The organism is Verrucomicrobium sp. BvORR034 (assembly GCF_000739635.1).
Classification (GTDB): Bacteria; Verrucomicrobiota; Verrucomicrobiia; order Verrucomicrobiales; family Verrucomicrobiaceae; genus Verrucomicrobium.
Genome location: NZ_BATQ01000140.1, coordinates 1 through 57,671 on the forward strand (window position 1 = coordinate 1; position 57,671 = coordinate 57,671).

The following is a 57,671-nucleotide window of genomic DNA, read 5'->3' on the forward strand; positions in this document are numbered from 1 at the left end:
GGCCGCAGTTGCCTGCGTCGCTTTTTTTGTCTCAGCCGCTCGTTTTCGGTGCGGGTGTTGATACTACCCCACATCCTCTTTTCGTCAACAACAGGAGGCTCTTTTTTTGAAGATTTTTAAACTCCCCTCCTTTTGAGCCTTGAGTCCCTCACTCCTGCTATGGAGTCCCTCACCCCACCACCCCCCGGCCGTGCTTCTCAACGAACTTCGTCACAGCCTCCACCTGGGCCTGCCAGAACTCCTTCTCCATGGGCGGGAGGCCATCGTGGACGATCGCGGCAAAGGCACTGAGCAGGGGGATGGGAGTGGACTCCCCGTCATTTGACGGTGCCTTCAAGCATTCACAAATCTGCTGAGCCACCTCCGCCGCCGGCAGATCATCCGGAAGCGCCCACGAGATCTCCCGCAGAGCCTTATCCCCCATGAGGCCAGCGGGCAGGGCATACAGCGGGTTTTCTGGAAACAACCAGCGGTGCACACACCGCAATAGTGCCGCGTGCACCCAGCGGAAGGAAGACGGGAACGGTCCCAGGAGCGTGGTATTGACCGGCTCTGCATCTGGTGGCGGGATACCCGGCACACCTCCCACAAGATCTCCTGCCTCCGAGTTTCCCTTGCCGGTGCCATGATGCAGGGCGGCATCCGCCCAAAGCTCAATCCGGAGCATTGTTTGGTGGATCCCTGAATCCTCCGTCCGCTCCCCTACCCCGACCCTCAGCCACCAGGGCGGCGGTTTCCAGACGCCCGCACGGTTGAAGCCGGGGCGGAGCTCCAGAAGAAGCACCCGCTCACGCTCAATGGCAGCCTCGGGGCTCTCACAGATTTCCCACTCGATCTGCCGCACTTGATGCACCAGACGGACCAATCGGCGTGGATGACGATCGGGATGCACGTGGCGGTAGCTGCCCACGCGCTTTCTCAGCTCATGCGACTGGCCGACATAGAGGAGTTTACCACTGGCGTCGCGGAAATAATACACCCCAGGCTCGCGCGGCACCGCCTGCATGAAATTGCGCGGGAACCGCGCACGCATGGGATTCTCCGCCGCGAAGAGGCGCAACTGGCGGAAGACCGGCACCGGAGCCACTTCTTCAACGCGGTCCGAAGGCCCTCCCGACGACGCCCCTGCTGAAAGGCCGTCTGGAAGCGGAAAATCAACCGGGAGAGGGATCATGACGCTGGCAGGAGAACTCGAACAAATGCCACGTCACTGGGCGTTCGTCCACTCTCCTGGGGAGTGAGGAGGCCTCGACCTGTCGGCAAAAACAAACGTGGCCGCCCCAGGGAGGGACGGCCACGCAAGGACTTGGTCGATGAGCCAAGCTGGAATCGAATCGAATCGGCCAGGAAGCCGCGACGGCTTAGTACCCGCCGTAGCCGCCACCATATCCGCCGTAGCCACCGCCGCGGCGGTAGTACTCACGACGCTCATAGTTGCGCTGATCCTGCGCGCCGCCGATCATATTTCCGCCAAGGCCGCCAAGGCCGGCACCGATGGCGGCACCTTCCAGGCCACGGCCGCTCTGGTGTCCGATGATGCCGCCCGCAGCGGCACCGCCGAGGGCGCCGAGTACCGTACCGGTCTGGGCGTTGGGGCCGCTGCTACAGGAAACGAGGCCGACCGTGAGAGCGGCCAGCAAGGAGCAAAGGGTTGTTTTCATAAGATGGTTCAGGGGTTCAAGGTGGGTGGTTTAGAGAAAGAGCCGCGAGACAGGAATGCAACGGGCACGCGAGATTGGACGATAAAATGCTATCCGCCTTCAACCATAAAGTTCACTATATCTTGTGCGGTCAAGCGTCCGGATGGACGGTCTCAAACGTACGCGAGCGGCCCAATAAGACTCACCGCCAACCAGACACTCCATTGGCATCGTCTTCAGCCGCTGCCTCATCCGTCCATTTCAGCCAGTTGTCCCTGCTGCGCTGAAGTCCCGCAGCGTAAGTCGCCAAATCAGGCACTTCCTGCCCAATGGCCAATCCGGCTTCATTGAGGGAGGCAGCCACAGCCAGCAGGTCCCCTCTCCCAAAGAATAGCGTGGGCACCCCGGGCCGGAGGAGGGTGTACCTCCGGCAAGTGAAGCACAACTCCACGACCCCGACTGGCGAACCATGGGGATCATAGAACACTACAAGCTGCCGGGGAGAAAAGCACGCTGCAGGATCCAACTCCAGCCGACTGCCCAACAGCGACTTCATCACACTGATGGCAACAGCATTCTGAAGCCGCACCTAGTGTGCTACGCGGCTCACCAAGTCACCGACGTTGAGTTCACCTTTGGAGTTCCGGATCGAATAGTCCGACCGGGAACCCATTTTCCCGACTGGATCATGCATCGAATAGGCCATCACGAAATTTCCCGGGGCCAGCAACTCCCGGAGGAATATATCGGCCACGTCTCCACGAGAAGCCGTCATAGCACGACCGGCGGCCCATGAACCGGGACCAAAGACCGCTAAGCAGGCAGTGCGACCCCTCACTTCAGACGACACCTTGGGAACGATGGGAATGCTGGCCGCCAACAAGACCGCCGTCGCGCCGGCCAAAAGCGCCAACGAAGCCCGGACGAGATCAGAGCCCATGGTGCTCCTTGGTTCGTTGAAACTCATCGGGCCGCCTTTTTATTTGCCCCTGCCTCAGGCGTTGCTGCCGACTTCCCTTCAGCACGCTCGCTGAGAATGAATTCCTCGTACGCTTTCAAGGTGTACTTTTCATTTCCCAGCGGAAGACCAAGTTTATCGAACAGACGAGCAACCGTGAGGAGGTCGCCTGTGTCCCAATTCCCTTCCCGGGCAGCAGGAGCAACCCGAAAACTCTCGCACTGAAAACAAATCTCCAGCCCCGCTTTCACCCTGCCAAAGGGATCGTAGAAAAGGACGAGGTGCCGTGGCGAGTAGCAGTCCTTCATATTGAGAAGCTCCTTGCTGTCCAGCAGCGCAGCCACCAGAGGAGCTGCGTCAGCCTCGCACACCCGCGCCTCTTTTACTTTGCGGCTGATCAGCGCAGCAATATCAACCATCACAGAGTGCTGCGAATTTGAAGTGTTCAGAACTCTATGCGTCAGGCTCCGGGAAGTCTCTGCCGCCAGAATCTTCTTCGGTGAAACGGCCCCCTTCTCTTCCGCCCAAGCTCCACCATCCCCACTGCCGAATGGATCGCCACCAGGAACTTGTGGACGGTTGTCTTTGTCTTCTGGATCGCGCAGATAGTAGGCAACGATGAAGTCGCCCGGCTCGAAAGCCGCCTTGAGCCACGCCCCGCTGGTCATACGGATCGTTGGCGCCATGTTGGCAGCATCGTTTACCATGGCCTTGTCATCGGCGGCGATAGCCTGACGGACTAAGAGCGGGGCAAGGCCCGTACTGGCCAATGTGATAAGTGCGCGGCGATTCATGGGGGGGCAGGGGATATTTTTCGACAGAAGCACAGCCACCGTAGCGAAACAAAGAGGGCACTGGAAGGTGAAAGTGCGAGTTGGATCTAATGTGCCTACGAAAGCCCGGAGAATGGGAGGAGGAGGCATGCAGTCGGCTGGCGCAAACGGTGTCAAGCCACCCTACTCCAAGACGCTTCGCGCGAGTGGGAAATGAGAGGCAGATTGATATGTTTGGCCCCGCGAGACTTCAGGTCTTGAGTCTTCCATCTCCCGCGAAGCGGGCCTCATGTTACCATAACACCACTTTGCACCCCATGGTCTGCGCGAAACCGCCGCTGGCCCCGTATTTGCCAGACGCATGAAACACCTCGCACACTCACTTCATGGTCTGACCCGGCTGGCGATGGCCGCGGCCTTGTTTCCTCTTTCCCAGTTGAGCCCCCTTCTGGCCAAAGACTGGACCGTTCAGGCAGCGGAAGACGCGAAGCTGGACCGCACCTCCGTCCCCTACGAAGGCATCAAGCCGAACTCCATGGTGTGTGACACCACGTTGCGGGAACTTCCCGACACCTCATGGATTCTCTTCATCCTGGCTGGCGGCGACACCGAACCCTCCCCGCTCAACTACACCGGCGTGACCCGCAGCAAGGATCAAGGTAAAACATGGACACCACTGGAGTCGTTCGACGTGGGCTTTCCCCGTGAGGGCAAGACGATCGGCCAGGGCCCAACGGAGCTCATGATCCGCGACGGGCGGGCCACGCTCTACTTCTCCACCCACTCCAAGCACTGGGCCAATGACTGGCGCTCGTGGTTCCTGACGAGCGATGACTCCTTCAAAACCTGGAGCAAGCCTCAGGAGGTGCCGGGCCGCCTGAAGGAGCGCACCTTCATTCGCAACCACATCATCACCAGGGACGGCAGAATCCTCCTCCCCTTCCAGCACTACGTTGGCCCTGAGGCAGAGCAGGACAAAGCGCCCCTTGACCGCGCTTTCACAAATCCTCGCAATGGGGTAATCATGAGCAGTGATGGCGGCAAGACCTGGACAGAACACGGCAACATCCGCCTGACCACAGATGACAAATACTTCGGCTGGGCAGAGAACAACCTGGCAGAACTGAGTGACGGACGCATCGCCATGATCATCCGTGGCGACAAACTGGGAGGAGTCCTCTACTACACGGAGTCAAAAGACGGCGGCCGGACCTGGCCCGAGTTCGCGGAAAAGACAGACATCCCCAATCCTGGCAGCAAGGCTACTCTGTACTCGCTGGGCGGCGATACAGTGGCGATGCTGCACAACCCCAATCCGAAGCGCCGCACGCCAATGGCTCTGTGGATCAGCTTTGATGGACTGAAGACCTGGCCCTACCAGCGCGTGCTGGTGCCGGAATCCAGCGACGGCCCGAAGGGCAACATGAACTACCCGGACGGCTTCGTGAGCAAGGACAAGCAGTGGCTTCACTTCGCCTACGACGACAACCGCCACCGCGCAGTGCACTACAGTGCGAAGCTTCCGCCGCTGGAGTAGAGGCTTCCTTTTTGGACAGGATTGACAAGATTTTCAGAAGATTAACAAGATTGGGTTTTGCGGAATTTTGAGCCCCAACTCTGACTGGCAACGCTGGCAGGGTTGGGGCTTTTGGTTGAGGGAGTGAAGCGCCCCCCATCACAACCAAACCGGCGACAGCTCAGGTCTTGAGTCTTCAAGTCTTCTGTCTCCCGCGCAGCGGGCCTCACTTCGCAAAATTCCGGACCTGGCGGATGCGCCAGGTGTAGAGCGTGTCCAGAGACTTGAGAGCGCCAGAGTCGAGATCAGTGGCGAAGGTCCCCGCATTGAGCTTGGCCATGTAGTCATACTGACTGGTGGAGAGCGCAGGATCATTGGGGTCAATGGCGCGCTCCACAAGCGCATCACCTTGCGCTGCCCCCGTCACGACGTCCTTGGCGGGATCGAAGGTCAGCGGATCACTGGTGCGGGCTTTCCTCAGGCTCTGGACGAGGTAGTGCACCCGGAAGGTGTTGGACCGGGTGGTGAGACGTGGATAGAGGTTGGCGTAGGGACGCTCCAGAGTGTTGTCCCCGGTGAGCCTGTGATTGTCCCAGTACTGCGTCATCTCCACACGCAGGGCGTTGGTGCTGGTCGCGGAGATGCCCTGGCCTTCAGGTACGAGGAATTGCTCGCAGATCTCGCTGGCGTGCTTGAAGAAGCCGCCGCTGTTGAACTTGAGGTCCCACTGGAGGAGCGTCTTGTCCACATCCAGATAGTGCCGCCAGCCGGTATTGACGGAAGCGCTGGCATAGTCCTTGTAGGTCGCTCCAGCATCGTTGGGGATGGCCAATAGCCGCTCGCTCTTCAGGACCGCATGCAGGCCGGTGGCACGGCGGATGTTCGTGAAGGGCACAATGCGATAGTTCATGTTGATCTTGCCTGCGGTAGAAAAAGGCTCGCTGATGGCATAGGGCTGCAACACCGGCATCCAGAACCAGTCCAGCACCGTGTGATCCGGTGGCGCATTGGGGTCGCTGCCAGCGACAGACTGCCCCCTCTCACCCACATGTCCAGTGGGTGAAAGATTCGGCCGGAAAAGATACGTCGTCCAAGGCAACCCCGTAACCACGCCCGAGGAGATCGAGCCAAACATGACGGCAGACGGGATGAGCTGATTGGGCGCGCTGGTTTGATTGAGCTCCTCCGGGCGCACTCCGTCCCAAGGCCGGGCAGAGAAGTAGGGCGGGATGGTGCCATCAGCGATCTTGGCCACGTCATCAGGTTTGTTCCAGTAGGCACCATCAGGCGCAATACCGGTGCCGTTATCCCAATCCCGCGTATCACTGGGGTCCAGGCTGTAGGGATAGTTGGCTGGCTTGCCTGGGAAGTAGAAGGAGGACGTCGGAAGGCGCGTGAAGTCCGGTTGAGTCTTTTCCGCATACGTCACGCCCGCGGCAAGCCCACGCGCTGGACGGGCATCCACCGGTTGGGCCACAGCGGAGTTCGGGCTGCGAGGGTCACCCTGCTGCTGACGCTCCCACTCGCCGCCTGCCTTGGTGAAGGAGTGGATCTGCAGCTTGTTCTGCGCTTCGCCACCCGCCTCGCCAGGATTCCAGTCCGGATGAGGCAGGAAGAGCTTGTTGGTCTCGTCATGGCTCTCTTCATACTCCCGCATGGAAACCAGGCGGTAGTCACCATGGCGTACCGTCCAGGTGCGGACAACATCCCCGCGGTCAATCACCTCTGGCGCACGCGCACGGTTGGCGCTGGCGGCAGCGATGCGCTCCCGCCAGGTGGGAAGCAGGGCCACCGGAGCCTTGGGCACCGGCACCTCCATGCCCGTGGGAATGGTAATAAAATGCCGGATGCGGGCGTGTTCGGGACCATAGTTCACATAGCCACTGTGCAGCTCTATGGGCACGATCTTGGCAGGATCCTCATCGCTTGTGATGCCAACATGTGTGTCCGCACTGGGCACGAGGAAGTAGCCCCGACTGTAAATGCTTGCCTGCGTCTGGTTCGAGACCGTCTCTCCGAGTTGTGGCATGTAGAAGTTTGCCTCACCGATATTTGTGATGTTCTTGACATAACCTCCGGAGCTGCCGATACCGGTCTTGGTGGGAGCGTCCACGTAGAGGCTGCGCCCGCCAGAGCCGCCCCACCCGATCCACCAGTCCGCACCTTTGGATACCTTGGTCGACGCCCCAGGCATGGGAATCCCGGTCAGATAGCAGAGGTGAGGCACGCTGTGATTCCAACGACCCCACCTGTTGAAGCCCGTCTGGGTGTAGGTGGGGTCCGCCCCGGTAACCACCCCTCCGGCCAATCGGCCAATTATCCCAGTTTGGCTGGTGACAAGGCGAAGCTTTTCCAGCCCCACCACCCGAACACCCGCAGACGGCGCAATCATAGAGTAGCCCTGGCTGGCGCAGAAGCCTTCAAAGACGGTGCCGATTTGCACAGCCTTGTAGCCGACTGGTAGCTCTAGAAGATTGCAGAGAGGCTCATTAAACTTGGGGCCTGAGGTGGGGTTCTCCGCAGCAAGGCTGAGCACAAGGCCAAACTCCGAGAGCGTATAGATGCGGTTGAGCGCATTGGCCCGGATGAGCAGGTCCTCTTGGAGGTGAGTGGCAATCGGCGTGGGCAGCGCTGATGTGGCTACATTGATGATCTGCCCATGACTCTCGGTTCCAGGAAAGGATGTAGTGCCCCAGGCACCCTGGTCGTAAGAATCCACCTTTTTGCCGCTGGTGGAGAGGGTGGTATCGTGGATGTTTGTCTGGCGGACGTACTCCAGCATGGAGATCAGACCAGCGGCCATGTTGGCCTGGCCGTACTTGTCCTTGAGTGAACCGGCGTAGCCTTGCTTCGTCAGCGTGCTCAGCGCCACGAGATAGCGGGACAGGTCCGCATTGCCACGCAAGTTTTCCGAATTGGCTGCCGTGCTGTTGGAAGAGCCGTATTCCGTGAGCGCACTGTTTGGATTAATGTACCGCCTGTAGTAGTAGGGCCTGCCACCCAGAGTGGCGGCGAACATGCCGAGACGGTCGAAGGAGGTGTAACGGTTCGAAGTGGTATCAGGATCCCAACTGGTCGGCCACAAGGAGATGCGCGCGGTGCCCGCCGCAGTAGTCTCCGGCGCACGGCTCTCCGCGGTGAGGAAGAAGCGCAAACGAGCAAGACGATCAGGGTCTCCCGCCAGGAGTGGCTGCATGGCCCTTTGGGCGGGCGGAGCGCTGCCGGGAGCCTGCAGGAGGAACTCATCAATGCTGGCGTAGAGGCGGTCCTTGTCAAACGCGACCGGACTGGCGCTGCCACCAAGAATGCCGGTGGCGGATGCCCCCGCGCCAGTACCGCTGCGGAAGTTCACCCGCGGCACCATATCATAGATCTGCTGCAGACGGGCATTCCCCTGCCCCACACCAGGAGTCAGACGCTCACGGGGAAAGAAGACACTGCTGAGGCTGGTGGAGGCAGGGTGCCCACCAAAACGCTGCACCTCATTCCTCACCGGGGTCTGCGTCGCATAGGCCACATCCTCCGGAGTGGCAGCGCGGGGAGTGTCCCAATGAATGCCCTCGCTCGCAGTGTTCACGTTCACCTTGCTCGTTTCGTCATCCGTCCAGAAGGCGATGCGGCCAATGATGGGATTGTCCACACTGGGCGTGGTGCCGCTGCCCTGATCCAGGAAAGGCACAAACTGCTTCGTCGCGGGGTCCAGCACTCCATACGTTCCGTTGGCGAGTTGGTAGATCCACCTTACCGGCATGGGCAGCCGCTGATCTTCCGGGAAAGTACCGGGCAGGTGCACTCCATCCACTGAGGAGCCCCCCACTGCCAGGTTCGCGGTATAACGGAACCCCTCAGGCGTGGTATCACCAGGTGGAGGGACCCCGGCATTGCCCGCCATGGCGCGCGGGTCAAGCACGGGAAACGCCAGCTCCCCGGTATCTCGAATCGCGGGCTCATTGAGATCGGCATAAACCTCCGGCAGACTCTGCCAGGAGGGCGGAATGTCCGTCTCCAGATTGAGCGCAGCGGCAGTGAGTCCTGTGGCAGAGGTCACCATCTCCCCTGCGCTGTAGAGCTTGTAGATGCGGGAGGGCGCACCGGAATTGGAGGCATAGGTGCGCACGGCACCGGGCTGGGAGATCCAGACGGCATTGCTCTCTGTGGTACCCTGACGGAGTTGGCCAATCGCGAGATTCACCGCCATGTCCCGCAAACTGCCAACATCCTGCGCGGCGGCCTGCTGGGTGGAGGACTGATACTGCACGGTTGAGAGTCCGAAGAACATCACCACCACGATGGTGATGAGGGCAATAATGAAAAGGACCGGAAGGAGGGTCATTCCTGATGGACGGGGGGTCATCGGCAGCAGGTGTGAGGGGGTTTTTCGCAAAAGCGGGGTTGGAGTTGTGGGATTGGAGGGAAGAGAACGAGGGCGGCTGGCGATCCCGGCAGCACCTCAACGGCGGTACACGCGGGCACGCGCCGTGCGGCTGTCGATCTGGATCGTGGCGAAGTCTGCGGGCAGATCGTCCGCGGAAGCGGTCACGTCTCTTTCCCGCACCACAGTGAGCGTCCATGACTGGCCCGCGGGCAGAGCGCAACGGCCGTCAGGAAGGAAGACGAACTCCTGATATTTCCTCAATCCCCCATCCGGGCCCGCCACTGTGCCGCTGGCCACGGAAGGATGTTCCCCCAGCAAGGTGGAGTAGGCGTCGGAAGGATGAAACACAAAGCCAGATGGCAGCCGCTCCGGCGATGAGGCAGCTTTGAATTCCGGCTCGTAGCTGCCTGGCAGAGGGCGCTGGTAACCGGTGGCGGAGGGATCTACAACTGCCTCCACCATGCCGATCTGCACGCCCCGCCATGAGAGAGCCCCCAGATCATCCCTCTCCTCAGTGATCCGCACGATGACCGGGCGGTTCTTCGTCATCGCGGTCTGGCGGGCCGTGTCCAGCTGAGTCTTCACATTCTGAATGGCCTGACGGAAGTTCATAGAATTCACCACCCCCTGGGAGACACCTGCTGTAAGTGAGAGCATGAGAGCCATGATGGTAACCACCAGCAGCAGCTCGATGAGAGTGAATCCGGCCTGACAGCGCGCAGAACTCCTTCTTCGATCTAACCACAAAACAGCTCGGGAGGTCGGAGGGGTGCTCATGAGACTTTGAGGCAGAGGGTTGGAATGCCTCGCGAGGCTTAGGGGAGTTCATTCCACCGGGCGTTGCGCAGCCGGATGGTCGTGGAGAAGGTGCGAAAACGCAGATTCCTGTCTGTGAGGGCGCTTTCGAACTGCTCAAGATCGGCATCAAACTTCGTGGCGTCCTGGAAGATCCCCGAGGGATGGAGATTGGGCATCGCTGAGCCGCTCTCCTCGGCGAGCCGCTGGGCGGAAGGCTCATCCAATGCCACCAGCGTGACCCGCAGCATGGGCGGGAGCTGATGGCGGGTGCGCTGCATCAAGGCAATGCTGGTGGCTGCGTGTTGATAGGCCCGCGTGTCATAGAAGTAGGTCGGTGCGATACCCGTCTCCTTTTCCGTGGTGGCGGTCTCCGGCACGGGGCTCAGGGGACTGACGACGAGCGCCACCACATTCTCCGCCAGAGTGTGCGAATGTCCCGCAGCAGCAGCTGTTCGGAACCAGGAGTAGAGCCCGGCAGCACTGGTCTGGTTGTTCAATCCCGCGGCATAGGTTCGCAAGGCCTCTGCAGGCACCTGCAGTTCCTTAAGCCGGAAGCGATGCCGGCGAGGCGAGGTGGATCCCGCATTCAGGAATCCGGCCCGTTGACCGTCATCGTCGCCGAATTCGAGATAGTAACCCCAGCTGTTCAACAAGGTGCCAAGCTCACTCCAGGCCGGGTTGTCGGTGAGACCAAAGGTCCCGTGAAAAAAGATGGCATGTCCTGGGTGAGATCCAGCAGAAAGCAGGGCATTGGGCCCGCTGGTGGCAGGACCGCTCACGAAGTGCAGATCGGACTCCAGATCATAGCGAGTGGGCACCGCGCTGGTGTCTGGCGGAGAACCTGGATACTGAAAATCATAGTAGGGATTCAACTCACAGGTGGAGAGCCGGCGGGTGATGCTGTCAAAGGCCGCCTGTGACTCCTGAAACTGACTGAAACGGGCTTCACCGATGCGCAGCTGATTGAGCACGGCGCCCACCATCTCGCCCATGGCAACCAGGACGATGGAGAAGATCGCCAGACTGGTCAGGAGTTCCACCAGACTGAATCCGCGTGAAGGTGGCCGCTGGAGATGGGGACACAGTGGGGGCTTTGCGCCCCAGGAGGCGGGGATCGGGGGCTTCATGGGTGGAGGAGGTCAGGCACCCTTGCCAGTATTGATGATGAGCCCATGCCCCACCCTCACCGAGGCCGGAGTGGGTTTCCCCTGCTCGAGCGCGGTGAGCGCCTCCGTCAGCAGGCGCTCACCATGGCGGGCACCGGCGGGTGAGATGAGCGTCGTAACCTTCCGCTGCATCCCGTTGCTCACCGGAGCATTGCCGGTGGTAAGCGTGAGTCCAGGTGGTGCAATGTGCACCTTGGCCACAAAGGCAACCTCAGGGCTGTTCTCCCCATCCTTCACGAGATGGCCTTGATCATTGAAGTAGAGGGTGTCCCGCCCCCAGTTATCCAGGTCCTTCCAGCGGGCCTGTTGCATCTCACCGAGGAGTTGGTTGGTGATGCGGGAGCCGATCGTGTTGACGCCGGCCTTGAGGCTCGTTTCCATGCCCATGGTAAGCATGCCCACCAGAGGCAGCATGACGGAGACCACGAGCCCCACGGTGACAACCATTTCCACCAGGGTGGAGCCAGCAGCGTGGGATCTGCGGCGTCCTGCGCAGACGCGCAGTCCGGGCTTGTCAGCAGCGGATGCGGCAATCGCCGGAACATCCCACATGGGAGTGAATGACGGGGCATCTGCCGGCTCCAGGCCTGTCGCAGCACTACGGGGGTCGTGGATTTCCAGTTTCATAGGAGGGTGAATTTTGAAACCACCTGGCATCATAGCGGAACGCGTGCCGAAATGAATAATATTTATCAATGCAAACTGGACCCAAAATGATGCAAAAGTGATCCAAGGCACTCATCACCCGCTTTTTCACACGCCATTTTCAGCTCACTTTCCGCCGCCGATCCTTGTTTCAAAGGGCTCCATTGGGTTCCTCCCCATAACACATCACCACCCTTGTCCACCACGAAAAAACAGGGACACCAGCGGCATCCAGGGCCATTTTTTCACTTATAAGACCCTGTTTTTAGACCAAATCTCACCACCAACCCCTGGAGTCAAGCCCCGCACCAGCGGGCCTCCGAACCCCATCACTCCACGGCTCACATCCTATTAACGCACTTAATGGTATGAATATGACCTGACAAAAGTCTACAACTCAGCCACCGGCGAAACGGCTCCACACTGGCAAGGGGCACGCATTCCGCTACCATACGGCGGCATCATCAACTCCTGAAATGCGCATGATGCCTAGAACCCTCTCCCGTCGGCCCATTCCCTGTGTTCCACGGAAACCCCTCCGCAGCCGGGCTGCACGGTTGCTTCTCAATACCCTGCTCCTGGGTCTGACCGCGGTCGCAACCCATGGCCAGTCAGTCTGGCAGGGCACGGTCAACAATTCGTGGGCGACGGCCGGCAACTGGTCAGGCGGCGCACCGAGCACGACCTCCGGCAGCCCGTCGAACATCAGCATGGGAGGCTTTGACCTCAACGGGGACACGCTGACACTGGATGGCACCTATCACGTCAACAGCCTCGTCGTTTTGGGCGCGGACTACGGGCTCACCGACAAGCAGCTGGCAGCTGCGGGCACGGCGGGATCCAAACTGGTATTTCAAGCCACAGCAGGCGGCACGAACCCCTCACTTACTCTTAACATGCTGGGGACTGGCACAGTGACAGATCACCGCAGCCTCACACTGGGGGCTGACATGGTGCTGGAGGACGACCTCACGCTCACCCGCGTCGGCGGAGGCTCCACCAGCACTTTCCGCCGGGTGACGCTGGATGGGGTGATCAGCGGAGACGGGGCTTTGACCCTTACCAGCAACACCACCTCCAGCGGTGGACGCATCCTCTTCAACCGGCACAACACCTTCACCGGCGACGTGCACATCCTGGCGGGGTATGTGGCCCAGGCCTATGCTGACAGTTTGGGTGCGGGAAACAAGACGCTGTACTTTGCCGACACGGGAGCGGTTACCTGGGATCTGACGGCAAGCACCATCAGCGCCGCCAACGGGGGCACCACCATCAGCTACAACATCGCCCTCTCCACCCTCAGCGGAGCGCGCGCCCTCCTGCTGCATGGTGGCACCACGCAACGCCAGCTCAGATTTACCGGCAACTTGACTGGCGGCTCGGCAATTCCGTCCGTGGTCTCGCTCTGGCTGATCGCACAGAACAACCAGCAGCTCATCTTCGAGGGGGCAAACATGTCCTTTGGTGGCAAGGTGACGGCGCGATACGGGTCTGAAGTGGTGATCGCCGCGGCCAATGCCAGCGGCGTGGCGTGGGAGAACGTCTCAGAGATCTCGTGGAGCGAGACGCTGCTGGCTGGCACCCACCAGTCAGGCTTTCTGCTGCGGGGAGACTTCACCTTTCATGGAGATGTGTCGGTGATGAACACGACATCCGACTACACCGACAAACTAAGTGTGGGGCAAATCAACCACAACGGTGCCGCGTATGACGCCACATTCACCGGAGACATCCGCATTCTGGAGAGCGACTACCGCTCGGTTAACCTTGTGTCAGAGAGCGGGGGCAGCGCGACCTTTCAAGGCAACATCGTGATCGCGGGGGAGCAGGGCATGGATGTGAATCAACTGGTCAATCCCACGACAAGCGGAGGCACCATCAGATACTATGAAGCGGCCCCCACGGGCACTGTGGTGCTGGGGGCAACATCCCGAGTCGCGTCAACGCTGAACGGCACGGGTTCCATCGGAGTTGCGGAAGTCATGCGAGGCACCCTGTTGGTTAACACCTCGCACTTCTACGGCAATTTGGATGTGTACGCAGGAGCTCGCGCGGGCGGCACCGGCAAAGTCACGGGAGATGTCTTCTTGTACGGCGGCGCACCAGGTGGTGAACTTTCCGCAGGCGGTGGCGCGACTTCGCCAGTGGGGAGTCTGGAGGTGACTGGCACTGTGTATGTGAATGCCGGAGCCCGGGTGGTGTTTGACGTGGCCGGGGCGACCTTCAACGTCGGCGGCACGTCAGTGGAGGACATCGCCACTCTGTTTGCCTCGCAATTGGAAGACGTGGGAGATCATGACCATCTGGAGATAACAGGGGCCTTGAACCTGTCAGCCGTCCAAAGCCTCCACTTCAACCCGCTCAACGGCTACAAGCCAACCTGGGGCGATGCCTTCCACCTGCTGGACTTTGGCGTCCTGAACGCCGGTGCACTGACAGCGGAACAGATGTGGCTCCTGCCAACCCTGGCGGATGCAAACTGGGAATGGAACTTTGACCTCTTTGCCCAGCACGGCATCCTGGTGGTGACACCCGAGCCGACGCGGGGTGTGCTGTTGCTGCTGGCAGCTATGGGAGCCATCCTGCGCCGAAATCGGATGAAGCGCACATTCTAAGCAGACGGAATGCGGGTGACCGAATTGAATGGCTTGGCCATCACGCCCTTCTTTTGCATTTCAAACGTCGTCTCATTCAATGTAAACTGATGCAAAAACGGGCTACACCCTCAGGGTGGGTCCGCACTTCCGCTTCCGTTTGCATGTCTCAAACCTCCATCATCTGCCTGCGCTTCGCCCTTCTCACGCTACTGCTTACGGCATGTGATCCCAAGTCCTCCCCGGCCCCCACCCCTCCTGTAGCACAGCCCGCCGCACCCACTCTATCCGAGCCTTCCCCGACCACGCCCCTTGCCGCGGTGCAGTCCATTATCGCCCGGCAGCTCAAGGTCCCCGTTGCGAGCATCAAGCCCGAGTCCACCCTCGCCTCCCTCGGTGCCGATGACCTTGACGTCGTCGAGATCGTGATGGCCACCGAGGAAGCGCTGGACATCACCATCCCCGACGAGGCCCTCGGTCCGATCCAGGCCCCGCCTGGCACCCCGCCCCTGCCAGCCCGGCTCACTGTTGGAGCATTTGTCGGCATTGCCTCCGAAGCCCCCCAGGCCAAATTCACCTCCCCCAAGCTCGACGAACCCCACGACGGCACCCTGCGCCTCGCCCAAGTCGGAGCCTATCAAGACCTCAGCCAGCTTCCCAACCCCCGGGGATATGAGCTCGTGTTCGTACCAGAGCTCTCCGCACTCGAAGCCGCTGCCGCACAAAAGCTCGGCCAGAAACTCACCGGGCCGGAACGCCTCACGCTCAAAAACAAGGCCATCGTCATGGCCATGCCTCCCGCTGACGCTGCCAAGTTCAAGGAACAACGCAGCCGTCCAGCAGCCACCGGGGTGACTACCGCCCCGCATGCACCTGAGTCTGTCGCCCCAGCGACTCCGCTGAAATGAGGAACCTCGTCGCATCTGCGACATCACCCCTTCACCATGCAGCCCTTGCTCGCCGGCGGCGCCCCCACCAGTTTCCCTGATCAACTGGCTCTCACGGTCACGGCACTCATACTGGTCTTCCCGGCGGCATGCCTTCTCGCAGCGTTGCTACAGCCTGCACCCCTTTCAGCCCGGGCTCTTGAGATCCTTAACACTTCCACCCGTTGGTGCCGATATGCCCTCGGCCTCGCCATTTTCGGCATTGCCATGGTCGAGCTTTCCATGCTCCTGCAGGGCTACGCCATCTACGACAACCTCAGTAGCCATGTCTTCTGGGTCCACCCGCATCTTGGCACTGGCACCGTCTCTCTGCTCCTCATACTTGGCTGCCACCTGCTTCGCCGCAGGGCCTCCCCTTTGCCGCATTCCCAGACTCTCACCGCGACTTCAACCTTCGTCACTCCCTACAAGGCGTGGGCCCTTCTTCTCATCATCGCAGCGGGTGCTGCTCTGCTCTTCCACCGCCATCCGTTGTTTCACATCCCCGTCGCCATTTGGGCCATCGTCATCATCACAGCCTCCGCTATCGCCGCAGGCGACTTCCTGGTGCCATTGCCGGTCCTCACCGATCCCGCCCACCCGTCCACTCATGCCTCCACTCTCTGGCGCACACTCTCTCGCACCCTTCTTGTCGCCGTTCCCAGCGTGCTGACTCTCGCACTCACCATCGCCGCCTCCCTGGGCCTCGCCCGCTGGCAAGAACATCTGGCCCGCCGCCATGGTGATCACCTCGTCAGCCAGCTTGAGGAAATCACCCGCCACGGCACCCAGCACTATCCGGCGGCACTCCCCCACGCTCCCGAGTTCATCGCCCCTTGGTATCTCACTGTGTCCGTCACCTACCTGCCCGACGACTCTCGACGGGGCTACCACCTCAGCCACCCCCTCGCCCTCCATCCAGGTGCCCAGATGCGCCGCGACACCCATTCCCCCAACTGGTACTGGTGGGGCTCGTCCGACTGGTAAGGCCCTGGCCTTCAAGCCCCTGCAAGCGTGACGTCTCAGCCTCCGCGCGGTTCTGGAAACCATACAAAAAATCCCCTTCCCTTGCTCCGCCTCTGCATTACAATTGCGCCCGGCCAGGAGGCTCAGCGCACAGGGTATCTTACATACACCGCTGAACCTCCGGCGTTCAATGGTCTATGTCCAGTGATGGGATTCAACCTGACTCCACTCCAGAACTTAATAGCTACGAACTGACACTCACAGACGGGACCCTCCTCGTGGTACATGCCCACCGAGTGAGGGTGCTCCATGAGAAACTGCGCTTCGAGACAGACGGCCAGGAGCCGCTCGTCATCCCTGCCAGTTCCATCGTCTGTTGGGAAGCCTCCCGGTAAGCGAATCGAACATTCTCGCTCTGCCTGTTCGATCATCCTTGTTTCCCGTCGTCACCACCAATCGCTGTTGGCGACTGCCTGACCAATCCGTTCCTGTTGCTCAGTCATTCATGCAATCCGTCACTTACGCGATCAACCGACCGGTCGCCCTTCTCATTCGCGAAATCCTGCGGAGCACTCCACTCGAGCACGAGTGGGAGAGTGCCGTGATGTGGGATGGCAACCACGACTCACCCGCCGCAGCCTCGACGCTCGACTCCGATGCCCCAAAGCTTCACGCCACCGTCAGTGTCGACCTCCTGGAACGGCTCACGGAAGCTGTCTTCAACACGGGCCAAATTCCCACCTGCGCAGGGAACGATGTGGACCGTCGCGAAGTGGCCAACTTCGTTCACCGCATGAACATCACCGCGAGACGGCGGTTGAACGCATGGGACTGAGAAACAATGAGGGCGCCCCACCTGCTTACTTACACACTACCCAAAAGGATAGGCGAATTTCACCGACCCCATGAAGTAAAGTCTTGATCTATGTGGAAAAACCGGATTTTTATGAGGGCTCAGTTATTCCACGCATATGAAAATCAAACTCTTCATTCCAATGGTTCAGGGAACCCATTTCAGGTTCCTGGCAAAAGGCTTGCTCGTCACAGCAGGACTGATGGCTTTTGCGGTCACGAGCGCATTTGCGGACTCGGACACAGACGGGGACGGGATCAATGATGACATCGACCCCTATCCCGAAGACAGCAGCAACTACAGCTCTGCGAATGCCGTTTCCTGGTACGGCGATGTACTGGGCGATGCTGATGGAGACTCAATCCCCAACTATCAGGACAGCAGCCCCTATCCTCAAGACAGTGATGGAGATGGGCTTTCGGATTCCGTTGATCCTGCGCCTAACGATCCGTACAACTTCAGCGGCGTCAATTCGACAACTTGGTACGGCGACGCGAATGGCGATTCGGATGGCGACGGCATTTCCAACTTCTCCGACTCGTACCCTTATGACTACTGGAACGGATGGGGCGATCCAAATGTAGACAGCGACAGTGACGGCCTCATAGACAACCAGGATCCCGCCCCCTACGACCAGAGCAACTGGAGCCCATGGAACAGTCTAACCTGGCCAGGCTCCTCAGTGAATGGCGACGCCGACAGCGATGGGATTTACAACTTCTGGGACTACTCACCCTATCCTGAGCCCTGATTCTTTTTATCGAACCAGCTCCGACATGGGCTCCTGGCGCTAGGCTGGGAGCCCTTCTTGTTGTTGAAGCTGACTTACTCATGAGCGCAGGGCACCAACCGCCCCTTTTCACAAAACAGGGCACCCTTGTTCATGCAGAGAGTCATGATGGACTCCTGCCCCGCCCCAGTTCAATCTTGGGCCCCGAGACATTCCGAGGGTACCTGATGTTGATAAACCATGACGTGATGGTTCGGAGGCACAACTTGGAAGCGGTTGGGGCGGCATGATTTGCAATCCTTCCCGATCTCAAGGCAGCCAATGTCCACCCGCCATGGGCCAGGCCAGTGGACGATGGAATGTGGCGACTTCCATGGTGGAAGCAGGGGGTGTTGGCGACTCGAACCGTGTCGCCACCGAGGGGTTGCTCCGTTCGGAAGAAGCGGCCAAGGAAGACGCCGAACGTTGCATGCGGCGACAACTGCACTTTTAATCGGGAGTCCCAGCTACTCCTGAAACCCTTCCAGAACACGAGTCATAACTCGTTCATTCTGTGGAGCGGGCGATGAGAATCGAACTCACGTATCAAGCTTGGGAAGCTCGTGTTCTACCATTGAACTACGCCCGCATTCGCACAGCGACACCATCTCTGGCACCTGCGTGGGAGGGATTCTGCCCGCCAGGCTAGAATTGTCAAACCAAAAGAAAGAGGAGAGGCACCAGATAAGGGAATTCCCGCTGCCGACCCGAAAATGCACCCCATCTCCCCACCCTGCATCCGCCGTACTATCGGTTTGCGGAACTGGTCGTCACCGCTTCTACCATTCATCCATTCTCATTTGCAATTTTTCATTCCGAATTCCTAATTCCCCATTCTGCATTTACCCCATGTCCGCTCCTGCTCCCGCCTCCCTGCCTGTCGCAGCCAGCCCCGCTGACACTTCAGCCACTGAATACAAGAAGCAGCACGCGCTCGGCAGTCTCCCTCTGCTGGCGTACGATCGCACCCATCGCATCAAGCCCGCCGCCACGCCTCTGGGCCAGAAGCTGGAGGCCCTGCAGGACTGGGTGGAAGACGTCATCGCCCGCTTCTCGCCCTTGGGAGATCCCCCGGTGTACAGCAACAAGCACTTCCCCTGGGTGGACGACGTGGAGGCCGACTGGCAGAGCGTTCGTGCCGAGCTGGACCAAGTCATGAAGTTTCGCGACGCCATGCCCAGCTTCCAGGACATCATGAAGGAAGTGGGCGATATCCAGACGGACGACAACTGGAAGACCTTTTTCCTCAAGGCTGTGGGCATGGACTGTGGCGAGAACTCCGCCCGCTGCCCGGAGACGATGAAGCTCCTGGACAAAATCCCCGGGCTCACCACTGCCTTCTTCAGCATCCTTTCCCCCGGTAAACATATCCCCTCCCACCGTGGCGCGTGGGCTGGAGTGCTGCGCCTGCACGTGGGGCTGCTCGTCCCCGAACCTCGCGAGCAATGCCGCATTCGCATCGCCAATCAGATTCACACCTGGCAGGAAGGCAAGTGCCTCATCTTTGACGACACGTGGAACCACGAAGTCTGGAACGATACCGACGGGTATCGTGTTGTCCTTTTCATCGACTTCGAGCGCCCCCTCAAGTGGCCGCTCAGCTGGCTCAACCACCTCATCATGAATCTCGCCCCCCTCGCCCCCTTCCTCCGTGAAGCAAAGGGTAAACAGAAGGCTTGGGAAAAGAAGATGTGGGGTGGGAAAGGTGCTTAGTGCTTGGTGCTTGGTGCTTGGTGCGGCTGCTTGAACTTTGAAGTTCGGCGGGCGCACCGTCTGTTACTCGGTCGCACCATCCCCGCCGCCGGCCGCCACCCGGGTTTTCGTACGGCCTTTGACCTTGAACTGCCGGTCGTAGATCAGCACCTCCCCCGCATGGTCTTCAGTGTTCTGGATCAGCGACGAGCCCATTTGCAGCTTGAAGTTGTTTCCTATCTCAATCCGGTCCCCCAGCACCAACGCCCGGCCGGCGCGAAAGGACATACTGCCCGCCGGCTCGCCTCCATTTAGCCTGACGCCCGTCACATCGACCAGGCTTCCGTCCGCGTTCACACCCTGGTACTCCAGCTTCCAGCGCGCCCCGCCTATCTGCACCTCCCTCACCCCCTCTGTCTTTGCCTCGTGGGGTACCGCCGGCTTCCCCTCCGCCCAGACCGGGGTCAAATTTGCAGCGGTCAGGACACAACCCATCAGCATACATGGAAGGAGTACTTTCATGCCGCTCAGGCTAATTCCGCTCCACAATCCAGCAACAAAAATAATATCACCCCCCCAGCCCGCTCCTGCCCGGAACCATTAGACAAGCCGTCCCGCGCCCGCCTTCAGACCCCGTTGCTTTTCTCCATTTCACACCCATCATTCCCCACCCGCCCCTTTCCCAAAAAGGTTTCCCCCTAAAAAGACCGCCCGATGTCCCCAGACTCGCCCCCTCCGCTCCCCCAGCCAAAGTCGCCACCGGACTTACCCGCTCCACACACCGTCGCGGCCACAGCCACAACCACGCCGCCCGCAGCCGCCCCCCGCCCTCCCAGGGCACTGCTGGCATTCGGGATCATGAATCTGTGCTTCGCGGTTTCTGGCATCGGCTCCAGCCTCTTCCCCATCATCAGCTCGGGTCAGAATCCTGTATCAGGAACGCCGGGAACCTCGGCACATCTGTGGCTCTTCGGCATCGGCACCCTTGTGGTCGCGTTACAAATTGTCGCCTCTATCGGCCTCATCCGGCTGCGGGAATGGGCGCGGCAGACCACTGTCGTTCTCGCCAGCCTGCAATTCCTTGTTTGCACCGGCGGCATTGCCGTGATCACCGGCATCCTCCCTCTGCCAGGAGGCCCACAGGCATCCGCTCCCGTGACTTCCACAGATCCTTCCATTCAGGGAAAGCTGGAGATTCTGAATGCTGTCTTCGGCACCTTGGGAGCCATTTTCAAGGTTGTCCTGCTCACGCTCTTCACTCTATCTCTCACTTACAGTCTCCTGCAGATCATCCTCCTCACCCGCCCCCGCGCTCGCCAGGCCTGCCAGTAGAACACTCTCACCTCCCATTCCCCATGCAACCTCCTACTCTCCCCATCCAGAAGCCGAAGACACTCCTCGTCATCGGCATCCTCAATCTGGCCTTTGCCGCGTTTGGCATCTTCGGCCTTCTTTCCAGCATCATGATGCTGGTCAAGCCGGAGATGTACCCCGGCAATCCCGTGCCGGCCATTCTGCAAAATGACGCCACTTACGCCGCCTACTACAAGGTCCTCATGGGCTTTTCGTTAGTCCTCATTCCTGTGCAACTGGCTTCTGCCATCGGCCTCATCCGCGGACGCGAATGGGCGCGCAAACTCACCCTGGTTCTGGCCGTCCTCGCCGTGGTGGTGGCCACCGTGAACGGATGGGTCAGTCACACGCATCTGTCCGGCCCGGTCATGGTTGAGGCGATGAAAGGTGCCGGTGGCGACGCCACTACACAAAAGATCATGGAAGTGACCATGACCATCTCCCTGATCATCGGCCTCATCGTCTCCGCTGCCTGGGCCATCGTCCAGTTCGCGTTGCTGTGCCGCGCCAAGGTGCGGGCTTATTGCAAGATGGCGAAGTAGCTCGGTTCTGGGTTCTCAAAGCTTCGAACCACCAGTCCCACCAAGGGTTCGATCTACTCCTCACATTCTTCGGCGCGAAGCGTCTTGGAGTGCTGGTGGCTTGACACAGCCTTCGCCTGCCGACGTCAATTTCCTTAACCCTTCCGACTCCAGCAGATCGTTGAGATTCATTCGGCACCGAAGGCCAGCCATGATGAGTTCCCCCTGCGGAAAGAGCAGCTGGAGCTCTCAACCCACCAGTCCTGCCCACAATTTGTGAATTGGGGCCCGACTCAGACCGGAGAACTGAGCATCCCCCACTTCGATCACCCTCCATTCACCTGTCTCCAGCTGTCCCACGTCGACGGCCACATACGGTACTGCCAGCCTTTGGGACACCTCCAGGGCCAAGTCTGTGACTGCCGCACCCTCTGATTCTGCAAGCCCGGCGAGATCATCATCCCCTTCCCAGTAGTACCCCATGGCCAGCACCTGCTCACGATAGACAAACACCCGGTACTCCCGCCCCAACGGAAATCCACCTGGGCCCACCCGACCATGCCTCAGCTTCATCAGCCTCCGAATGATGACCCGCCCGAGCGACTTTCGCCGATTCTTCAAAACCCGGCTCACAATCTCCCGCAGTTCCGCTGCATCCTTGGCCACACAGGCCGCCAAGCCTTTGGCTTTCAGTGACTGTACCGTCCCTTTCACGAACACAGGATACCCCAATTGAGCCGCTGCCGCCTCACAGGCCCCTGCGTCCGCCTCGTCCACACAGACACTCTCTGCCGTGAGATCTGCCAGTAGGGGATAGAACCGATCAAACTCCTCAGCTCTTCGGAACTCGTCGGGCGAATTCACAAGGCGGATATTCTTCCGCAATGCGGCGTCATAGACCGACCCGTAGTGTTCTGGCAGAGGAATGTATCCAATCCACACTGCTGGCACCGGATCCGGACCGGCCTGTACGGGCACATGCCACAGCGCATCATCTGCCGTCACCCCCTCCGGCAACTCCTGTGGAATGTGATAGATCCTGCAACCCGCGATCCGCGCGGCTTCCGTGGCCCGATGGAGATCCCTCAAGCTCGCGCTATCAGGCAGCTGAGGGGAATATTCGCTGAGAGCAATCATGAAACCCACCTCAATACTCGATGTTCAACGATGCCGATTTGTCGCGTGACATGCACCTGAATTTTGCAGCGACATTGACCTTCATGATCCTCCATTGGAGCGGGAATTTCTGGAAGGTTAGCGGGTCGTGAGCCGACCATTCCAACGCCGCAGCCCCTTTTCCCCCGACTACTGAAGACTCCGTCGCGCACGCCGGATTAACCGACGAAGCGTTAGCAATTCACTTGCTTGTGCACTCTTCAATCAACGGCGGCGCACATCCCACTCAGAGCCTCACATCCACAGCCCCCGCCGCATTGCGAGCTTTCTCGCGTGCAGCCTCAATGCTCTCCGCCCGAGCCGCCACCACGCCCATGCGACGCTTGCCTTTGACCTCGGGTTTGCCAAAGAGCCGCAGAGCCGTATCCGGCTCACTCAGCGCTGCCGTGAGATTGCCGAACTGGACGTTCTGCGAATGCCCTTCCACCAAGATCACTGCGGAGGCGCTGGGGCCGTGCTGGGCAATGTTGGGGATCGGCAACCCGAGAATCGCACGCGCATGCAGCGCGAACTCACTGAGGTCCTGAGAAATAATCGTCACCAATCCCGTGTCATGCGGCCGCGGGGAGACCTCGCTGAACCACACCACATCATCCTTCACAAAAAGCTCCACACCGAAGAGCCCCCATCCACCCAGGGCGGTGGTGATGGCCTCGGCGATGCGCTTGGACTCCGCCAGCGCTGTTGCCGTCATCGGCTGCGGCTGCCAGCTTTCGCGATAGTCCCCGTCGATCTGCAAGTGCCCGATCGGCTCGCAGAAGGACGTGCCGCCGGCATGGCGCACCGTCAGCATGGTTATTTCATAGTCGAAGTCCACAAAGCCTTCCACGATCACCTTGCCCTTGCCAGCCCGACCGCCCTCCTGCGCGTACTTCCAGGAATAGGCCAGATCGCCCTCACTGCGCACCACGCTCTGCCCTTTGCCGGAGCTGCTCATGATCGGCTTCACCACGCAGGGCATCCCGATCTCTGCCACTGCCGCACGGAATTCTTCTTCCGTCGCGGCAAACTTGTACGGCGAAGAACGGAGCCCCAGCTCTTCCGTCGCCAGGCGACGGATGCCTTCCCGATTCATCGTCAGCTTCGCCGCCCGCGCCGTCGGCACCACCTTGTAACCCTCCGCCTCCAGCTCGACCAAAACATCCGTGGCAATCGCCTCCACCTCAGGCACGATCAAATTCGGCTTCTCCGCCACCAGCACTGCCCGCAGCGCCTCCGCGTCCAGCATGGAGACGACGTGCGCCCGATCAGCTACCTGCATGGCAGGAGCATTTTCATAAGAATCCACGGCGATCACCTCACACCCGAACCGTTGCAGCTCAATCACCACCTCCTTGCCCAGCTCTCCAGAGCCAAGCATGAGAACACGGATTGCCGAAGATGTGAAGGGGGTGCCGATGGACGGGGAGGACATGGGAAAGAGAGAAAGAACTTGCTGGGTGAGATGGACGATGAGTGAAAAGTAAAAAGTGAAAAGTAAAAAGTAAAAAGTCGAGCGGCTTCCTGCGAAGGCACCCCTGGACTCAGCCTACCGCGGCCACGAAGTTTCCACCCCGTAGTCCTTGGCGCTAAAAACGAAAAGGGAGAGCCTGTGACTCAAGCTCCCCACTTTTCACTTTTTACTATCCACTTTTTACTCTTTTGGCGCTTCGCGCCTAAATCATCCCCAGCTTCATTTTCCCCTCTTCGGAGATCATGCTCTGGTTCCATGGCGGATCCCAGACGAGTTCCACGGCGGCATCGTCCATGTGCTCGATGGTCATGATACGAGCTTGGGCGTCAGCTGCGATAGTGGGGCCCATGCCACAGCCGGGGGCGGTGAGGGTCATCTTCACCAAGGCCTTGGTCTTGCCCTCCTCGTCGTTGCTCACGGCACAATCATACACCAGGCCCAGGTCCACGATGTTCACCGGAATTTCGGGGTCGTAGACTCCGCGGAGCTGCTGCCACACCTGCATCTCCAGATCGCTCGCATCGCCCGGAATGTTGGAGGAGCTCTGCGTTTCCTGCTTTTTGTCCTCCTCAGGGTCGATTCCCAGTGCATCGGCGTCTTTGGCCGAGATACGGGCCAATCCGTGGTCTGTCGCCACGGTATAGGTTCCGCCCAACGACTGCGTGATGATCACCCTTGTCCCCGCTGGCAGGCGGATGGCATCCCCACTCGGGATCTGGATGGCTTCTACTTCTCGATTCAGGTCTATGTCAGTGTGCATGGCAGTGGAGGGAGGGGAAAGAAAGGGGTGGCGTCAGGCTGCTTGGCTCTAAGAAGCTGCGAACCAGTGAAAAGTAAAAAGTAAAAGGTGAAAAGTAGGGGCAGAGCTCCTGCCCGGGGTTGCCGGGGCAGCCTGCTCGGACAGCTCGAGTTCAGAAAAAGGGTACGCGGGCGGCAGTAGAACGGTCGTCGTGCGAATGTCCGCAGCCAGCTTGGGGAGCAGAAGCGGTCGCGCGTGGCAAGCGGGGCGCTTGCCCCACAACGTTCAGGGAAAAAACGTGACGGCTCGCCCAAGGCGATTAGAACTTCACGATCTTGATCTTGGCAGCCTGCTTCTTCCCAGCCGCCGCCAATGCATCATGCAACGTGGGCGCGTGCTCCACAGGCGTTGTCGGTTGCAAGGAGGCCGCAGGTTGCGGTTGAGCGTTCGCTTTCCCCGCAGTCTCTGCTTCGAGGGCCGCCTTCAGCGCCCCTTCCACCATTTGACCGCAGTGGATCTTCATCGGCGGCAGGGGTCCGAGCGGCTTGGAGAGTTCTTCAGCACTCAGATCAAGCGCCTCCTCCCGCGTCTTCCCCTTGATGAGCTGCGTGGCCAGGCTCGCCACTGCGATTGCCGTCTGGCAGCCGAAGCTCTGGAAGGTGGCCTTGTCGATGACCTTCTTGCCGTCCTGCTCCTTGTACTTGATCCACATGCGCACCATGTCCCCGCAATCCGGGCTGCCTACGGTGCCCACAGCATCCGCATCCGGGATCTCCCCTACATTCTGGGGATTGGCCAGGGCGTCCTGCAAAACTTCTTCGTTCATAATATAAAAAGACAAAAGACGGGAAGACCAAAGACTGAAGACATGAACTTCACCACCGGCGACCGAGCTATTCGTCCAGAAGGTCCAATCCTGTTAATCTCCTGAAAATCTTGTTAATCCTGTCAAAACGATATCATCAGCCCCTGGCTAGTCCTCAATTTCAAGGCGATACCGTGGGATGCTGGGATCCACTTCCAGGCTGTAGGCATCGATTCCGCCCTTCAGGCACTTCGTCTCCACGAAGCCATGTCCCAGGAAGTACGCGGCCGCGTCCATGGCGCTGTTTCCCTGGTGGTCATAGATCACCACTGGGTCGGTCTTGTTCCACTGGTCAAAGATCACCTGGATGAGTTCCTGCGAGACCAGATGGGAGCCTGGGATGGCCACCGCCTCGTGCTCCTCGCGGGAGCGCACATCCAGCAGCTTGGTGTTCGGGTTCGCCTCGCGCAGCTTCACCAGAGCCTCCGGGGTGATTTGCAGGCTGGCATCGCTCTGGTAACTCTCCTGAATGAAGGCAACCGCCTCCTCCACCGGGATGTTTTCGTTGCGGGCGCACACCTCCGCCAACGTCTCCCCTGGCTGGAAGCCGCAACTCCGGCATCCGCCGATGTGATACTTCGCAAACAGTGCCCGCTGCGCCCCTGGGTAAGATTCCAACAGCGCTCCCATCTTGGTGGCCCCGCTCAGCGGCGGCAACTCAGTGACAACATCAGAGGAAACAGGATCGGCGACAGTCGCAGTGCTCATTATAGAGAGACCATACGCCCGCCAACCGCAGGAGGCAACCCTGACCGGCTACGCCGGAGACAGAAGACTTGAAGACTCAAGACTCAAGACCCGAACCTTCTCCCAAGTGCCCCCCTCAAAGTCTGAAGGCATTCGGAGCGCCAGCATCTCAACCAGCGCCAGCGTCTCAACCAGCGTAGCGTCTCAACCAGACCAGGCGCCCAAACTGGCCGCAGGCCGCAATCTCTTAAAAATCTTGTCAATCTTGTCAAAAAAACGCGCTACAGTCGCGGCCACCATGTCCACGTCCCCCACCGACGACCGCGACCGCGAGCCTCGCATCTACGTCCTGCCCAATCTCATGACGGCAGGGAACCTGCTCTGTGGGTTCATGGCCATCCTCCACATCGTCGGTCGTTTCCAGCCTGACACCGGTCATCAGCGGTACATGTGGGCCATTGGTTTCATCCTCGTTGCCTGTTTGTTCGACCTCCTTGATGGCCGCCTGGCACGCCTCAGTGGTCAGAGTTCCGACTTCGGCCGCGAGTTCGACTCCTTGGCGGACATCGTTTCCTTCGGCATGGCACCTGCACTCCTCGTGCACGACATCGTGCTGGCTGAGTTTGAGAAAACGTTCGGCGGGCTCGGCTGGCTCATTGCTTGCATCTACCTCGTCTGCGGTGCCATGCGCCTCGCCCGGTTCAACTGTCTGGCCGCCATCGAGACCGAAACCGGAAAGAAATCCTCCACCTCCTTCCGCGGCTGCCCCATCCCCGCTGCGGCCGGCGTCATCGTCTCCCTCACCATGACCCTGATGTGGCTGGACGGCATGGACCGCGAAATCGGACGGTGGAAGTACACCCTGCCCGCCCTCATGCTCCTGCTCTCCTACCTCATGGTCAGCAGTCTGGAGTACCCTAGTTTCAAGTCCATCAACTGGCGCACCCGCCGTTCCTTCCACTGGGTGCTCATCAGCATCATCGTCCTCGCCTTTACCGTAAAGGCCTGGCAGTGGATGCCCACCGTCCTCTTTGTCTCCTACCTTCTCTACGGTCTCGTCCGCCCTTGGATCTCCCGCAAATGGCGCCGGGAGATCGAAGACACGAGCGATGGGGAAATCGAAACCGAAGGCGAGGGAAACACCTTCAACAGCGAGACAGAAGCCGTAGCCCGCGTGAAAAGTGATAAGTAGAGTGAAAACCGTTAGTCGAGAGACGTCCAAAGTCCAGACACCAGACTCCCGGCCTGAGCCCCTGACTGACGCACTGTCCCTTTCCCACCTTATCCCTTACCCCTCCCTTTTCCCTCTCTAACGCGTGCCCGACTTCCACCAGCCCATCCTGCTCCCAACGCTGCACCATCTCGCCGAGACTGCCCTCGAAGAGCGTGAGGCGCTGCTCAAGGAGCTCTCGCTGGAGAAACCCGTCGCGCTCGTCATTCCCGCCCTCTACGCCGAGCTCCAGCGTCCCGCCCTGCCGCGCATGCTGAAGCAGCTCACCGGGGTTCCCTACATCAGTCAGGTCATTTTCACCATGAACGGCATGAACCGTCGTGAGTATGACCGCGCCCGTGCTTTTTATGCCAAGCGCCTCCCCAATCTCCGCCACACGGTCCTCTGGAATGACGGCCCGGAGCTCACCAGCCTCCACCGTGAGGTGGATACCCTCGGTGCCCGCCGCAGCGGTCCGGGCAAGGGCGGAAACGTCTGGATGGGTGTCGCCGCCCTGCATGCCACCGGTCACCGCGGCGTCATCGCCTGCCACGACAGTGACATCTTGAACTACGATCGCGAGATGCTCTGGCGCCTCTGCCTGCCCGTGGTCCACCCCGGCATGGGCTACGTCTTTGCCAAGAGCTACTACGGCCGGGTGCGTGAGCGCATGTACGGCCGGGTCACCCGTCTCCTCGTCTTCCCCCTCATCCAGGCGCTACGGGAGATCTTCGGCTCCACGCCTCTTCTGCGCTTCCTCGCCATGTGCCGGTATCCGCTCTCTGGCGAGTTCGCCGCGGACTCCGAGTTCCTTCGCAAGATCCCCCTCGCCGCCGACTGGGGCCTGGAGATTGGCATGCTCTGCGACGTCTTCCGCCACGCCCCCGCCCAGCGCTTCTGCCAGGTGGACCTTGGCAGCAACTTCGAGCATAAGCACCAGCATCTCGGCTACGACCCAGTCACCGGCATCCCTGATGCCACCAGCGGCCTCATGCGCATGGCCCGCGAGGTCACCCGCGCCCTGCTTGACCACCTCTGGGCCGACCTCGGCTTTTCCGCAGAACCCCGCAAGCTGGAGCGCCTGGCAGACACCTACCTCGCCATTGCCCGCATGCTCCTCACCCGGTATGCCCATGAAGCCATGTTCAACGGTCTTGAAGAGACCTCTGCAGAGGAAATGGGTGCCATCACCGTCTTCGCGAAGATGATCGAAGAGGTCACCAGCGAGTGCCCTCCCGCCCCTCCCTCGCCCAGCACCCTGCCCTCCTGGAACACGGTCTCCCAACGCCTTCCCGACCTGGGCCCCAAGCTCTGTAGCATCGCGGTGAGTTGAGGGTTGAGGCACCGGACACAAGATAATGCTGGTCCTCACGGGAACGCAAACAGGCCCCGCTGATTGGGAAGCGGGACTCAGTTTTCCTCAATTTCCACCACCATCTCTGGCTGGAACCCCGGATTGACGTCCTCCGGGTAAGCTTGGGGATTCGCCAGCACCCGCGTCTTTCCAATCCAGTAGTCGTTGCTGTGGTGGATATGCCCATGGATCCACAGCCTCGGCTGGTGCTCCAGCACGAGTTCATCCAGGTGTGAGGCATAGGCGCAGCTGATCGGCCTCACCCGTCGATGTTCCGGCAGGGAGAGCAGGGACGGGGCGTGATGCGTCACCACCACGGTGCGGTGCGCATCATGCGACTCAAAAAAAGCCCGCATCTTTCTCACGCTTTCCAGATGCGCTGCACGCGTGTCCACCGGACGCAATTTCCTATATCCCATTCGGGAGTTCCGCACCCGCTTGTAGTCATTCATCTTCTCCGCCGCCAGTGCGGCCCCTTCCTGCCAGGGATCCATGAGAGACAGGTCCGTCCAGAGGGTGCAGCCGTACACGAACCACCCCTGCAGTTCAAAAAAGCCATCCTCCAACACGTGCACAGGGGTCCCCTGGGTTGCCTCTTGCAGGCGCTCAATCACCCGCGGATACCTGTCACCATAGAACTCGTGATTCCCACATACATACGCCGTTGGCGTACTACCACAGAACTCACGGATCCATGGCAGCCCATTTTGTTTGGTCGCGATGTCCCCGGCAAGCACCACCAAATCCACATCCCCTCCCAGGGGAGGAATCGCCGTCGGACCAAACTCGCGGTGCAAGTCGCTCAGCACTCGTATGCGCATATCCTTCTCCGATCATGCCGCATCAGCAGCCTTGGGCTTGCCCACCAACCTGTGCAGTGCCGTCACCCCCAAGCCCAGCACGACAAACAGCGATGAACCGGCTGCTGCGAAGGCGATAAAATTGTAACTTGTCGACAAAAACACCTCCCAACGTCTCGCAACCTCTGGAGCCACAAATTCCAGATCTCTCCAATGAGAATCGCCAATGTACACGGCCAGTTCGTGCAAGACGCCCGCGCACGGCAGCAAGAACAGCAACGCACATACTCCAAAATAAAACGCCCCTGGTGAGGTCGTCCGGATCTTGATCAACCGCCACAACAACATCATCAGCAAAATCACCACCAGAACCAGCAGGGTCCACATCGCCCAAGGGCAAACATCCATCATCGACATCCGCTGCATGTAAATAACCTGGGGTTCGCTGCTAGGGGTGGGCTCCATTGGAGAAAATACGCGTCGATCCTGCAACTGCAAGTTCGGGGGTGAGGGACACACAGAGCGCTTTCTTTCCTAAAACCTTGAGCAATAACGCCTTCGGATGCAATGATTATTTTCGATCAGCATCTATAAACCTCCGCCCACTCACTCCTCCTTCAGAGATCCCTTTCCTCGAACTTCGTTGCTCTAAAGCGGTTCTATTCTCCCTCGTGCCACTCACAATTGAGTCCCACATCTAGTTTCTCAAGACCACAACCAAACCTTGCGCAAATATTGCGCAACTTTTTGATGCATTCGCTTGTTTTATACGAAATAGGCGTGGAAGGAACGTTTGCGTCTATCCCTTTGTGACCAGTTGCAGCCGTCCGGCTCATTCCCGCCAGCGCCTCCGCCTAGGGGATGAGACCTGTTTCTCCAGGCCGATTCCCTTCTTGGCATCGGCAGTGTCCACCTCGACTCCCACTCCCACTTGAAAACATCCTCTCCCCGCACTCGTCATGTGGGCTCCAGACGCGCCCCTTGGGCGCAGTTCCTGAGCTCGCTGGTTACCGCCACCCCGCTCCTCACCCTTGGCTTTGCCTTGGGCCAGTCCACCCTTGCAGGGCCATTGGACAAAAATCCGGTCAAGAACCCGAACCTTGTCCCTGTTCAGGAAAATCACCCCATGTACTTGGGCACCGTCACTGGTGGGGTGAAAACCAGCGATGTGTACACGGAGGGCAACTTCTCCATCGTTGCCCCTGTTTTCAGCACCCTGGGGGCGGATGCCACCCTCTCCGGTGACGTCATCTACCTCGAGCCCTACACTTCCTGGGGTGAGGGTGGCGAGATCGCCGCCTCCCTCGGCCTCGGCTGGCGCCACCTCTTCGGCTCCCAGCCCGTCTCCGCACTCACCCGCAAAGATTCGCCCCAAGCGGGCTTCCTTGAAGAAGGCTTCTTCGTCGGAGCCAATGTCTTCATCGACATGCTCGACACCGAGGCCAACAACCAGTTCTGGCAGCTTGGTGTGGGCATCGAGGCTGGCACCCGCTACCTCGAAGTTCGCGGCAACTACTACATCCCCCTCTCGGACAAGCAGCTCGCCGAGCAGACCCGCACCCGCGAGATCCTGCGCAACTCCTCCAGTCGCGATGCCACTTCCGTCACCGCCCTGAGCGACCCCTACGCCACGGGCAACACCGTCTCGCAGGACGTTTCCTACCGTACCCTGCGCACCACCACGACCACCACCACCACCATCGAGCGCCTCTTCAGCCGCTATGAAGAAGGCATGGAAGGCTGGGACACAGAGGTGGCCGTCCTCATCCCCGGGCTGGACAAATACTTCGATCTCCGCCTCATCGGTGGCTATTACAGCTTTGACAACCAGCCCTTCGGCCCGCAGACCGGCGGCACCGGCAATGTGGAAGGCTGGAAGGCCGGCGTGGAGGTCCGCCCCGTGCCCGCCGTCATCCTCACCGGCACCTGGTACGAGGACGACCGCCTCACGGGCAGCGACTGGACCGCAGGCGTCCAGCTTCAACTTCCCTTTGAATTGGGAGATCTGGGAGACGGCAAAGGCTTCTGGGGACGCATCGGTGACTCTTTCAAGCCCCGTCGCCGCCACCTCGCCGAGCGTCTGGCCGAGCCTGTGCACCGTCAAAATGCCGCCATCAAGGTGGCCAACACGGTGGATGTCGACACCGACACCTCCACCAGTGTGAAGAAGGTGACCAAGGTGGTCTCCCAGACCCCGGGTAAGATCGTGCTGGCGGACGACATCGTCTTCGTGAACAACGGCGGCCCCGTGGGCAACGGCATCCAGGCTGGTGACACCTCCGAAAACGGTGCCGATGGCACGGCGGAGAAGCCCTTCAACAACCTCTATGAGGGCTCTCTCACCGCTGGTGAAAACAGCATCATCTCCTCCAAACTGTGGACCGTGTACACCCAGGGCGGCACAGGCATCGACTACAACGAGGAAGTCCTCAGTGGCGGCATGACCCGCTTCACCAGCAGCTACCTTCCCATCGCTGGCGTAGGCGGCCGCAACTTCGGTGGCAATACCGAGCGCCCAGTCCTCTACGGAGGCATCTACTCGCTCTTTTTCAGCCAGACCCTCATGGTTGAAGGTTACGATTTCCGCAGTGGATTCAACGAGCTCGGTTTTGCCATCCTGGGCTTCAATACCACCAATGCCCTCATCCGTCACAACCTCTTCTCCGACATCGGAGAATTCCAAAGCGAAGAAGGCACTGGTGCCGTTACCTTCTACGTGGAAGACGGCCAGCCACATAACTTCGTCGTGGAGAACAACGAATTCCGTGATGTGTACAACGCCATCGGCCTCGTGGCAGATACCGACTCGCTCTCCGACCCTCTGAACGTCACGCTGGACGTGCGGGACAACCTTTTCGCGGCAGAAGGCTATGCCATCTTTACCACCAGTGCCTACGGCTCCGGCAAGGTCACGACCACCTTCACCAACAACGTGATCTCCGGTGACTTTTACATTCCCTTCATCTCCATCGCAGAGGGCGATGTCACCCTGGACTCAACCTTCGCGAATAACCTCTTCACCTCCTCCAGTGATGTGGAGTACATGTTCGGAGCAGAGACCCGGGACGACGCCAAGCTCCTCCTCACCGTCAAAAACAACCAGTTCCTCGGCGAGACTTGGCACACTCACTTCGACCTCTACTCCCACGAAAACTCCACGCTCACGGCCGACATCCGGAACAACACCTTCTCGAATGAGATCGATCAGTTGATCTACGTCGAGCAGGTTGACGATTCCACGCTCGACATCACCTTCGCCAGCAACTTGGTGAACGCCGAACTCCACAGTGACGCCATCTCCCTCAATGTCTATGGCAGCTCCATGGGCAAACTGGTCGCCAAGATCGAGAACAACGTCTTCAGCGGCCATTTCTCGGATGACGTCATCGACGCCCGCCTTTGGGACGAAGATTCAGATGGCGTTCTGAATCTCACGGTCGCCGGCAACCAGTTTACCGACTACATCGGTGACTCCGCCATCTACATTGAAGCGACTGACGGCAGCACCGCCAACATCAAGGTGTACAACAACACCGTCGCCGAAGACGCCTACATCGACGACAGCTTCCTGGCCATCTCCACCATCGGAGCAGCCACTGTGGCGGTGACGGAACTCGACAACAACCTCATCTTTGGTGATGTGGACTATGGGTTCGACTTCTTTGAGGACGCCGGCGCCACCTTCTCGGTGTTTGGCACCAAGAACAACCTCGTGACCGACCCGGCATCCAGCGATATCCAGCTGAACTTCGGCATCACGGGTAGCTTCTTCATCAACGGATTCGAGTACCCCTTCTAACTCCCAGAGAACTCACTGCCAGCCTCCCTTGAGGGCATCTCCGTCTCGTCGGAGATGCCCTTTTGCTTTCCTCTACCCCCCACCCCTCCTTTTTAGCCTGAAGCCGCCGAACGAACTCACCATTCCTGCCAAAACGTCCGGCCGTCGCCATAGTCAAGCTTCCAGGATGCCGTCCCAGAATCCGGTCCCGCGCGGTGGAGCCAGACTTCATACTCCAACAGGAAGTTGAACTGATCCATCACCACAAGGGTCAGTAGCAACGCAAGCCAACAGACACATGCCACCCGGCTCCATCGGCTACGCTGAAGCCCGTGCACAATCCATACGCCCAAGGCAGGCACCAGCAGCAACCCCACCAGTCGCGGATTGGGGCCCACATGCGGCACCGGATACCGGTCCACCGCCTGCCAGACTAGGAACAACACCACCCCTCCCAAGACTGCCACGCACCCCAGAAGGTACACCACCAACAGACACCGCCAGATCATGGAGAAAAACGACAACTTCATCGTCAATTCATAGGATCTCCAAGCCCTTCCTCTTCCGCAAGGCCAAACCGCGCCCCCTCGTCCAAGGAGCGGCGGTTTGTGCCTCCAGCACAACCGCCGGCCCAAGCCCCCGATTCTCCACCAACTCCGCTTCCTCGAACCGCTCAGCTCACCGCCGACTCCTCACTTCGCAATCGCAAGCTTCAACCGCTTCGCAGCATCAGTGAACTTCACCTTGCCAGGCGTAAACTTCACCGGATCAAACGCCTTGCCATCCTCCAGATTTTCGCCCAGCCATTCCGTCATTTCTTCGTGATCGGGATGATCGGGATCCGCCACGGCTTCGCGCATCTGCTCATAGCCAAACACTCCACCGCTGTCTTCCGGAGGGCACGCCATCGCACCTCCGATGCAAACAGGGTACTTGACCTTCGCATCCGCCAGGAAGGCCCCTTCCAGCAGCACTGTGTGCCTCCAGTCATCGCCAAAGTCATACAGATAGCTCACCTGATCACCCGGGCGACTCAGATGCGTGGTCACCGCCACCTTCCATCCCGGCAGGACATCATCATCAATCTCAGCGTCGGGCAGGCCGATCCGCACCCGCTCGCCCGTCTCCGTTGACAGCTCAAACTCATGCAGGTGGCAGTCGAGCCAGCCCATCGCGTCCTGAATGGCCACGTGCAGCTCCCAGAATGTGCACTCTTCCGGCATCAGGATTCTCCTCCATACCTCCGGTTCCGAGCCATCAAGCGCCACCCGGATCTGGTACACGACCTTGCGCTTCGCTGACTTGGCCTCCTTCGCCGAAACCTTTTTCTTCATAGTAGTCTTCAGTGACATCAACAGCCGACATCCGCAATCAGGAATCCAACCCCAACAGCCCGCCCCCCTTTCCAACTCAACCCTTGCTACGCCCAAAATGGAGGTGGGACTTCCAATTCCCCAAAATCGTCAGAGCCTCCCTCGACTCATTCCCCATATCGCCCCACTAGGCAACCGCAGACCGGGCACTACCCAGCCCGCTATGCCGTGTGGCAGCCATCGCCGGATCCTTCTCAATCCGCACAAAAAAACACCCGGCCTTTCGACCGGGTGTTGTACTGAACCCCAATTAACTATGACTGACTAACTAACTGACTGAATCAATAACAAAGGCCGAATCCTGGCATCAGGCGAAGATGTCGCCGACAACCTTGCCCTTGTCGCCCACAGTGAAGGGGCGGCCGGAGGGGGACATCACCACCTCGCTCACCGGCAGGCCCATGGCCGCGCCGATGGTGGCAATGAAGTCCTGCACCGTCACTTGTTTGTCGGCCACTTCCTTACCGTCCTTGTCGGAGGAACCGTAGACGTAGCCACCCTTCACGCCGCCACCGGCGAACACGGTGGAGTACACCTTCGGATAGTGGTCGCGACCGCTGTTCTCGTTGATGTTCGGCGTACGACCGAACTCGGAGCCCAGCACCACGAGCGTGGAGTCAAGCAGGCCGGTGCGCTTAAGGTCGGTGAGCAGCGCCGCGAAGGCGTTGTCCATACCGTTACCCGTGCGCTCCATGGCTTCGTCGATGTAGTTGTGCATGTCCCAACCGCCGGAACGCACTTCCACGAAACGGACCCCGCTCTGCACGAGGCGACGGGCCAAAAGGCAGCCCTGGCCGAAGCCGTTCCCGTAAAGCTGACGGGTTGCGGCGTCTTCCTTCGTCAGGTCGAACGCTTCGAGGTCCTTGCTCGTAAGCAGGTTCATCGTTTCGTCGTAGAACTCAGTGTATGCACGCACTTCTGGGCTGCGGAACTTGTCGCGGAAGGCGCTGTCGAACTCGTTCATGAGGGACACACGCTTCTTGAACATGTCGTCCGTCACGCTGGACTTGGCGTTCTGCAGGCCGGACTCCGGGCTGCTGATCGGCACAGGAGCCAGCGCTGGCGGGAAGAAGCCCGCGTTGGCGGTGCCAGCACCGATCGTCACACTGGAGGGAAGCGTAGCGTGGGAGCGCCCCTTGAAGTGCTGAGCCCAAGAGCCAAGCGTGGGGTGAACGATCGTGCCACGGGGATCATAACCCGTGTGCATGATGTAGGTGCCTGCCTCATGCACACCCGTCTTGGAGGACATGGAGCGGACGATGGAGATCTTGTCGGCCTGCTTGGCCATCTTGGTCATGTAGCCACCCAGTTGAATGCCGGAGGCATTCGTGCTGATCGGGTCTTTGAAGCCCTTCGTCTCACCCGTTTTCGGGTCAAACGTGTCGATGTGGCTCATGCCGCCACCCATATACAGGTAGATCACGGCTTTGGCCTTGCCACCCTTGCCAGTAGGGGCGGCTTCGGCAGCGCCGAAAGCCTCGTTGTCCAGTCCAGAGAGGACGCTGACGCCCAGCGCAGCCTTGGCCGTGCGGAGCATGAACTCACGGCGGGAAGCCGGATCGAGCTTGAGGTACGCATTCTTCATGGGAAAAAACCTTTCGTAGGGTTGGAGGAGCTAATCGGGAGGTGAGAGAAAACTAAAGAGGATATCAGGCAAGACGGGAGGGGCGTCTGGGGGCCAGCCGCCCCTCCGTCAGTGTGAAGGGGTCTGGCTTACTGGATGAAGCTGAACTCGCGGGTGTTCACGAGCGCCCAGATCATGTTGGCATAACCTGCGTCGCCGTTGGAGCCGAGCTGCTTCTTCGCAATGTCCTTCTCACGCAGCGTGGGGCGGCGGTTCAGGATGCTCAGGAACATGGCCTCCACCTTGTCGGCGGGGGAGCTCACTTTCTCCATGTTGCGGAAGATGAGAGAGGTCGGGTCCGTCAGCATCTTCTGCGCGCTGCCGTTCATCATCATCAGCACCTGGGGCACACTGCCTTCCTTGGAGCCGCCGTCGATGAGGATACGCTCAGACTGACCGAACTCGCGGAGGAAGTGACCGCCAGGAGCGGGCTGTTCCAGCTCAGAGGCACGCATCAACTTCATGTTGCCGTACTTCATCACCTTGCCTTCCATCATCTCGTCGTCCTTGCCGGCCATCTCCAGGCCACCACCAGCCATCATCATGGCGTTCTGCTTCTTGCCGATCTCCTGCACGGCGTTCACCTTGCGGAGCACGTCGGTGGCAGTGAGTTTCGGGTTGGTCAGGTCCATGTCGATGGAGCGCATGTACAGATCAGCCTCGTTGTTCTTGACGGTGTCCGGGTTGCCCATCACCAGGGTCATGTAGGAGTCCCAAGCCTGCTCTGCGCTCATGCGGCGCAGAACGGGGCCCTGGAAGTAGTACGGCTCACCCATGGCCAGCTCGGCGGTCGTCGCCTCGCGCTGATAGGTCTTGGTGTTGTAGAGGATGCGCAGGTACTCCTTCATGTTGAACTTCACACGCACCATCTCATTGGACAGGTGCTGCAGGAGTTCAGGATTGTAGGACTCTTCCGGATGGTCGAGGTTGCGAACGGTCGGCGTCAGGCCCATGCCGAAGGTGTGAGCCCAGAGGCGGTTGGCGATCGTCATCGCGAAACGCGGGTTCGAGGGATGCGTCATCCACTTCGCGAAGTTGTCGCGCAGGTTTTCCGCATTCTTCACGCCGCCTTCTTCCTTCTTGCTCTTCTTGACACCGGCGCTGACCACGTCGTAAGCCGGGTTCTTCTTGTCCTTCTCATTCCACATGATGAGCTTGGGAGCCACGGCATCGCCAGGGTTGCCATCTTTGTACTTGTAGTCATGCGGGAGCTTGAGGCGGTTCTCGCTCACGTCATTCACCAGGTAGCGGTTCGCACCCAGCACGTTGCCGAGCAGGTTGCGGTAGCGCTGCGGATCCACGCCATTGCTCTCCATGATCTGGGAGGCATCTTCAATCAGCTTCCGGGTGGGGTTGCCATTGGGGAAGTCTTTGTTGCCCATCTGCGTGCTCGTCGCACCGAAGAAGGCGGCCATTTCGTAGAACTGGCGCTGAGTCCAGTCCGAGAAGGGGTGGTCATGGCACTGGGCGCAGGAGACGTCCGTACCGAGGAACACCGTCAGGGTGTTGGCCAGGTTGTCCAAAAGCATGCCGGAGTCACGAAGGAGGTAGCCGGTGGCACCGTTGTCCCAGGCCTTGCCGTCGGCGGTGATCATCTTGTAGACGATCTGGTCCCAACCTTCGTTCTTCTTGATCTCGTCCTTCATCCACTGGATGTAGGGAGTACCACGCACGAAGTCGGCCCCGTCCAGCCGGTCCTTGATGCGGAGCATCTCGGCGAGGTAGTTGTACATGTTGCTCGAGAAGCCTTCGCTATCCAGAAGCTTGTCGATCAACTTGGCACGCTTGTCGGCGGCATTGTCCTTCAGGAAAGCCATCGTCTCGTCGTAGTTCGGAATGCGACCCGCGACATCCAGGAACACGCGGCGCACGAACTGCTCGTCCGACATCAGCGGGTTGGGTCCCACCGGCTGGAAGGGCTTGGCTTGCTTGCCAGCCTTCATATCATCGACAGCCTGCTTTTTGTGGGCTTCCGCTATCTTGATGTTGCCCTTCTGCAGGCCCATCTCGACGAGCTGGTCGATCTTCGCCGCCGCTTGAGCCGCGGAGGCGTTGGTCGGCACCGCCATCATGGCGTTCGCATTTTCCGCCGGGGGCAGCGTCTTGGCAATCTGCTGGTCTTCCGCAGCCAGCTTGTTCAGAGGCAGCGGGAAGACCGTGCCATTGGCCAGCTGGATGTAAACCGTGTCTCCGTCCAGCTTGACGAAGGTGGCTTCGACTTTACGGCCTTGGCTGTCCGTCCACACGCGGGTGGACGCAGCCGAGACCGTCATCGTTCCGAACAGGGCAGCGACGCCGAGTCCGAGAAGCAGAGTATTGGTTTTCATTTGGGTTATCAGTGTGTCAATGCGATGGTCGGAGAAAATCAAACCAAAGGGCCGTCAGCGCGGGGCGCATCGCCTCTTCGGGTTTTGAACGATTCCGAAAGAATAATATTAGAAATTCGACAGCTTTTTGCACGAATTTTCAGTCTCTGACGGTAGCAACTGGCCATATGGTGCCACAGACACCCTTTTTGCCCCTGCCAGCGCGTTTCCTCCCAAGAAGAAGTACGTCCCGCGGGTCAGCCTTCGGCGGGCAAAGAGGCAGTGTGAGGCAATGCATCAGCCTTCTCCACCGAGCCTCTGGCCATGACCCAATTCAAGAAAACCCACTTCGACTGCGACAGCTGGCACCAGACCGATGAAGGCTGCGACTTGCGGAGCCGTCACCTCGACTCGCTTGCCCGCTGGCTCTGGCTGCCGGGACGCCGTTTCCGCCTTGCCGACGAGCGTTTCACCCTCGCCAATGCGTTCCGTATCCGAGGCAAAATCTCTCCTGCCGAAGCCAACTACCGCCATGCCCTGTGCCTGTTGGAGGGACGGCCCCGCCCCCTCCGATCCAAGGAACTTCTACGTCGACATTCCCTGATCGCCGCCTGTCACAACCACCTCGGGATGATGTGGCTGGAACATGGCCCTGCGGAGCGCGCCGCCGCCGCATTTGATGAAGCCATTTCCTATCGGCGGAATCTCCTGCGTCACTTCCCAAAAGATCGGGAAAACCAAGTCTATTTGGGCGGAGCCTTGTGCAACAGGGGCCACGCTGCCGCCGACTCCGATCCTGCATCTGCCGCTGCATTCTATCACGAGAGCCTCCAAATCCTGCGCCAGCCCACCCAGACCTGTGACTGTAGCTACTGGGATGAAGAACGGCAGTCATGGTGGTGTTCCCAACTCGAGTCCCTGGCCCAACTCCTGGGACTGCCCTGGGTGGAGTTGGCCCCCCAATTCATCGACAACGCCATGCGCGGTCTGGCTTCATTGAAACCAACGCCTACAGAAGAGCACTGACCAACCGCCACCCAATGCAATGGGTTGGGCAGCGCAGCCCCACCCAAATTGCGAGATCTGTCGAAGCTCTCCCTTGGAAGAGATCCATCCGGACTACGAGCGACTTTTCGGCAGCTCCCTCACCATCTCGTCCAGTCGATACCCCATCCCGGGTCCACCCAGCGTGCTCAGATCCACAATACCCCCACGTCGAGCATAAATCCCCGGATGGACAGCCGCCTCGGGCAGACTCGCGTCGGGGTAGAACTGCATCGCGTTGCACTCCACGCCCTGAATCGTCCCGGCATGGGCCGCCAGACGCACATGCGGCAGGATGGCCAACATGGGATTCGTGAGATCCTGCACCATGAGAGGCATGCCGTGGGCCTTGGCCCAGCACAGGCTCAACAGAGCGCCGGTTTGGGTCTTGCAAGTCTTCAGCGCCACCCCGCTCCAGCCCAGAGAACGGCCCAGTTTCACAAATTCCCAGTCATGCGCACTTTCGTCCAGGAAGAGAGGCTTGCGCGCGGAGACGCTGCGCACGTCCAGCATGTCGTGCTCCAGTTCGTAGGCGAAGGGCTGCTCCACATACAGTGTGCGGGCATAGATCTCCGGCTCATCACGTAGCAGGCGGTCCAGAATCTCATTCACGTACCCAGGCTCCGCCACCGTGCAGTTGAAATCCGCGCTCATCCAGCGCATGCCGCTGGCAAGGCCCAGGTGGCCCACACGCAAGAGCCGCTCATAGTCCCAGCGCGAGTCCGTCCCACGCAATTTCACCTTCAGGCAGGTCAGCCCGTCCTGGGCAATCCAGTCCAGAAGGGTCACTGGGTGGCCATCATTCGGCTCGCTTCCCGTCAGATCTGCCGTCTCCAATGGATCCAGCCCTCCCACGAGGTGCCACACTGGCAGCTTCGTCGGTGCCGGACGCACCAGGAAATCTTGCACAAACCGCCCCTTGAAAGACACGCCGCTCTTCTCTGCTGGCTCTACGAACTCAGACAGATCCCGCGAGACATGCTCCGGTCCGTAGCAGTCATAGATGTCCCTCTCGTGCAGCTTGCCATACGCATCGTGCACGGCAATGTCGAACGCGCTCAGGGACACCAGCGCCGCGAGATAGGGCATCGGCTCCCCCCCCTCCTTCGTGTTGTGGTCCGCCACTGCTGGCAGCAAGGCCAGCTTTTGGAAATCATACCCGATCTCCAGGGGATGCCCCCACTGGTCAAACGCCGCCAATTTTTCTGCCAGCACCAGGGAAAATTCCTGCATGCGCCGTCCGCGTTCCGCCACGGTCGTCACGGTTGACGGCCAGGTCCAGGAAACGCTAAGCGGCGTCTCGCCCCAACCCACCGCCGTCTTCCCCGACTCGTCTCTTACCGTCACTGCCGTGCGCAGGCAGACCACGCTCGTTGTCGTCTCAGGTCCAAACTTCAGCGGCACTCGCAGCGTGACGGGCAAAAAATACACCTGGGCGGAAACAACACGGACGTCGGTAGGCAGCATGGGCATGGTGAATCAAGTCTCTCCGGGGCAACCCCGGATTCAAGCAGCGAATGTCGAAAGTCCAGAGGCGTTTCAAAATGCGGAGGACATTTTGCCCAAAGCCAGACACAAACCCACCAAGACTCAATCGAGTGTCCAGGCAGGGAGACTGCACCGAGTCACTTCTCACCGTCTTCCAACTCCGCTGCCATTTTCCTCAGTTCATCCAGTCGATAGGCCGAAGCAAGGTGGCGACGAAGCCAGATCAACACCGGCACGCTGATCAGCACCAGCGGGGTGCTGATGACATGCCCCAGCAGGAGATTGATGGCAAAGCCGAAGTCCTTCGCGGCGGCATCGTGGCCCAGCCCATGGGACCAACTGGCGTGTGGTTCAGTCCGCAGCTGCGCCAAAATAATCACCACCAGTCCCAATACTCCACCCACCAGAATGCGACTCATCAAGAGCGCCATGGGATCTGGGAAATAATGCTCCCGGGATTCCACCTCCACCTCCGTCTTTGCGGTCTCCAGAGCATCCGCTGCCCCACCCATGCGCCCTGCATCTCCAGACTCTGCAGAGAACCCCTCCCCCACTCCACGCGCTGGCAATGGCGGCGGTACGGGTGCCGAATCCACCGCCACGGGCTCGGCCCGCAAAATTTCGACGGCATCCGCCCAATCCTCCTCTTCCACCAGCAGGGTGCATGGCATCACCGATCCCGGCGCATACAGGTGCATCGCCTGCTCATGCACCACATTCACCTCCACCCCGTGCGCTCCGAGCAGCGCTTTTGCCATGTGCGCCCAGATCGGATTGTAGGTGTGGCACAAGCGGATCAGCATGAAGAGTCAGGTGGTTCTATGGTTCTTGCGTTACTCCTGAGACTTGGTTCTTCCGCATTCCGAACTCGCCTTTCGGCGTTGGCTCAATCCATCCCATTCACCAGCGTTCCAATGCCTCCAATTGTGATCTTCACCACATCCCCGGGCTGGAGACAAAAGTCATCAGGCGGCACCACGCCGGTGCCCGTCATGAGATAGCACCCTACAGGGAAACTCTCTTCCTTGAACAACCAGCCCACCAACTCCTCAGGCGTACGTTTCATCTGTGCCAGCGTCGTCTCCCCATGGAACACAGGCACCGCAGCATCCCTCCTCCAGATTTCGCACTGGATCGGCGTCTCGGCGGGAATCGGCCCCTCCGCCACCAACACGCCAGGCCCCAGCGCAGCACAGCGGGCAAAGACCTTCGCTTGCGGAAGATACAGCGGATTCTCTCCCTCGATGTCGCGGCAGCTCAAGTCATTGCCACAGGTATAGCCCACAATCTCCCCCCGCCGGTTGATCACCAGTGTCAGCTCAGGCTCTGGCACGATCCACTTCGAATCCAGGCGACGATGCATTACCCCACCTGGGCCCACGACGCGGGATGGCGTCGCTTTAAAAAACAACTCTGGTCGATCCGCTTCATACACCCGCTGGTAAAAATCGGCCCCACCCGCGTCCTTGCTTTCCTCCATCCGCGCGTTGCGGCTCCGGTAGTAGGTCACTCCGGATGCCCACACCTCCTGCGTCCCCAGCGGAGCTTGTAGATCCTCCACTGCGGGTGCAGCTACCTCCGCCTCCGATCCTGAATCCAATCCGCGCAGCCATGCCGCGAGGTTCTCCCGATTCAGAAGCTCATCCCAGTCCCCCACGGGTACCGCATGGTACCGACCATCACGTTCAACAACAGGACCTTGGGCAGTGCGATAGAGGATCATAACTTCGGCAAAAAAGTGCAAAAAACTCACTCCATCACTACCCGTCCCCCGACCTCAGAGCAAGACCTCTGCACCTACTCGCCGTTTTATTTTGTCTCGACACCCCTTCCTCCACCCGATTTTCTAAGACACCCCCCTTCCGCCTCACCCTTTCCTCCCCATTATCCCTCTCACCATGAACCGTCGCACCTTCCTCTCACTGTCCGCCCTGGCCGCCGCCACTCCCGCCATGGCCCGTGATTTCGGCCCGCATGCCGAGCCTGCTGGTTATCCGGACCCGGACCTCGTCGCGCTCGATTCCACCTTCAACAAGTACCTCATCGGCAACACCCCCATCAAAAGGCTCCACACCGGCTGCCTCTGGGCTGAGGGTCCGGCATGGAACGGTACAGGAAATTACCTCATCTGGAGCGACATCCCCAACAACGCCCAGATGCGCTACCTGCCCGAGGACGGCCATGTCAGCACGCTACGCAGCTCCAACAACAGCAACGGAAACACCTTTGACACTCACGGCCGCCAGGTCAGCGCTGAGCACGGCACCCGCCGCGTGGCCCGCTATGAACTGGATGGCAAGATCACTGTCCTGGCGGACACTTTCGACGGGAAGCCCTTCAATGCCCCCAATGACGTCGTCGTCCACCCCGACGGCAGCGTCTGGTTCACCGACCCCGGCTACGGAAGCATGGGCGAATACGAAGGCAACAAGGGTGAGCTCCAGCTCAAGACTGCCGTGTATCGCATTGACCCCTCCGGCAAAGTGGAAAAAGTCTGCGACGACGCCGAGCGGCCCAATGGGCTCTGCTTCACTCCCGACTACAAGAAGCTCTACGTCGTGGACACCGGCTCCGCCAAAAACATCCTCGCCTACGACCTCCAGGCTGACGGCACCAAGCTCGGAAAGCCGAGTGTCTTCGTCGCCAATGCCAACACCGACTGGCAACTGTATGAAGGCGGCCCCAAGTACACACGCGGCTCATGGAACAAGGAAGAACAGTACCGCCTCAAAAACGGGGGCTCTGATGGCGTCCGCTGTGACGTGGACGGCAACGTCTGGGCCAGTGCCGGCTGGGCGGGCGAAGGCTACAACGGCGTGCACATCTTCAATCCTGAGGGACAGCTTATCGGCCTCATCCGCCTGCCGGAAACGGGCAGCAACATTTGCTTTGGCGGCCCCAAGCGCAACCGCCTCTTCATCACCGCCAGCCAGTCCCTCTACAGCGTCTATGTGAACACGCAGGGCGCACATTGGTGTTGAGTCAATCTCCAATCGCGTCCCGCCAACTGGCAGCCTGTCTGGCTGGCAGCCGCCCTCGCGGACAAACTCAGATTTCATTCCTCCGACTCTGGTCTTGCTGTCTCAAGCTCCATCCCTTCCTGAGCAAACACAAGAAGGGATGGCAAAATGCCACCCGACGGCCAGAATTCATTCCGCACCCGCCCAAGCCACCCGGGCCGAAATGGAGGCCCGCGAGGTGGAATCAAAAATCCTCCAGCTTCAAGGCGAACTGTATCACGTGCGCCGGGCGAAGTAGTCCAGAGCGCTAGCAGACGGAGATTCCCCTGCGCAGAGGAATTATTTGCCGGGGTTGCGCTTGCGCACCACCCGCTTTGTTCCCACCCGCCACGTCCATTGCGCAGACGTCGAGCTCCCGGTAAACTCACTGGAAAAACCCGTCAGATGACTTCTCCGCCGCCCCTTCCAGACCTCTTCCTCGCCAACATGGGCACGCCACTCATGTGGATGACCCTGCTTCACCTTTTCATTGGCAACGCAGTGATCGCGCTCCTCGAAGGGCTCGTGCTGGCCGGATGCTTCAAGATTCGACGGCTCACTGCTGTCGGATGTGCCCTCCTTGCCAACTACTCCTCCGCCTGGCTGGGCGTATGGCTCTTTCCAGAGCACTTCCCAGGGTCTGAAGACGTAAACATCACGAACCTCCAGACCTGGTTGTGGCGGGGCGTCATCCTGGCCTTCATGCTCACCTTGGTGGTCGAAGCGCCCTTCTTCTGGCTGGGCCTGCGCAAACGTCCACGCCCAATTCGTTCGACCGTGCTCGGGACCCTCCTGGTCAACGCCATCACCTACCCCATGCTGGCGTATGTCTTCTGGAGTTCCAGCAGCACCAGCATGCTCACGCGCCTTGAGATCGCAGCCCCACCCACCATGGAAGCGCCCAAGGACCTGCGCCTGTTTTTCCTCTCCCCAGAAGGCAACCAGGTGATGCAGACCGATCTCACCGGGGCCAACCCCGTCGCGGTGAATGCCCTTCCGGAGCTCCCAGCTGAATTCAAGCGACATCTCTACGCAATGCCCACCACCCCGCGCAGCTACAACCTCATGCTTTTGACTGGCCCCTACCGCGAGCAAAAGGAGGAGTGGCAACCGCAACTGCTGCTGGCCGACTTTTCTTCCGATGCTGGAGTGGAGTACATGGTTGCTGAAGATTTGCCATCTCCCGGCCCCTTCGCTCATCGCGGTCCGGCAATCAGGATGGCATCATCAGCAGCAGATGCCGAGGACAGCTACCAAGTCGGTTTGTATCCCAATGAAGGAATCAGAAAAGGTGGCGCACGTCCCTTTCGTTTCGCCTTGGAGGCTCCTTTCGCCATGTGGCCGGTGCGCCACGCCACCCAAATCAGTGATGACATGGTGATTTTCCAGTTGGGCAACGACCAGATCTGCCTCCTCCGCCCCTATTCCAGGAAAATCGCCCTGATCGCCAGGGGCCATAGTCCAGTGGTAGCACGGTGAGGGTGCAAGACGCCGCATCCTACAGTGCTTTTTGCAGAAAGGCCGCCTCTTCCTTCATCAACAGCACCGGAGAAATTTTCTCTGCAATCGCGAAGGCCCGGGCGGTCTCCCCGCAATCGGCCAACAGACCGGCCAGGACCGCCCGCTGGCCCGTAGGCAGCGCTTCCGCATCCACCTTGGCAGCCAGGGAACGCACACGCTCCGGATCCAGTTCGCGATAGGCGGAAAATGCCCCCACAAACGCCGCAGCATTGGCCGTGAGCAATCCCTCAGTCTCGCTGCGTTTGGACTCGAATGCGCACACCTCCATCTCCCGCCCGAGCAGGAGTTTCAGGTAAAAACGTGCCGCCTGTTGTTCCCGGGAATTCGGCTGAGCCTTGAGGAGATCTTCCACCGTCAGCAGGATGGACTCGGCGTCCTGTCCCCGCTGCTGCTGAAGTTGCAACAATCGTTCCATCACTGCTGGATCCTTCGAGGAAGCTGCCGCAGAACGGTACGCTTCCAGCGCCACATCGGCAAAACCCGCCTCCTCGGAGAACGCAGCAGCCCGCAACAATCCGCGGTAGTCCCGCATCGCCCCGGCATGACGGCAGGCCTCGCGGAAATAACCTTTCACCGTTTCCACCGGCTCACCCAGCCCGCGCGCCAGACGCGCCTGCAACAGTGCCTTCTCCGCCGCATTCAGCGGCATGATGGAGGTACGGTTCATTGCCTCCTTCAGGTCCTGCCAGCGGCCGGAGCCGGCCAGAGCCTCAACATAGAGGGGGAAAAGCTCCCGCATCAGCAGCGCCTTGTCGCGCGGAACCAGCTTGAGAAAACGCTCGTGGTCGCCGCCCGTCGCCAGCCAGCGCAGGAAATCCATGCGATCCTCCAATGGACGCCCTTCCAGCCGCGTAGCCTCCTCCTCGATCATCTCATCCCGCCTCTCAGGCCGGGCTCTCACATACGCACCCAGCACTGCCAACTCACGCCTCGGGGAGGCGAAGGGATGATCACGGACCAGTTTCCAAAGTTCATCCGCCTGAGCGGGAGTAAGCGGGATGGCGACGCCCGCCTGACCTGAGAGCAGTTCCATCGCAAGCAACGCAGCACGATCCTTCCCCCGTGCCACTGACCACACCTGATCCTCCGCCCGCTGCTGCACCTCCTTGAAGGGATTTCTCAACTCCAGCGTCGCCAGACGCAGCCGGCACTCAGGGTCTTCCGGCGCTTTCTCCCAAGAACGGCGCAGGAGCGCCAGGGCTTCAGCCTGCCTGCCATCCGCCCGCGCCAGCAGGGACCGCAGTTCCAACCCATAACGCCCCTCCTGATCTGCCGGGGACATCTTGCCCAGAAGTTGCCTGGCCTCGTCGGGCTGGCGCAAGGCCAGATGACTCTCCGCCATCCGCACTTGGTCCTCAGCCGTGGAATGCCCGCCAGCGCTCAGCTGGCGCAAGAAGAAAAGCTGCCGCTCGGCGCTGGGGCTGGTGCGCCGCACCAGTTCCATGAGGGCGCGCAACACGTCCTCCTGGTCGGGGGATTTTTGGTAAGCCTCCCCCAGAAGTTTCGAGGCATCCTCCCAACGCTCAGCATCCAGATGTTGACGCGCCTGCGCCACCATCGCCGAGGCCTCACGGCGCTCCCATGCATGATACAACGGACGTCCCACCAGTGCTGCTGCGGCCGCCGCCCCCACGACCAACATCAAAGCCAGTCCCCACTTCCACCACCGCCGCCAGAATCGCCGACCCCCACCCCGCTGGGTGGGCAGCCCGCCGGGCATGATCACCGCCGCCGAAACGGTAGAGGCCATCCCCATGCCAGATGGAGAAGCCGCGACTTTGCTGGCACCAGTCGCTCCCGTGCCCTCAGTTGGCCCCATCGGTCCAGATGCCTTTGACCCGGGCGAAGGCACCACAGGAGCCCCTCCCTCCGGCGGATCAGACGGTGGGGGCATAGGGGGCTGCGGGGTATTTCCTCCGGACATCTCGGGCAACTTAGGTTTTCCTGGCTTGGACGGCTGTGTCTCTATCCTGGCTCACCCGCCGCCCCACCCAGCGAGCAATCCCGCTTCGAGCAGTACGACAGGCAGACCCATCTCTTCTTACGGCGAGCCAAGATCCAGCAGCACGCGGAAGCCCACGTGAGGCCGCACCGAGTCTGCTGGCAAATGGCTGCGGTACGAGGAAAGAAGCGCCTCCTGCTCCGACGTCAGCCAGGAGCTGCCGCGCAGTGTGCGCTCCCCGGTCGAACCAGGCCACTCATCCTGACACCACTCCAGAACATTTCCTGCCAGATCCTTGAACCTGCCGGCATCCCCTGTGAAACTCGCTACGGGAGAGGTGTAGGAGTGGCTGTCCTGGTAGCCCTGCATGCGGGACGTATCCAAGTTCACGCTGTAGGGGGGCGGCGTGGTCGAGTCACCCCATGGGTAGTACACCTTGTCAGCCAGGTGTTTCTCCGCTGGCGTAGCGCCTTTTTCATCCTTCAGCCCCACAGCCTCGCTCCATTCCGCATCCGTCGGCAGGCGATACACCGCATTCGCCGGGATCAAGCCCGCGGCGCGATCATGCTCAGTCAGCCACCGGCAGAAGTCAACGGCCTCGCTCCAGGTGACATTCACGATCGGGTAGTTTTCCCGTACGGCAAAGGGCGGCTTGTTCGTCCAGCTCTTGCCCTGTTGCGCCATGGCCAGTTCATAGTCCTGCACCCGCACCTCCGTCTCACCCAGGAGCTTTCGGCCCGCCCCCGTCGCATCCAGTGGCAGCAGATTCATTGCCAGCGTGTTCGTGTACGGCTTGTCGGCCGTCGCGGCCTTCAGTGACTTGGCATCCGGCAGTTGCCGTCCCGCCACCGTGCCATCTGGGCTGCGTCCTGCCAGCTCCGCCATACGGCGCTTCACATCTTCTGCCGAGACCGAAGGCGTGGCCGTGAGCTGTTCCCGCCGGGCCTGAGCTGCCGCCTTGTTGGCTTTGTCTGTCTCCGTCAAGAACACCGACGTGCGGCGCTTGTCTTCCAGCACACAGCGGAATCCCACACTCGGAGCCCGTAGCTCTCCAGAAACCTTGTATTCAAAGGAAGAGAGGAGCGTCTCCGGCCGGTAGTACATCCACGATCCACCGCGAAGCACGCCGTAGCTTTGAGCCGTGAGTTCATTCACCCAGGTCCACTCCCATACATTCCCCCCAAGATCATAGAGCCCCTCCTTGGACGGGCGGAAGCTCCCAACCGGCGCGGTATGCGTGAAGCCGTCGTCAGAACCATTGATCTCCCGGGAGTTGTAATTCCCCGCATCCGACGGTGGCGGCCACTCTGGGCCCCATGGATGAGCCTCCTTGTCCGTCACCCGTTGGGAAACGGCCAGGTCCGTCACCCGCCCCACAGCCAGTCCCACGGCCGTGGTCCATTCGTCCGTCGTCGGCAGCCGATAGGATTGATTGGCATCCAGCGTGCCCTCGGTTCGCTCCTTTTCGGTAAGCCAGTTACAAAACGCCAACGCTTCCTGTAGCGTCACATTTACCACCGGATGATCTCCCGTCTGAGTGAATGATGGCGGATGGTTCCACACCCGGCCCGTCGCCTTAAGAAATGCCTCAAAATCCGACACCCTGGTCTCCCACCGGGCGAAAAGCACCGGCGAGCCTGGCATGGTGGAGAAGCTCATCCCCAGGCTGTTTTTCAAAAGCACCTGCACAGGCTCATCCAACGATCCCGGGAGGTACTTCCCAGCCGGAGCCGCCGCTGCGGGGGCGACCTCCGCGCCAGTCTGGCCTTGATCTTGGGCCCAAACCGATGCCCCGCCCCAACCGCCTACGACGATGGTTGCCGCCCCTCCTAGTAACAGGTGACGAAATGCGGGAGGCAGATAATTGGAAAACACTGACATGAGGATGAAATGGAATCCAGACGGTGAACGCAAAGGAGCAGATGGACGAATTGCAGTAGTGGCAGAACCGGGACAGGGCAAAGGACGAGACCCGTGACAGTGTCAGGAGTCTCCGCGCAGCATTAGAAACCTGCGGGCTCGTAATGTTGCGAAAGGGATACGGAGAATCCAGTAAAGATATCAGTCAGAATTGCCCCCGGATGGCCTGAGTGGGGCAGACAGTGGAGCGTGAGCTGGGTCTTTTGCCCAAATTCGCCCTTTTCAATGGCTTGCACACTCACTCAGCAATGCTGGAGGGAGGCATCAGTCCCACAAACAAAAGCCGCAGTCATTGCTGACTGCGGCTTTAAAGATCGGGTCACTCGCTCCTCACACTCTTACTAGAGAGCCGTGTCGGAGGGCGGCGGCGTCGGGTTGTCGGTGTCGATATTGATGTCCGGCGGCGGGCTAGGGCTGAAGTTATTGTTGCCGTTATTGCCGTTGCCTTCCACGCTACCAGCAGCTCCGCCGGTTGCGCCGCGCGGACCAGTCATCATGTTGAAGGCACCGTAGTTGCCGGCAAACTGGCTCCAGAGAGCCTTTTCGTCTTCGGCATCAGGCTTCTCTTCGCTGTCTTCATTCTCTTCGTCGCCCTGTTCATTGCCGGAGGACTCGTAGTTGCCTTCGCCAGCGGCGTTGAGGCCGATGCCGGTCACAGAGAAACCACCATTGCCCTCAGCAGCAACGTGCTGGGAAGCCTCAGCGGGGTTCAGCAGGCTGACAACGCCATCCACTGGAAGCATGGCAAACTGGAGGAAGTCGGACATCGTGCCGCCCATGGAAGCATTGGCACCAGCGCCGAGCTCAAAACGAAGCACCACATAGCGGGCCTGGACCTGCTTGCTCGGCGTGAGTTTGATGTTGCCCAGACCACGAGCGTCCTGACCAGCAGCCACTGGGGTGGCCGAGTCGAGCAGGGCTGCGTCAAACGCGAGCTTGCCGCGCCAGTCTTTCTTTTCATCAAGTTGATTGAAAGCGAAAACCTCAAGACGCACCGGAGTGGCCGTGTAGGTGGCGGTGAACTGCTTCAGCTTCCGCGGAGCGCTCAGATCATAGATGATCGTGCGGTACTTCTCGCCAGAGGCAGGGAAGTGGAACACGTTCGTCGAAGCTTCCTTCTCACCGGCGTTCGTCGGGGTCGGGTAGGCATAGATGACGCGAGCACCACCCACACCATCAGCGAGGTTCAAGCTCGATGCATTGGAGCTCTCGGAGAATTTCAGATGGAAGTCGCTCGACTTGGCAGAACCGTACAACGCGAGGCTGCGGACCACACCGTTCTGGGAAGCCTGAATGGAGAGCTTCACAAACTTCACCTGCGCTCCGGCAAAGCTCACCGGAACAAGGCGGTCACTGCCCGTGATTTCCATCTGGCCAAGGCCGGTCCACTGATTGCCATCGGCACTGCCAGACACCGTGACCTTGCCCGCTACACCATCACTCAGGAAGCGGGCGGTATTGATCGTGTACTGCTTCGCCAGGCGGATCACCACCTCGCTCGCCCCCACTGGGACGCTAGCACCGTCAACGGGGTCGGCACTTAGAAGTGCGGAAGCATGGCCAATCCCCTGGCTGCTGCTAACCACCGTGCCGGGGATGGCACTGTTGGCAAGATCAACCGGCTGAGAGCCCGCGGACGGGAGGCGCGGCCAGGAAGCGGCCGCAGCGTCGCCAACGAGGCCAGCGGTCGCCAAAATAAGCGCAATGGAGGCTGTTTTCATAGTCAAGAGAGAACGAAGGGAAGCAGATTCCTTTCCTAATTCCGGCAAATTATCTGGTTTTGTACCAGAATGTCAATCCAAGAGCCGCAAATCGTAGTCTGACAGACGATATTGTAACAGACTCTGGATCAACCCGTGCGGAAGGGATTGATAATTCGGTCATGTTATATTATTTTCCATAGTTAAAATGATGACGTGCCCCCGCTGCGGCTCACCCGTCGAACCGGCCCAGGCCGAGTGCGGCGGCTGCTCCTTCTCGCTGGCGGCCGTCATTGGCACCTTTGGTCACAAGTTGGTCCAACTGGACCGCCTTACAGATGCCGCCAATTGCCTGCGGCTCCGTGACGCCCAAGCCATCGATGAGTACCTGGAAGATCTCGAGACTGACTTCCCCCAGGTGTTTTTCGCAGCGTACTTTGGGGTGTTGCCGCCATCCTTCTCCCCCGGGGAGCTGAGCTTCTGGCTGCTAAACCATGCCGCCTTCAACAACGAGGAACTCAAAAAGCTCAATGAGTTCGCCGTGTTGTTGATCGTCGATCCCGTGGGCAAATGTGCCGGGATCAATGTGGGCTACGCCTTGGAATCGGTCCTGACCACCAAGAAACTTCAAAAAGTGCTCCAGGGCATCCGCACTCCTCTCTGGCATGGGGAACTCGTCAATGCCGTGACCTCCGCTCTGGGCAAGGTGGCCAAACTCCTGCGTCAGTCTGGCAAACCCACCCGTGCCTCGACCAGCCTGGAAGCCCCCGGTTCCACCCAGGAGTTCATGGGCCGCTCCGGGCTCCGATCCCTCCGCCCCGCTGACAGCCCCCCACCCGTCCGAGAGGCCGACTTCGAATGGCGCAACCGGGAGCGAGACCGTGATCGCGAACGGGACAGCGATGACCTTCCCTACATCTAGATCCCTCCCATTTCGCATTCCCAATTCCGTTCGTGCGCTCCCGGCTCACAGTCCTATCCCTGGCACTCCTCGCTACCGTGTCCCTTCATGGTGCTGCGGAGGAGGACTCACTGCCCCTCCCCAGGTGGACCGCAGAGGACGGGATCAGCGCCCTGCCGGCGGAGGGGAACTCCCCCTTGGAGAACGCACTCCTGCCCAACGACATGAATTTCATCCGCGAGATGGAAGGCATGGACTCGACCGGCAACAGTCTTTCTTCAACTGCCCCCGCGGCCCCCAAGAGCGCCTTCGATGGCTTTTTCTTTTTCATCCCGAAGGGCAACAAGGCCAAACCCAAACCCGCCCCCAGCCCTCCACCACTGCTCGCCGCCCCCCGCCGGCTCATTGAAGTGGGACCAGACTTCCTCGCAAAATGCGAAACCACTGACTCCGACGACCACCTCTTTGATCCCAATCCCGTCCTGCCGGAAACTCAGGGGGAAAACCCTGCGCCGCCTGCTGAGCTACCACGCCGAGGAATCGGCCATGACGGCCAACATGTTGCTGTTGGACGAGAACCAAAAACTCCCGGCCGGCATGGACCTCGCCCGGATCGCCGGAGGGCGCCTCTTGGAAGGGAATCAGTGCCTCGTGGTGTACGCATTGGGCCAGCCGCTTCGGTCCCGTCTCTTCATGAGCCACAAGGTCACCGCGGTGGTACCCGCCAGCTACCTTCAGGCTCTCTTGCGTGCCTGCGTGGCGGATTCCCTCCAGGCCACGGAGCCTGAGGAGCAACTCCAACGCTTCGCCACCCAACTCTCCATTCGACTGATCTGGATGGAACGAGCCTACCCTGCCGCCTTCAAAGCCCCCCCCACGCTGAGCCGCCCCCCGTCCTCCAGGCTGCACAGCAGGATCCGATGCCCGAGGTGGCCGCTCCCCCATCCCCCGCTGCTCCACCTGTCCTTGATCAGGCCAGGGATTTGTGGAGCCGGTCCTGGCCCACGGCCGCGTGGTCCCTCAGCGGCCTGGCTGTTTTGGGCATCCTCACCTCTCTAGGTCTCAGATCTTTACGACGCAAACGCAGCCAGACAGTCTGGATTCTGCCCGAACTCCCCGCCAAACACCAAACCCGCCTCGGTGGCCCCCATTGCGGCGGCGGCGGCGCGTGGGTCAAGTATGGGTGAGAGTTTTAAGTTTGAAGTTTTCAGCGCGCAGAGGGGCGTGGCCGCACGGTTCATGAGCCAACGTGCAGGAAGAACCAAGAACCCCTACCCCCCAAACACCTTCTTCGCTTCCACGATTTGCCCCTCAGTTCCGAGCAACAACACGGTGTCTCCTGCCTTCAGTTCCTCGCTCACACCAGGATTAATCACATTGGCCCCTTCTGCCACGCGCTCGATCCCGACGATACTCGCGCCGGTCAGAGTGCGAAGTTGAATCTCCGCGATCAACTTGCCGGCCACAGGCGAGGCGTCGGTTACCTGAACCATCACCAGTTGAGCCTCGCGCAACAAAGGAGGCAGCACAGGCGTCTCTGCCGCGTGACGATCCCCGTGTCCATGGCCTGACTCGCCCCCCTCCCGCTGAGCGGGAGGCTCGCTCAACGTCTGCTGCAGGGCTACTTGCGCCTTGGAGTGCACCCTGATGAACGCCCTGCGTAATAGCATCGCCGTGCCGACCAGCACCACCGCCAGCACCACGAGCAGGTTCCTGGAGGGCAGCAGCGCTGAGCTCAGCACCAGCAGGTAGAGCAACAGCCCCGCACATCCAGCCACGAAGAGAGTCTGGGAAATCACCGCCCGGATGGCCGGGGTGCGCTCACCGCCTGCTGCCCGGCTCACACTCATCTCACTCACCAGCATGCCGAAGGCCTGCCACTTCCGCACGGCGGCAATGATCATGGGCAGACTCACCACCATGGCTGCGAGCCAGATGGCCCCCTTCCATCCGTTCTGACCACCGGGGACTTCCGGCACCCACGCCCAGTCCCGGCCATGGTCCTTGAAATAAACCGCCGCAATGAACACCGCAGCGATCAAGAGAAGGTTCAAGGCGATCTGCCACCCCCATTTGCGCAGAAAAACTCCCCCAGACTTTCGCCCGCGGTTCGTGGAAAGCCCGCCCACCCATTCCGTGTACGCGTTCAGTGACGCCATGAGCCCTGGCGGCATCCACCGAACCAGCAGCCCCACGGCTGAGTCAGAGCTGCGGATGAGATAAGGTGTGGACAGGGTGGTCAGCGCCGACACGGCCACGGCGATGGGATACAGGAAACCGCTCGTCACCTTCAACGACAGCCCCAGTGCCGCGATGATGAACGAAAACTCTCCGATCTGCGCCAGTCCCATCCCCACCCGCATGGAAGACTTCAAGTCGTTCCCGGCAATGAAGGTGCCAAAAAAGCACGTCAGAACCTTCCCCACCACCACCGCCAGCGTGATCACCAGAATTGGCAGCCAGTACTGGGCGAGCAGCACCGGATCGATAAGGAGGCCGATGGAGACAAAGAACACCGCGCTGAAAAGATCCCGCACGGGATGCATCAGGTCCTCGATCTGGGCAATCTGCCGCGCTTCCGCAATGATGGCTCCGATAAGGAACGCGCCCAAAGCCACGCTGTAGCCCAGCTTCACCGCCAGGAGTGATACGCCAAAGCACAGGCCCGTCACCGTGACAAGGAGCATCTCGTTGCTCTTGAACTTGGCCACATAGTTCAAGAGTCGCGGCACCAGAATGAGCCCTGCGACCAGCAACACCCCCAGAAAGGCGCTGAGCCGCCCCACCGTGGCCGCCAGCTGCCCCATGCCCAGTTCACCCGTCGTGGCAAAGGCCGAAAGCATCGCAATCATGAGGATCGCCAGAATGTCCTCAACGATCAGAATGCCAAAGATGAGCTGCGCAAACCGTTCTCGCGTCTTCCCAATCTCCTCGAGCGCCTTGATGATGATGGTGGTGGAGGAGATGGAGAGAATGGCCCCAAGGAAAACGCTGTCCATCGTGTTCCATCCAAAGGCCAGCCCCAGCTGATACCCCACCCAGACCATAAACAAAATCTCGAAGGCCGCCGCCACCAGCGCCGTCACGCCTACCTGCGTGAGTTTTCTGAGACTGAACTCCAGCCCCAAAGCAAACATCAGAAAGATCACCCCCAATTCCGACAGCGTCTCAATCGTGTGCTGATCCGAGATCAACGGAAACGGCGGTGTATGCGGCCCAATGATCACCCCTGCCAGAATGTATCCCAGCACCACCGGCTGCTTGAGCTGACGAAAAATAATCGTAACCACCGCCGCGACGATCATCACAACGGCGAGGTCTTGAAGAAATGAGACGTGATGCATGCGGACGATAGAAGGCGGAGATCCCAATGGCAATGTAACAGTTGCCTACGGAAACGAGTCCGGCACCCTTTTCGAGCGGGTCCCTTGGAGAAAAAGATGCCTCAGATTTCACACCCCCTCCACCATCGCAGGCCCCCCCAAAAAAACCAATCCGCCTCACCAACATCTGATCCCCTCCGCAGCGGGATTTTGGGACTACGGTGATCACCACCGCTTTTGCGCCCCACGTGATTTCCTCCTGCCGTTCACCATCCAGCAGGACCGACACCATCGCCGCCCCAATCTTTCCCAATTCGTCCGACACCGTCCCCCCTGAAGCGGCAGTTCATGAGCCAACGCGCAAATAACCCGCCTCCCTCACCTCCTCAACATCTTCGCCGCCAGCCCGTCCACAGACTCGCCGGAGTTGCTCAGCACCACCACTCCAAAATCCCTGCTACGCACAATTCCGCAAAAGCTGCTGAATCCAAACGTCCCGCCATTGTGCCAGGTGAGTTCATCCCCGTTCTTCAGCCGGGTGATCTGCCAGCCCAATGCGGCAGCCTCACGGCCCTGTCCCATGGTTTTGGTCAGAGCCAGCCGCACCGTTTCCTCACGCGGATGCAGATGGGCTTCCAGGTACACCAGCATATCCTTCATGGTCGAGCGCACGCCACCAGCAGGAGCCCAGTCGCCCAACTCCCAGGCCGGCGTCTTGTCCCCCTCCTCATCATAACCCGGCACGAATCTCGCGGGATCGCGGGTCCCCACCATGGTGTCCGCCATTTTGAGCGGCTGGCAGATGCGCTCCTCCACCAGTGCAGCATAGGGCTTCCCCCACACATTCTGCATCAAGCGCCCAAGCACCGCCGCCCCCAGATTGGAATACTCCTCATGAGCCCCCGGCTCAGAGTTCAAGGAAACGCGTCCCAGAAACCCGGCGATCATCTTCCAATCGTGATTCACATACGGCTGCCGCGGATCGTAGTTGGGTTGTTTGTCAATATCATCCGCCAATCTCGGGAGGCCGGAAGTGTGATTGGCCAGTTGCACCAGCCGGATCGGCTGATCCTTCTTCGCCAGATGGCTCCAGTCTCCCGGGCCGAGCAGGGGCCGGATGTCCGCGTCCAGTGCCACCTTCTTTTCCACCACCGCCTGAGCCAGCAACAGCGCCGTGAACGTCTTCGTGATGGATCCGATCTCATAGATCGTCTCTCCCGTAGGCAGCTTGCCGCTGCCGGGAGACGTCTCGCCATAGTTGTAGATCCGGGTGCCCCAGTCCTCCAGCACTCCCACTGTCAAGCAGGGCACTTTGCTCTTGCGATAGAACTCCAGCACCGCCTCGTGCACCTTCTTGTCCGTCGCAGACTTTAGAGGGTTGTCATGTTTAGGCTCGGCCCGTAGGGCCTCCTCGCCGGGAGCTTTTGGTTTGCCAGGACGGAAGATCATTCCCGCGATCTTCCCCTGCCCATCAACCACCAGTCGCAGGGTGCAGACACCCTTCTCCCCTTGCACTTCATAGACGCGTGTCTCCTTGTCGGTGAAGACAAGGTTGATTGCTGTAAATTCCCCGTACGGCTGCCGCAGGGAAGTACCAAAGAACTTCTCCGTTGCCTCCAGGCTTAGTTGCTGTTGAAACTCCGCAGAAAGCATCCTGTGCAGCGCTGCGTAGTCCCCGGCATTGTAGCGCTCCATGATCTTCTCGCACACTTCATCGTGTGCAGCGCGGTCGGCAAGTTGGGCAATGGCGGTCATAAGACTGGTAAACCAGGCAAACATAATCAAGACGATGCGATGAATCTTCATATTCGTGATGAACGGTGCACATGACGGCTGAACCGGTCACCTTCCGCCTCCACCAGGAGCGCGTGAACGCACCGGGAAGAGACCGCGAAAGAGATGACGGCGTTGTGGACTGAACTG

The 57,671-nt window shown here is 60.0% G+C and carries 45 protein-coding genes, 1 tRNA gene and 1 pseudogene; 17 read left to right on the plus strand and 30 right to left on the minus strand.

Annotated elements, in window-relative coordinates; genetic code table 11:
• Positions 1 to 169: 169 nt before the first annotated feature.
• The 4 genes from BV034_RS24005 to BV034_RS24025 form a co-directional block, all read right to left on the minus strand.
• Positions 170 to 1,174 (minus strand): nucleotide excision repair endonuclease, encoded by a 1,005-nt coding sequence (locus BV034_RS24005; RefSeq protein WP_050029507.1) that lies wholly within the window; start codon positions 1,172 to 1,174, stop codon positions 170 to 172.
• Positions 1,175 to 1,361: 187 nt separating this feature from the next.
• Positions 1,362 to 1,661, minus strand: coding sequence for a glycine zipper domain-containing protein (locus BV034_RS24010; protein WP_050029508.1), 300 nt, complete (start codon positions 1,659 to 1,661; stop codon positions 1,362 to 1,364).
• A 181-nt stretch (positions 1,662 to 1,842) separates the two neighbouring features.
• Positions 1,843 to 2,196, minus strand: coding sequence for a hypothetical protein (locus BV034_RS24015; protein ID WP_265593398.1), 354 nt, complete (start codon positions 2,194 to 2,196; stop codon positions 1,843 to 1,845).
• Between the two features lie 407 nt (positions 2,197 to 2,603).
• Positions 2,604 to 3,392, minus strand: a complete 789-nt coding sequence (locus BV034_RS24025; protein WP_050029511.1) for a hypothetical protein — start codon at positions 3,390 to 3,392, stop codon at positions 2,604 to 2,606.
• A 340-nt stretch (positions 3,393 to 3,732) separates the two neighbouring features.
• Here BV034_RS24025 and BV034_RS24030 point away from each other — a divergent pair, with 340 nt between their 5' ends.
• Positions 3,733 to 4,908 (plus strand): sialidase family protein, encoded by a 1,176-nt coding sequence (locus tag BV034_RS24030; protein ID WP_050029512.1) that lies wholly within the window; start codon positions 3,733 to 3,735, stop codon positions 4,906 to 4,908.
• 205 nt (positions 4,909 to 5,113) lie between these two features.
• On the opposite strand, the gene vccA is transcribed toward BV034_RS24030, so the two are convergent.
• The 4 genes from vccA to BV034_RS24050 form a co-directional block, all read right to left on the minus strand.
• Positions 5,114 to 9,220, minus strand: a complete 4,107-nt coding sequence (gene vccA, locus BV034_RS24035; RefSeq protein WP_050029513.1) for a Verru_Chthon cassette protein A — start codon at positions 9,218 to 9,220, stop codon at positions 5,114 to 5,116.
• Between the two features lie 117 nt (positions 9,221 to 9,337).
• On the minus strand, positions 9,338 to 10,039 hold the full coding sequence (vccD, locus tag BV034_RS24040) for a Verru_Chthon cassette protein D (RefSeq protein WP_081888072.1): 702 nt from the start codon (positions 10,037 to 10,039) through the stop codon (positions 9,338 to 9,340).
• A gap of 38 nt (positions 10,040 to 10,077) precedes the next feature.
• Positions 10,078 to 11,187, minus strand: coding sequence for a Verru_Chthon cassette protein C (gene vccC, locus BV034_RS24045; protein WP_050029515.1), 1,110 nt, complete (start codon positions 11,185 to 11,187; stop codon positions 10,078 to 10,080).
• Positions 11,188 to 11,199: 12 nt separating this feature from the next.
• The gene (locus BV034_RS24050; protein ID WP_050029516.1) at positions 11,200 to 11,853 is read right to left on the minus strand and encodes a hypothetical protein; all 654 of its coding nucleotides are present in this window, start codon (positions 11,851 to 11,853) and stop codon (positions 11,200 to 11,202) included.
• A gap of 500 nt (positions 11,854 to 12,353) precedes the next feature.
• Here BV034_RS24050 and BV034_RS24055 point away from each other — a divergent pair, with 500 nt between their 5' ends.
• From BV034_RS24055 to BV034_RS24080, 5 genes and pseudogenes are all read left to right on the plus strand, one after another.
• The gene (locus tag BV034_RS24055) at positions 12,354 to 14,486 is read left to right on the plus strand and encodes a PEP-CTERM sorting domain-containing protein (protein ID WP_265593399.1); all 2,133 of its coding nucleotides are present in this window, start codon (positions 12,354 to 12,356) and stop codon (positions 14,484 to 14,486) included.
• A 299-nt stretch (positions 14,487 to 14,785) separates the two neighbouring features.
• A pseudogene (locus BV034_RS36880) lies at positions 14,786 to 14,938 on the plus strand (phosphopantetheine-binding protein); the annotation flags it as partial.
• Between the two features lie 471 nt (positions 14,939 to 15,409).
• Positions 15,410 to 16,378, plus strand: a complete 969-nt coding sequence (locus BV034_RS24065) for a hypothetical protein (RefSeq protein WP_050029518.1) — start codon at positions 15,410 to 15,412, stop codon at positions 16,376 to 16,378.
• Between the two features lie 484 nt (positions 16,379 to 16,862).
• On the plus strand, positions 16,863 to 17,192 hold the full coding sequence (locus BV034_RS24075; protein ID WP_050029520.1) for a hypothetical protein: 330 nt from the start codon (positions 16,863 to 16,865) through the stop codon (positions 17,190 to 17,192).
• Positions 17,193 to 17,328: 136 nt separating this feature from the next.
• Entirely contained in the window at positions 17,329 to 17,961 is a 633-nt protein-coding gene (locus BV034_RS24080; protein ID WP_050029521.1) for a hypothetical protein, read from the plus strand.
• A 533-nt stretch (positions 17,962 to 18,494) separates the two neighbouring features.
• Here BV034_RS24080 and BV034_RS24085 read toward each other — a convergent pair.
• Positions 18,495 to 18,568: transfer RNA gene (locus BV034_RS24085), tRNA-Gly, on the minus strand.
• 260 nt (positions 18,569 to 18,828) lie between these two features.
• On the opposite strand from BV034_RS24085, the gene BV034_RS24090 reads away from it, so the two are divergent.
• Complete coding sequence (locus BV034_RS24090; protein ID WP_081888073.1) at positions 18,829 to 19,692, plus strand: aspartyl/asparaginyl beta-hydroxylase domain-containing protein; 864 nt, start codon at positions 18,829 to 18,831, stop codon at positions 19,690 to 19,692.
• Between the two features lie 63 nt (positions 19,693 to 19,755).
• Here BV034_RS24090 and BV034_RS24095 read toward each other — a convergent pair whose 3' ends face one another.
• Together BV034_RS24095 and BV034_RS36380 are read right to left on the minus strand one after the other, a co-directional pair.
• Positions 19,756 to 20,193, minus strand: coding sequence for a hypothetical protein (locus BV034_RS24095; RefSeq protein ID WP_265593400.1), 438 nt, complete (start codon positions 20,191 to 20,193; stop codon positions 19,756 to 19,758).
• Between the two features lie 176 nt (positions 20,194 to 20,369).
• Positions 20,370 to 20,531, minus strand: a complete 162-nt coding sequence (locus tag BV034_RS36380; RefSeq protein ID WP_265593401.1) for a hypothetical protein — start codon at positions 20,529 to 20,531, stop codon at positions 20,370 to 20,372.
• Between BV034_RS36380 and BV034_RS24100 the strand changes: the two genes are divergently transcribed.
• Positions 20,530 to 21,003: a hypothetical protein gene (locus tag BV034_RS24100; protein ID WP_050029523.1), complete on the plus strand. Its 474-nt coding sequence runs from the start codon at positions 20,530 to 20,532 to the stop codon at positions 21,001 to 21,003. The two genes, BV034_RS36380 and BV034_RS24100, sit on opposite strands and share 2 nt — an antisense overlap.
• 23 nt (positions 21,004 to 21,026) lie before the next feature.
• Positions 21,027 to 21,566 (plus strand): hypothetical protein, encoded by a 540-nt coding sequence (locus tag BV034_RS24105; RefSeq protein WP_050029524.1) that lies wholly within the window; start codon positions 21,027 to 21,029, stop codon positions 21,564 to 21,566.
• 228 nt (positions 21,567 to 21,794) lie between these two features.
• On the opposite strand, the gene BV034_RS24110 is transcribed toward BV034_RS24105, so the two are convergent.
• The 5 genes from BV034_RS24110 to BV034_RS24130 form a co-directional block, all read right to left on the minus strand.
• Positions 21,795 to 22,682: an ATP-grasp domain-containing protein gene (locus BV034_RS24110; RefSeq protein ID WP_050029525.1), complete on the minus strand. Its 888-nt coding sequence runs from the start codon at positions 22,680 to 22,682 to the stop codon at positions 21,795 to 21,797.
• Positions 22,683 to 22,947: 265 nt separating this feature from the next.
• On the minus strand, positions 22,948 to 24,135 hold the full coding sequence (purT, locus tag BV034_RS24115; RefSeq protein WP_050029526.1) for a formate-dependent phosphoribosylglycinamide formyltransferase: 1,188 nt from the start codon (positions 24,133 to 24,135) through the stop codon (positions 22,948 to 22,950).
• A 241-nt stretch (positions 24,136 to 24,376) separates the two neighbouring features.
• Positions 24,377 to 24,934 carry a putative Fe-S cluster assembly protein SufT gene (gene sufT, locus BV034_RS24120; RefSeq protein ID WP_050029527.1) on the minus strand — a complete coding sequence of 186 codons (558 nt, stop codon included), beginning with the start codon at positions 24,932 to 24,934 and terminating at the stop codon, positions 24,377 to 24,379.
• Positions 24,935 to 25,232: 298 nt separating this feature from the next.
• On the minus strand, positions 25,233 to 25,739 hold the full coding sequence (locus BV034_RS24125) for an iron-sulfur cluster scaffold-like protein (protein WP_050029528.1): 507 nt from the start codon (positions 25,737 to 25,739) through the stop codon (positions 25,233 to 25,235).
• A 147-nt stretch (positions 25,740 to 25,886) separates the two neighbouring features.
• Complete coding sequence (locus BV034_RS24130; protein ID WP_050029529.1) at positions 25,887 to 26,486, minus strand: rhodanese-like domain-containing protein; 600 nt, start codon at positions 26,484 to 26,486, stop codon at positions 25,887 to 25,889.
• A 277-nt stretch (positions 26,487 to 26,763) separates the two neighbouring features.
• Between BV034_RS24130 and pssA the strand changes: the two genes are divergently transcribed.
• Together pssA and BV034_RS24140 are read left to right on the plus strand one after the other, a co-directional pair.
• Positions 26,764 to 27,657, plus strand: a complete 894-nt coding sequence (gene pssA / locus BV034_RS24135) for a CDP-diacylglycerol--serine O-phosphatidyltransferase (protein ID WP_265593402.1) — start codon at positions 26,764 to 26,766, stop codon at positions 27,655 to 27,657.
• A 124-nt stretch (positions 27,658 to 27,781) separates the two neighbouring features.
• Positions 27,782 to 29,008, plus strand: coding sequence for a hypothetical protein (locus BV034_RS24140; protein ID WP_050029530.1), 1,227 nt, complete (start codon positions 27,782 to 27,784; stop codon positions 29,006 to 29,008).
• Between the two features lie 77 nt (positions 29,009 to 29,085).
• On the opposite strand, the gene BV034_RS24145 is transcribed toward BV034_RS24140, so the two are convergent.
• Both BV034_RS24145 and BV034_RS24150 read right to left on the minus strand, forming a co-directional pair.
• Entirely contained in the window at positions 29,086 to 29,850 is a 765-nt protein-coding gene (locus tag BV034_RS24145) for a metallophosphoesterase family protein (protein ID WP_050029531.1), read from the minus strand.
• A gap of 12 nt (positions 29,851 to 29,862) precedes the next feature.
• Positions 29,863 to 30,255: a hypothetical protein gene (locus BV034_RS24150; protein WP_265593403.1), complete on the minus strand. Its 393-nt coding sequence runs from the start codon at positions 30,253 to 30,255 to the stop codon at positions 29,863 to 29,865.
• Positions 30,256 to 30,760: 505 nt separating this feature from the next.
• On the opposite strand from BV034_RS24150, the gene BV034_RS24155 reads away from it, so the two are divergent.
• Positions 30,761 to 33,628, plus strand: a complete 2,868-nt coding sequence (locus BV034_RS24155; protein ID WP_265593404.1) for an inverse autotransporter beta domain-containing protein — start codon at positions 30,761 to 30,763, stop codon at positions 33,626 to 33,628.
• 116 nt (positions 33,629 to 33,744) lie between these two features.
• On the opposite strand, the gene BV034_RS24160 is transcribed toward BV034_RS24155, so the two are convergent.
• The 4 genes from BV034_RS24160 to BV034_RS24175 all read right to left on the minus strand — a co-directional run bounded on the left by BV034_RS24160 (position 33,745) and on the right by BV034_RS24175 (position 38,931).
• Positions 33,745 to 34,137 carry a hypothetical protein gene (locus BV034_RS24160; RefSeq protein WP_050029534.1) on the minus strand — a complete coding sequence of 131 codons (393 nt, stop codon included), beginning with the start codon at positions 34,135 to 34,137 and terminating at the stop codon, positions 33,745 to 33,747.
• Positions 34,138 to 34,299: 162 nt separating this feature from the next.
• Complete coding sequence (locus tag BV034_RS24165) at positions 34,300 to 34,941, minus strand: plasmid pRiA4b ORF-3 family protein (protein WP_050029535.1); 642 nt, start codon at positions 34,939 to 34,941, stop codon at positions 34,300 to 34,302.
• Positions 34,942 to 35,287: 346 nt separating this feature from the next.
• The gene (locus tag BV034_RS24170) at positions 35,288 to 36,565 is read right to left on the minus strand and encodes a DUF1501 domain-containing protein (RefSeq protein WP_050029536.1); all 1,278 of its coding nucleotides are present in this window, start codon (positions 36,563 to 36,565) and stop codon (positions 35,288 to 35,290) included.
• A gap of 128 nt (positions 36,566 to 36,693) precedes the next feature.
• Positions 36,694 to 38,931: a DUF1549 domain-containing protein gene (locus BV034_RS24175; protein ID WP_050029537.1), complete on the minus strand. Its 2,238-nt coding sequence runs from the start codon at positions 38,929 to 38,931 to the stop codon at positions 36,694 to 36,696.
• Positions 38,932 to 39,234: 303 nt separating this feature from the next.
• Here BV034_RS24175 and BV034_RS24180 point away from each other — a divergent pair, with 303 nt between their 5' ends.
• A complete protein-coding gene (locus tag BV034_RS24180) occupies positions 39,235 to 39,936 on the plus strand; it encodes a hypothetical protein (RefSeq protein WP_050029538.1) in 702 nt (233 codons plus the stop codon).
• A 93-nt stretch (positions 39,937 to 40,029) separates the two neighbouring features.
• On the opposite strand, the gene BV034_RS24185 is transcribed toward BV034_RS24180, so the two are convergent.
• The 3 genes from BV034_RS24185 to BV034_RS24195 form a co-directional block, all read right to left on the minus strand.
• Positions 40,030 to 41,427 carry an enolase C-terminal domain-like protein gene (locus BV034_RS24185; RefSeq protein WP_050029539.1) on the minus strand — a complete coding sequence of 466 codons (1,398 nt, stop codon included), beginning with the start codon at positions 41,425 to 41,427 and terminating at the stop codon, positions 40,030 to 40,032.
• 152 nt (positions 41,428 to 41,579) lie between these two features.
• The gene (locus tag BV034_RS24190) at positions 41,580 to 42,245 is read right to left on the minus strand and encodes a DUF2007 domain-containing protein (RefSeq protein WP_050029540.1); all 666 of its coding nucleotides are present in this window, start codon (positions 42,243 to 42,245) and stop codon (positions 41,580 to 41,582) included.
• Positions 42,246 to 42,328: 83 nt separating this feature from the next.
• Entirely contained in the window at positions 42,329 to 43,165 is an 837-nt protein-coding gene (locus BV034_RS24195; RefSeq protein ID WP_050029541.1) for a fumarylacetoacetate hydrolase family protein, read from the minus strand.
• A gap of 175 nt (positions 43,166 to 43,340) precedes the next feature.
• Between BV034_RS24195 and BV034_RS24200 the strand changes: the two genes are divergently transcribed.
• A complete protein-coding gene (locus BV034_RS24200) occupies positions 43,341 to 44,423 on the plus strand; it encodes an SMP-30/gluconolactonase/LRE family protein (protein ID WP_050029542.1) in 1,083 nt (360 codons plus the stop codon).
• 423 nt (positions 44,424 to 44,846) lie between these two features.
• Positions 44,847 to 45,920 (plus strand): hypothetical protein, encoded by a 1,074-nt coding sequence (locus BV034_RS24205; RefSeq protein ID WP_050029543.1) that lies wholly within the window; start codon positions 44,847 to 44,849, stop codon positions 45,918 to 45,920.
• 19 nt (positions 45,921 to 45,939) lie between these two features.
• On the opposite strand, the gene BV034_RS24210 is transcribed toward BV034_RS24205, so the two are convergent.
• From BV034_RS24210 to BV034_RS24220, 3 genes are all read right to left on the minus strand, one after another.
• Complete coding sequence (locus tag BV034_RS24210; protein ID WP_265593405.1) at positions 45,940 to 47,712, minus strand: hypothetical protein; 1,773 nt, start codon at positions 47,710 to 47,712, stop codon at positions 45,940 to 45,942.
• Positions 47,713 to 48,003: 291 nt separating this feature from the next.
• Entirely contained in the window at positions 48,004 to 49,785 is a 1,782-nt protein-coding gene (locus BV034_RS24215) for an SUMF1/EgtB/PvdO family nonheme iron enzyme (RefSeq protein ID WP_081888074.1), read from the minus strand.
• Positions 49,786 to 50,165: 380 nt separating this feature from the next.
• On the minus strand, positions 50,166 to 51,545 hold the full coding sequence (locus tag BV034_RS24220; RefSeq protein ID WP_050029546.1) for a hypothetical protein: 1,380 nt from the start codon (positions 51,543 to 51,545) through the stop codon (positions 50,166 to 50,168).
• 187 nt (positions 51,546 to 51,732) lie between these two features.
• Here BV034_RS24220 and BV034_RS24225 point away from each other — a divergent pair, with 187 nt between their 5' ends.
• Together BV034_RS24225 and BV034_RS24235 are read left to right on the plus strand one after the other, a co-directional pair.
• Positions 51,733 to 52,446 (plus strand): hypothetical protein, encoded by a 714-nt coding sequence (locus BV034_RS24225; RefSeq protein WP_050029547.1) that lies wholly within the window; start codon positions 51,733 to 51,735, stop codon positions 52,444 to 52,446.
• A 444-nt stretch (positions 52,447 to 52,890) separates the two neighbouring features.
• Positions 52,891 to 53,484, plus strand: coding sequence for a hypothetical protein (locus BV034_RS24235; RefSeq protein ID WP_265593406.1), 594 nt, complete (start codon positions 52,891 to 52,893; stop codon positions 53,482 to 53,484).
• A gap of 212 nt (positions 53,485 to 53,696) precedes the next feature.
• Here BV034_RS24235 and BV034_RS24240 read toward each other — a convergent pair whose 3' ends face one another.
• Together BV034_RS24240 and BV034_RS24245 are read right to left on the minus strand one after the other, a co-directional pair.
• The gene (locus tag BV034_RS24240; RefSeq protein WP_050029550.1) at positions 53,697 to 55,769 is read right to left on the minus strand and encodes a cation:proton antiporter; all 2,073 of its coding nucleotides are present in this window, start codon (positions 55,767 to 55,769) and stop codon (positions 53,697 to 53,699) included.
• 357 nt (positions 55,770 to 56,126) lie between these two features.
• Positions 56,127 to 57,554 carry a serine hydrolase gene (locus BV034_RS24245; protein ID WP_050029551.1) on the minus strand — a complete coding sequence of 476 codons (1,428 nt, stop codon included), beginning with the start codon at positions 57,552 to 57,554 and terminating at the stop codon, positions 56,127 to 56,129.
• Positions 57,555 to 57,671: the final 117 nt, after the last annotated feature.

What these genes read in the sequence shown, in the direction of transcription:
- BV034_RS24025 (WP_050029511.1), bottom strand. Translation starts at nt 3,392, where the DNA reads ATGAATCGCCGCGCACTTATCACATTGGCCAGTACGGGCCTTGCCCCG.
- vccD (WP_081888072.1), bottom strand. Translation starts at nt 10,039, where the DNA reads ATGAGCACCCCTCCGACCTCCCGAGCTGTTTTGTGGTTAGATCGAAGA.
- BV034_RS24100 (WP_050029523.1), top strand. Translation starts at nt 20,530, where the DNA reads ATGAATCTGTGCTTCGCGGTTTCTGGCATCGGCTCCAGCCTCTTCCCC.
- BV034_RS24160 (WP_050029534.1), bottom strand. Translation starts at nt 34,137, where the DNA reads ATGAAGTTGTCGTTTTTCTCCATGATCTGGCGGTGTCTGTTGGTGGTG.
- BV034_RS24150 (WP_265593403.1), bottom strand. Translation starts at nt 30,255, where the DNA reads ATGCAGCGGATGTCGATGATGGATGTTTGCCCTTGGGCGATGTGGACC.
- BV034_RS24095 (WP_265593400.1), bottom strand. Translation starts at nt 20,193, where the DNA reads ATGAAAGTACTCCTTCCATGTATGCTGATGGGTTGTGTCCTGACCGCT.
- BV034_RS24130 (WP_050029529.1), bottom strand. Translation starts at nt 26,486, where the DNA reads ATGAGCACTGCGACTGTCGCCGATCCTGTTTCCTCTGATGTTGTCACT.
- BV034_RS24225 (WP_050029547.1), top strand. Translation starts at nt 51,733, where the DNA reads ATGATGACGTGCCCCCGCTGCGGCTCACCCGTCGAACCGGCCCAGGCC.
- BV034_RS24240 (WP_050029550.1), bottom strand. Translation starts at nt 55,769, where the DNA reads ATGCATCACGTCTCATTTCTTCAAGACCTCGCCGTTGTGATGATCGTC.
- BV034_RS24015 (WP_265593398.1), bottom strand. Translation starts at nt 2,196, where the DNA reads ATGAAGTCGCTGTTGGGCAGTCGGCTGGAGTTGGATCCTGCAGCGTGC.
- BV034_RS24080 (WP_050029521.1), top strand. Translation starts at nt 17,329, where the DNA reads ATGAAAATCAAACTCTTCATTCCAATGGTTCAGGGAACCCATTTCAGG.
- vccC (WP_050029515.1), bottom strand. Translation starts at nt 11,187, where the DNA reads ATGAAGCCCCCGATCCCCGCCTCCTGGGGCGCAAAGCCCCCACTGTGT.
- BV034_RS24170 (WP_050029536.1), bottom strand. Translation starts at nt 36,565, where the DNA reads ATGAAGAATGCGTACCTCAAGCTCGATCCGGCTTCCCGCCGTGAGTTC.
- BV034_RS24205 (WP_050029543.1), top strand. Translation starts at nt 44,847, where the DNA reads ATGACTTCTCCGCCGCCCCTTCCAGACCTCTTCCTCGCCAACATGGGC.
- BV034_RS24075 (WP_050029520.1), top strand. Translation starts at nt 16,863, where the DNA reads ATGCAATCCGTCACTTACGCGATCAACCGACCGGTCGCCCTTCTCATT.
- BV034_RS24165 (WP_050029535.1), bottom strand. Translation starts at nt 34,941, where the DNA reads ATGAAGAAAAAGGTTTCGGCGAAGGAGGCCAAGTCAGCGAAGCGCAAG.
- BV034_RS24200 (WP_050029542.1), top strand. Translation starts at nt 43,341, where the DNA reads ATGAACCGTCGCACCTTCCTCTCACTGTCCGCCCTGGCCGCCGCCACT.
- BV034_RS24055 (WP_265593399.1), top strand. Translation starts at nt 12,354, where the DNA reads ATGATGCCTAGAACCCTCTCCCGTCGGCCCATTCCCTGTGTTCCACGG.
- BV034_RS24245 (WP_050029551.1), bottom strand. Translation starts at nt 57,554, where the DNA reads ATGAAGATTCATCGCATCGTCTTGATTATGTTTGCCTGGTTTACCAGT.
- purT (WP_050029526.1), bottom strand. Translation starts at nt 24,135, where the DNA reads ATGTCCTCCCCGTCCATCGGCACCCCCTTCACATCTTCGGCAATCCGT.
- BV034_RS24190 (WP_050029540.1), bottom strand. Translation starts at nt 42,245, where the DNA reads ATGCTGATCCGCTTGTGCCACACCTACAATCCGATCTGGGCGCACATG.
- sufT (WP_050029527.1), bottom strand. Translation starts at nt 24,934, where the DNA reads ATGCACACTGACATAGACCTGAATCGAGAAGTAGAAGCCATCCAGATC.
- BV034_RS24180 (WP_050029538.1), top strand. Translation starts at nt 39,235, where the DNA reads ATGACCCAATTCAAGAAAACCCACTTCGACTGCGACAGCTGGCACCAG.
- BV034_RS24215 (WP_081888074.1), bottom strand. Translation starts at nt 49,785, where the DNA reads ATGTCAGTGTTTTCCAATTATCTGCCTCCCGCATTTCGTCACCTGTTA.
- BV034_RS24110 (WP_050029525.1), bottom strand. Translation starts at nt 22,682, where the DNA reads ATGATTGCTCTCAGCGAATATTCCCCTCAGCTGCCTGATAGCGCGAGC.
- pssA (WP_265593402.1), top strand. Translation starts at nt 26,764, where the DNA reads ATGTCCACGTCCCCCACCGACGACCGCGACCGCGAGCCTCGCATCTAC.
- BV034_RS24220 (WP_050029546.1), bottom strand. Translation starts at nt 51,545, where the DNA reads ATGAAAACAGCCTCCATTGCGCTTATTTTGGCGACCGCTGGCCTCGTT.
- BV034_RS24050 (WP_050029516.1), bottom strand. Translation starts at nt 11,853, where the DNA reads ATGAAACTGGAAATCCACGACCCCCGTAGTGCTGCGACAGGCCTGGAG.
- BV034_RS24005 (WP_050029507.1), bottom strand. Translation starts at nt 1,174, where the DNA reads ATGATCCCTCTCCCGGTTGATTTTCCGCTTCCAGACGGCCTTTCAGCA.
- BV034_RS24210 (WP_265593405.1), bottom strand. Translation starts at nt 47,712, where the DNA reads ATGGCCTCTACCGTTTCGGCGGCGGTGATCATGCCCGGCGGGCTGCCC.
- BV034_RS24065 (WP_050029518.1), top strand. Translation starts at nt 15,410, where the DNA reads ATGCAGCCCTTGCTCGCCGGCGGCGCCCCCACCAGTTTCCCTGATCAA.
- BV034_RS24145 (WP_050029531.1), bottom strand. Translation starts at nt 29,850, where the DNA reads ATGCGCATACGAGTGCTGAGCGACTTGCACCGCGAGTTTGGTCCGACG.
- BV034_RS24090 (WP_081888073.1), top strand. Translation starts at nt 18,829, where the DNA reads ATGTCCGCTCCTGCTCCCGCCTCCCTGCCTGTCGCAGCCAGCCCCGCT.
- BV034_RS36380 (WP_265593401.1), bottom strand. Translation starts at nt 20,531, where the DNA reads ATGATCCCGAATGCCAGCAGTGCCCTGGGAGGGCGGGGGGCGGCTGCG.
- BV034_RS24195 (WP_050029541.1), bottom strand. Translation starts at nt 43,165, where the DNA reads ATGATCCTCTATCGCACTGCCCAAGGTCCTGTTGTTGAACGTGATGGT.
- BV034_RS24125 (WP_050029528.1), bottom strand. Translation starts at nt 25,739, where the DNA reads ATGAACGAAGAAGTTTTGCAGGACGCCCTGGCCAATCCCCAGAATGTA.
- BV034_RS24105 (WP_050029524.1), top strand. Translation starts at nt 21,027, where the DNA reads ATGCAACCTCCTACTCTCCCCATCCAGAAGCCGAAGACACTCCTCGTC.
- BV034_RS24175 (WP_050029537.1), bottom strand. Translation starts at nt 38,931, where the DNA reads ATGAAAACCAATACTCTGCTTCTCGGACTCGGCGTCGCTGCCCTGTTC.
- vccA (WP_050029513.1), bottom strand. Translation starts at nt 9,220, where the DNA reads ATGACCCTCCTTCCGGTCCTTTTCATTATTGCCCTCATCACCATCGTG.
- BV034_RS24010 (WP_050029508.1), bottom strand. Translation starts at nt 1,661, where the DNA reads ATGAAAACAACCCTTTGCTCCTTGCTGGCCGCTCTCACGGTCGGCCTC.
- BV034_RS24030 (WP_050029512.1), top strand. Translation starts at nt 3,733, where the DNA reads ATGAAACACCTCGCACACTCACTTCATGGTCTGACCCGGCTGGCGATG.
- BV034_RS24185 (WP_050029539.1), bottom strand. Translation starts at nt 41,427, where the DNA reads ATGCCCATGCTGCCTACCGACGTCCGTGTTGTTTCCGCCCAGGTGTAT.